The organism is Tenacibaculum gallaicum, assembly GCF_003387615.1.
Taxonomy (GTDB): Bacteria; Bacteroidota; Bacteroidia; order Flavobacteriales; family Flavobacteriaceae; genus Polaribacter; species Polaribacter gallaicus.
In genome coordinates this window covers 1-57,671 of sequence record NZ_QUNS01000004.1, presented here as the reverse complement: position 1 = coordinate 57,671, position 57,671 = coordinate 1, and the positions used below count along the sequence as shown (strand labels likewise).

Sequence of the window (57,671 nt, the reverse complement as noted above, 5' to 3'; positions counted from 1 at the left end):
AATTACTTACTTTTTCATTTGAATACTTTTTGGTAGTAACTATTAAGTAGCTGCAATAATTATTAGCACACCTTAATACATAAAACAACCAAGGTGGTATCCATCACCAAACAGGTAGTTAGTAACATACCTATATAGCATTAACTTCGTAAAGATGTTGTAAAATTGAATGTGATTTAATAGTAATAAGGGATAGCAATTTACTTTTTACAAACAATTTTTATAGCTGACACTAAAATAGTTTTTTTTCGTTTTAACCCGCTGACTTTATGAGTTTTTTAACGTTTTAGATGGTGTATAAATAGAAAACGCGGAAGATTGTTAAAGTTAAGAAAACCAATATAGCATCTAACAAAGTTCTAATTATAGATACCATTTTTGTATAGACCCTAACACAGTAGCAAACTCTACGGATTCCCGTAGGATTTTGTGTTTTTATCAAGGTAGGTTTGTAATGATATTAACCAAAAAAATAAATTAAAATGGGATTGATAAATAGTATTTTAGGAAATGCAAGTGAAGTGTCACCAGAAAAGCTGACAGATAAATATAACAGATTATTAGTTAGTAATGAGGTTGTAGAATTAGGGTTCAAGCTATTTAGAGATGTTTTTATGTTTACTAATAAAAGATTGATTCTGATTGATGTCCAGGGATTAACAGGAAGTAAAATAGAGTATAAGTCAATGCCTTATAAAAACATCTCTAGATTTTCACTAGAAACAGCAGGGACCTTTGATTTAGACGCAGAATTAAAAATATGGATATCAAGTGAGAATATGCCTACGGTAAGTAAAAAATTTAATAAAAATGTTGATGTTTATGAGGTGCAAAAATTTTTAGCAGAAAAAGCAATGTAACGTTAGAGTATCATTAGATGAACCCTACGGATTTCCGTAGGGTTTTCTGTTCAGCAGAAACTAGATTTGATATCGTAAACTAAATCCCCCTTTTATTATGAATCAGAGAACTCAAATACTTTCACTAATTGCAGTATTACTGGTAACATTCGCTATGGTAAGTATAACTAAAAACAAAAAAGCTAAAGAAAGAATATACAGTTCCACTATATTAGGTTGTAATATTCCTCCAGAAGCTAGGTGTACAGGTTCTGCCAATTGTAGAGCATGTAAAAATTGTAAGTATTGTAAGCATTGTAGCAGAGGAGGCTCTTGCGGAGTGTGTACAAAAAGAAGTCGTACAAAAAGCTATACAAAGCCAAAACAAACCAAACAAACTATTTTTGACGGACGTAAGACCAATAGTACATTGTTAAAAGAAGAACCCTATTACCTAAAAACATTACTGGTAAATAAAAACTCTTTAAACCTAAGAAGTGGTCCAGATACTTCTTATTACGTAATACAAGAATTAGACTTTGGAGAAAAACTAACCATATTAGCTACGCATGCAAAATGGATTAAAGTAAAGGTAATAAGAACAAAAGTAATAGGGTTTGTTCATGCTAATGGTGTTCTTTTGGTGGAATAATATAATTTTATAGTATGAATTTATAACCTTACGGAAATCCGTAAGGTTTTGTTTTTTAAGGAGTTTAGCTTTGGTGTATATAACCAAAACAAAAAAAAATGAACAAACATTATTTACAATCAAAGGTGAAATCAACAGGAACTGCATACATATTATTGCTTTTTTTAGGAGCTCATTATGCTTATTTAGGAAAATGGGGAGTACAATTTTTATACTGGTTTACACTAGGAGGACTAGGTATATGGGCATTGATAGACTTGTTTACAATGTCTAGTAAAGTAGAAAAGTTTAACTCATTAATTTTTCAGCAAATAGAAGAAATAGATAAAAAAGAAAGAGAAGATGAGCGTGCTAGAAACATAGCAATGGTACAAGCGATGAAAGCCTAAAATAAAGAAATATGGAACTAGCCAACAAACTAAAAGAGTTATCACAGAAAATTACAACATTAAAAGAGCAAATAGAAACCGAAGAAGCTACTAAAACAGCTTTTGTATTGCCTTTTATAGACTTATTAGGGTATGATATTTTTAATCCAACAGAAGTAATCCCAGAGTTTACAGCAGATATAGGGTTGAAAAAAGGAGAAAAAGTAGATTATGCTATAATTGAAAATAAGGTTCCTATTTTAATAATAGAATGTAAGCATTGGAAAGAAGATTTAAACACGCACAATTCACAGTTATTTAGATATTTTCATACATCAAAATCACGATTTGCACTTCTAACTAATGGTGTAGAATATAAGTTCTTTACCGATTTAGAAGAAACAAACAAAATGGATGAAAAACCATTTTTAGAGTTTGATATAACCAAACTAAAAGAGCCTGTAATTAATGAAGTTGTTAAATTTCATAAAACAAAGTTTGATGTCAATCAAATAGTTAATAATGCAAGCTCTTTAAAGTATTCAAAAGAAATAAAGAAGATATTTAATAGTCAATTAATTGAACCAGAAAATGATTTTGTTCGGTTCTTTTCTTCAAGAGTTTATTCAGGAAGACAAACAGAAAGAGTGTTAGAGCAGTTTAAAGAATTAGTGTCAAAATCTATTAATCAATTAATAAGTGAAAAAGTAAATGAAAGACTGCATAATGCTTTAAATAAAGAAGAAGAAAAGTTGGTAGAAGAAAGTATAGAGCACGAAGAAAAAAAAGAAAATAAAATAGTAACTACAGAAGAAGAAATGGAAGCCTATAGGATTGTGGTGGCAATACTAAGAAAAAAAATACCTATAGAAAGAATTGCTTTTAGGGACACACAATCTTATTTTGGCGTTTTATTAGATAATAACAATCGTAAACCATTATGTAGGTTTCATTTTAATGGAAAAACCAAATATTTAGGGGTATTTGATGCTAATAAAAAAGAGATAAGGGAAAAAATAGCAACAATTGATGATATCTATAAGTTTGATTCTTTGCTTTTAGAAACGATAAATTACTATGAAGAGTTTGCAAAAGAAAAAACTAATTAAAAATATAATATTATCAACAGTTTTATTCATACAAACTAAACTATGTACCTAAAAACAATACTATTATTTTTATTAGTAACTTTAACAGGAGTAAAAGTACCAAAAGAATTCAACGCAAGAGTAATTGGGGTAGTAGACGGAGATACGGTGAAGGTGTTGTATCAAAACAAACCAATATACATAAGGTTAGAACATATTGATTGTCCTGAAAAAGGGCAACCTTTTAGCACCAAAGCAAAACAATTTGTATCCAACAAAATATTTGGAAAAACAGTTAAAATAATCAACAAAGGAAAATGGCATTGGAACCGTTTAATTGCTGAAATATACTTTGATAATCATAAAAATGTCAATAAAAGCTTAGTAAAAAAAGGATTGGCAATGCACTTTAAAAAGTATTCAAAAAATAAAGAATATGCTTTGTTAGAAGTAAAGGCAAAACAACTTAAAATAGGTATGTGGTCATTACCCAATGTAATCACACCATGGCAATATAGAAAACAACCAAAATAACCAAACAAATGAAAAAAGTCATAATAATGCTACTATCAGTAAGTGTATTGGTGGCATTTCAAAAAGTAGAAGACAAAAAAGTGTATATCTGTAGTAGTGTAGCAAGCACAAAATATCACTTCAAAAAAAACTGTAGAGGATTATCTCAATGTAAAACAACTATAAAAGAAAGTACAGAGAAAAAAGTAAGGAAATATGGAAGATTGCTCTGTAAATGGGAGAAAAAAGCATTAAAAAAGAAATAAAACGAACTCTGTTGATAACTATATTAACAGAGTTTTTTATTTTTTCTGCCGAAGTACTATTTTAGCACAGACTTCAATTCACACGATTTTTTATGACGCAGGAAACACAATATACCGAAGACAATATACGCTCGCTCGATTGGAAAGAACATATCCGTATGCGACCAGGGATGTATATTGGTAAACTTGGAGATGGATCATCACCAGACGACGGAATTTACATTTTGGTTAAAGAGGTTTTAGATAACTCTATTGACGAATTTGTCATGGGAGGAGGTAAGACTATAGAAGTTTCTGTACAAGGAAATAAAGTAATTGTACGAGATTACGGACGAGGGATTCCACTAGGAAAAGTAGTGGATGTAGTTTCGAAGATGAATACAGGAGGAAAATACGATTCCAAAGCCTTTAAAAAGTCAGTAGGATTAAACGGGGTAGGTACCAAAGCAGTAAATGCGTTATCAACCTATTTTAGAGTAGAATCTAACCGTGACGGTAAATCAGCCTCAGCAGAATTTGAAAAAGGAAACTTAACAAATCAAGAGTTATTAGATGAAACATCACGTCGTAAAGGTACTAAGGTGACTTTTATAGCTGATGAAACCATCTTTAAGAATTATATGTATCGTCCTGAATACATTTCTAAATTATTAAAAAACTATGTGTACCTAAACCCAGGATTAACTATAGTTTTTAATGGAGAGAAATTTTATTCAGAAAACGGATTAAAAGATTTATTGGAAGACAACAACAATCAAGACGATATGTTGTATCCAATTATTCACTTACGAGGCGATGATATTGAGGTAGCGATAACCCATAGTAAAACACAATATTCAGAAGAATATCATTCGTTTGTAAACGGACAAAATACCACACAAGGAGGTACACACTTAAATGCATTTAGAGAAGCCATAGTAAAAACAGTACGCGAGTTTTTTGGAAAGAACTTTGATGCTTCCGATGTACGTAAATCAATTATCTCTGCGATATCTATCAAGGTGATGGAACCTGTTTTTGAAAGTCAAACAAAGACGAAGTTAGGGTCTACCGAAATGGGAGGAGACCTACCAACCGTTCGTACGTACATCAATGACTTTGTTAAAACACAGCTAGATAATTACTTACATAAAAACACTGAAGTAGCCGATAAGCTTCAAAAGAAAATACTGCAAGCAGAAAAAGAACGTAAAGAGTTATCGGGTATACGTAAACTAGCAAGAGACAGAGCAAAAAAGGCAAGTTTACATAATAAAAAACTACGTGATTGTCGCATCCATTTTGGAGACACGAAAAAAGAAAAATATTTAGACACTACATTATTCATTACCGAGGGAGACTCGGCAAGTGGATCGATAACTAAATCAAGAGACGTAAACACACAAGCAGTATTTAGTTTAAAAGGGAAACCATTAAACTCATACGGGTTGTCAAAAAAAATCGTTTACGAAAATGAAGAGTTTAACCTACTCCAAGCTGCTTTAAATATAGAAGATGGATTAGAAGACTTACGATATAACAATATTGTAATTGCTACCGATGCCGATGTTGATGGTATGCATATTCGTTTGTTATTAATTACTTTTTTCTTACAATTTTTTCCTGAGGTTATAAAAGAAGGACATTTATATATATTAGATACTCCGTTATTTAGAGTTCGAAATAAAAAAGAAACGATTTATTGTTATTCAGAAGAAGAAAAGAAAGCAGCAATAGATAAACTAAGAGGAAAACCAGAAATAACTCGATTTAAAGGGTTAGGGGAGATTTCTCCTAATGAATTTGTCCATTTTATTGGAGACGATATTCGTTTAGATCCAATAATGTTAGATAAAGAAATGTCGATAGAACAAATGTTAGAGTTCTATATGGGTAAAAATACTCCAGACAGACAAAAGTTTATCATCAACAATCTAAAAGTTGAGTTAGATATTGTAGAAGAAAATTAATATGAAAGAATTAAAGAAAGTAATTATAATAGTATCATTAATAATGATTCTTGCTTGTGTTTTAATGGTTTACTTTGGTAGACTATCAAGTCAAAATTCATATATAGGAACATTATTAATGCTGATTATGGCTTTAGTATTAGGCTTATCTATCAAAACGACTAAAGAATAAAAAACATCAGATAAATAAATTAGCTTGTAACTAAGTGCAAAAAAATAATGGATAGAAATAGAAGAGCTAGAATATATTTATTAATAGCATTTTCAATTTTTTTAGTTAACGTATTTAACGTAGATTTTGACAATTTAAATTGGGGGGCAAATAGGTCGTCTTATATCAATATGATAGTAGCAGCCTTAGTTTGTATAGCTATTTTTCTACTAATTAAGAAGAAACAAACCAACTCTTAAACGAATAAAAGTTTAAACATTCATACATGAGTGAAGAAAGTAACAATTACGAACACGACGAAGAATTAAATCAACCCCTTGAAAATACAGAAACCATAACTAAGGTTACGGGAATGTATAAAGAGTGGTTTTTAGATTATGCTTCGTATGTAATTTTAGAACGTGCAGTGCCATCTATGGAAGATGGGTTTAAACCCGTGCAACGTCGTATTATGCATTCAATGAAAGATTTAGATGATGGTCGCTATAACAAAGTAGCAAACATTGTTGGTCATACAATGCAGTACCATCCACACGGAGACGCTTCAATTGCTGATGCCATGGTACAAATGGGGCAGAAAGAACTGCTAATCGATATGCAAGGTAACTGGGGTAATATTTTAACAGGAGACCGTGCTGCAGCCTCTCGTTATATTGAAGCACGATTATCAAAATTTGCACTAGATGTTGTTTTCAATGCCAAAACCACTGAATGGCAAGCTTCGTATGATGGACGTAAAAAAGAACCTGTAAACTTACCTGTAAAGTTTCCTATGTTATTAGCACAGGGAGCGGAAGGAATTGCAGTAGGACTTTCTACAAAAATATTACCACATAACTTTAACGAGCTAATAGATGCATCTGTAAAATACTTAAAAGGAAGAAGTTTTACAATCATACCCGATTTTTTAACAGGAGGAATAGCAGATGTTACCAACTATAACGATGGTAAAAGAGGAGGGAAAGTAAGAGTAAGAGCCAAAATTTCAGCACTCGATAAAAAAACACTAGTAATTACTGAGATCCCTTTTGGTACAACCACATCTTCTTTAATTGATAGTATTTTAAAAGCTAATGATAAAGGTAAAATTAAGATAAAACGTATTGAAGATAATACGGCAGCCAATGTTGAAATCTTAGTGCATTTACCAGCAAATGTATCACCCGATAAAACGATTGATGCATTGTATGCTTTTACCAGTTGCGAAAACTCAATATCTCCGTTATGTTGTATTATTGAAGACAATAAGCCAGTGTTTATTGGAGTAACAGAAGTGTTAAAAAAATCGACAGATTTTACAGTAGAGTTGCTAAAACGTGAATTAGAGATTCAATTACACGAGTTAGAAGAACAATGGCACTTTGCTTCTTTAGAACGTATTTTTATTGAGAATAGAATTTACCGTGATATTGAAGAAGTAGAAACTTGGGAAGGAGTAATCAAAGCAATTGATGAAGGATTAAAACCTCATACCAAGCACCTAAAAAGAGAAGTAACTGAAGAAGATATTGTTCGTTTAACAGAAATAAGAATAAAGAAAATATCTAAGTTCGATATTGATAAAGCAAAACAATTTATTGAAGGTTTAGAAGAAAAAATAACTGAGGTTAAACATCATTTAGATAATTTAATTGATTTTGCAATAGATTACTTTAAAGAGTTAAAATCAAAATACGGAAAAGGAAAAGAGCGTAAAACTGAAATCCGAATTTTTGATGATATTGTAGCTACCAAAGTAGTAATGCGTAACTCTAAACTTTATGTAAATAGAGAAGAAGGGTTTATAGGAACATCATTAAAGAAAGATGAATATGTTACTGATTGTGCCGATATTGATGATGTCATTATATTTAGAGACAATGGTTCAATGGTGGTGACGAAGGTAGATTCTAAAACCTTTGTAGGTAAAGGAATTATTCACGTTGCTATATTTAAGAAAAAAGATAAACGTACAGTTTACAACATGATATACAGAGATGGAGCAAAAGGCCCTTCGTATATGAAGCGTTTTAATGTAACATCGGTAACTAGAGATAAGGAATATAACTTAGCCAACGGAGATTCAAAATCAAAAGTATTGTATTTCACAGCCAACTCTAATGGTGAAGCTGAGGTAGTAACTATTTTACTCAGAGCAGTTGGAAGCGTTAAAAAGCTAAAATGGGATATTGATTTTGCAGATTTAGCTGTAAAAGGACGTGGAGTTCGAGGTAATTTAGTAACCAAGTATTCAGTAAAAAAAGTAGAGTTTAAAGAAGCAGGAGTCTCAACTTTAAAACCTAGAAAAATTTGGTTTGACGATACAGTACATCGATTAAATGTTGACGGTAGAGGAGAGTTGTTAGGTGAGTTTAGAGCAGAAGATAAGATATTAATAGCTACACAATCAGGAAAAATAAAAGCAGTATCGCCAGATTTAGCGATGCATTTTGATAATGATATGATTGTGCTTGAAAAGTGGAAGCCAAATAAACCAATTTCAGCAATTTATTTTGACGGTACAAAAGAGCGTTATTTTGTAAAGCGATTTTTAATTGAAACACCAGATAAGGAAGAACTTTTTATATCAGAAGAAGAAAAGTCAAAATTAGAAATCATAGCTACAGATTATCGTCCTATGGCTGAGGTGATTTTCTCAAAAAGAAGTTTAGACAAAATAGAGGTGAACTTTGAAGAGTTTATAGCAATTAAAGGAATTAAAGCTCAAGGAAACCAACTAACAACTGACAAAATAAAAACAGTAAACTTGTTAGAGTCGTTACCTTATGAAGAACCAGAAGAAGAAAAGGTTGAAGACATTGAGGTAAACGATGAAGAAGAAATTAAAGAAGAAGAATCATTATCTTTGGATGTAGAAGATGCAAAACCTAAAGATAAAGAGTTTGTGGGATCTAAAGAAGATAAAGCAAAGAGAGCATTAGAAAAAGCACTTCAAAAGAAGAAGAAAGATAAAGATGACGAAAGTCAAACAGCATTGTTTTAAATGGAAGTAATAGGACTTATAGGAGGAATAACTCCTCAATCAACAATTACATATTATCAAGTGTTAAATGATTTAGCACAGCAAAAGTATGGAGGAGTACATACTGCAAAAGTTTTAGTGAATTCTGTTGATTTTGGTGAAATATCTGCATTGCAAGTAGCAGGAAAATGGGATGTTTTAGACGAGATTATGGCCAATGCAGCTATAAGCTTAGAAAGAGCAGGTGCCAGTTGTATTGTAATTTGTGCAAATACAATGCATTTATGTATTGATGCTGTGAAGAATAAAGTTACGATACCTGTAATTCATATTGCAGAAGCAACTGCAGAAGCAATTGTAGAAAAGCATTTGAAAAAAGTTCTATTGTTAGGAACCAAATACACTATGGAGAAGACTTTTTATACAGATGTATTAGAAAGTTTTGATATAGATACGATTATACCTAATCCAGAAGATAGGGATGTAATTCATCATATTATTTATGCTGAATTAGCAAAAGGGATTATTAGCGATGAATCCAAAGAAAAGTATATTGCTATTGTAGAAAAAGCATACGAAGAAGGCGCGGAAGGTGTTATTTTAGGATGCACAGAAATCCCTCTATTGGTAAAACAAAATGATGTATCAATTCCTGTTTTTGATACAACCACAATTCACGCAACCAAAGCATTTAATCTTTCTTTATAATGAAAGAATTATTAACATATAAATTCAATTTAAATTCCTTTTTCGGAATAGTAGGGTATATCTTACTTGTAGCGCTTATAGCTTGGGGAGTTTCAAGAGTCGTAAGAGCTATAATATGGCAACTAATTAAGCATAAAAAAGAAGACCGTTTCGGTAGAACCAGTATCCAATTTTTACGAAATTCTGTAACTTTTATAATTGGCCTTTTAAGTGTTATATATATTATTATGACGGTACCTGCTTTTAGAAGTAAAGCAACACTTATTTTTTCTGGAGCAGGTATTTTAGCAGCTATTATAGGTTTTGCAGCACAAGCAGCACTCTCTAATTTAATAGCGGGAGCTTTTATTGTTATTTTCCGTCCATTTCGAGTAGGAGACTATATTAAGTTAGATGAAGCACGTGTAGGAATTGTTGAAGATATAACGCTGAGACATACTGTAATAAATAATTTTGAAAATAAGAGACTCATTATACCAAACTCCGTAATTAGTACAGACTCTATTTTAAATCATACCATAGAAGATTCCCATGTATTGAGTTTTAATAATTTTAAAATAGGATTAAAGGCAGATATTGATTTAGCACGAAGGATTATACAAGAAGAAGCAGTTAAGTTACCAACTGTTATCGATTATCGTACGCCAGATCAGGTAATGGGTGATGTACATCAAGTAGATGTTCGAGTTATTGATGTGTATACAGATCATATTCACATGCGTGCTTACGTGTGGTTAAACGAACCTTTTCGAGAATTTAAAACAAAATGTGCTTTAAAAGAAGCTGTACATAAGCGTTTTCTTAAAGAAGGAGTATCACTACCTATACCAATACATAAAATAATTAGTGCAAGTAGTTAGTACAAGCTGATTAATTTGAGTTTTTAAACAAAAAGCCTAAACCCAAACGAGCTAAAAATTTTTTTTCAAATTCCCAAAAAAACTTAAATTGACCAAAAAGCCAACCAACTAAAGGCAAAGTAGTTTGGTAAATAGGAAAGATAAGTAAAACTCTTAATGGATAATATAACCAAGGAGTCATAGTTTCAGGTGACAACCCTAAGAGATTGGTAACAGGTCTGGCAACCCAAGCAGCAAAAGAACCGTTTATTGCAAAAACGATAAAAATAGCAGTTAAAGCCCAATTACTTTCTATACCCCAACGTTGTTTAAGTTTCTCCATAAATGTTAATGTCGGGCAAAAGTAATTAAAAGAATAGGGGCAAACAAATGTTTGCCCCTTCATTACATTATAAATCAGTAAAGTTACTTTTTTCCAAATACACCGCCTAAAAGTCCGCCCAAAAGACCACCTGATTTTTGCTGGCTGCTACTAGTGTTTCCTAAAATCATTCCAGCTACATCATCAACAATACTACCGTCGCCATCAGCATCCAATATTTGTTCTAAGAAGCTTTGTTCTTTTTGAGTTGAGTTACCACCTAGTAAACCTCCTAAAAGTCCACTTAAATCATTTGAGTTATTTATATTTTTTTGACGAGATTGTTTACCTAATACTCCCATTAAAATAGGTGCAGCAGTTTTTAAAATATTAGCAACAGCGCCAGTATCCATACCAGCTTTTTGACCAATAATTTGTTCTACTCCTTGTTGTTTATTTCCTAAAACATGACCTAAAATCTTGCCTCCATCTTGTAAAACATTAGAGTTAACCCCACCATTAAACAAGTCTCCTAAATTATCTAAGATTCCACCATCATGCTTATCTAATGCACTTTTTAAGCTTTCTGCACCTTGAGGTGTCGTAGCATTTCGTTGCATTGCTTTCATTAAAACAGGTAATGCCATCGTTAAAACACTACTAGTTTTATTAGTGTCTTGCCCCGTTGAGCCCGCAACACCAGATATAATTGCCTTTCCTGTGTCGCTATTTAATAAATCTAAAATTCCCGTCATTTTTTTGTTTTATTAAGATTAGTACTTAGTTTCTAATTAATGGGACACAAGATACAAACTGAAGGTCACTTTTTTTTAAATATTTCTTTATACCTTACGGCCAGTTAAAAAAATAATAGATTTATAGATTATATGAAGAAACTTGCACTACACTGGCAAATTTTAATAGGAATGATTTTAGGTATTTTATTTGGGTTAGGGATGACCTTTATAGATAATGGAGCATCATTTGTATCGGATTGGATAAAGCCTTTTGGAACAATTTTCGTAAAATTATTAAAATTAATAGCAGTACCATTAATTATTGCTTCTCTGGTAAAAGGGATTTCTGATTTAAAAGACATTTCAAAATTTAAAAACATTGGTTTACGTACCATGTTAATTTATATAGGTACTACAGTAATAGCAATAACAGTAGGGTTGGTATTAGTGAATGTTGTACAACCTGGAGAAGGGATTTCTGAAGATACTATAGCTAAACTAACAGCAGATTATGCAAATAGTGAAGGAGTACAAGCTAAAATAGCAGAGGCTAGTAAGCAAAAAGAAAGTGGCCCACTTCAATTTTTAGAAGATATGGTTCCTGATAATGCCATGCAGGCAATGAGCAACAATAAAGCAATGTTACAGGTAATTTTCTTTACTATTTTCTTAGGAATATCAATGTTATTAATAGGAGAGAAAAAGGCTAAACCATTAAAAAACTTTTTTGATTCGTTAAATGAAGTTGTGCTAAAAATGGTTGATTTAATCATGTTAACTGCACCTTTTGCAGTATTTGCATTATTAGCAAATGTTGTAGTTACTTCCAATGATCCTGATTTATTGTTAGCATTATTAAAATATGGAGCAACAGTTGTTGGAGGTTTATTGTTAATGGTAGCACTTTATATGGTTTTAATAAGTGTATTTACCAAAAAGAATCCATTATGGTTTTTAAAACAAATAAGTCCAGCACAATTATTAGCGTTTTCAACAAGTTCTAGTGCAGCAACATTGCCAGTTACGATGGAACGAGTAGAAGAGCATATTGGAGTAGATAAAGAAGTATCAAGTTTTGTATTGCCAGTAGGAGCTACTATTAATATGGACGGTACTAGTTTATATCAAGCCGTAGCAGCAGTATTTATATCACAAGCTTTAGGCTTCGATTTAACTTTTGTTGATCAACTAACAATTATTTTAACGGCTTTGTTAGCCTCAATAGGCTCAGCAGCTGTACCAGGAGCAGGAATGGTAATGTTAGTAATAGTATTAGAATCAGTTGGTTTTCCAGCAGATAAATTAGCCATAGGTTTGGCGTTAATTTTTGCAGTTGATAGACCTTTAGATATGTGTAGAACTGTTATTAACGTAACAGGTGATGCAACAGTTTCTACTTTAGTAGCTAAATCTGTAGGGAAGTTAGGAAAACCACATCCACATAATTGGGATGAGCATTACAATGAAGTAAAATAAACATAAATCTATTTATAGAATGCTTAAAGTAGATTCACCTATAGTTTCTGTTGATTGGTTGCACAATAACTTGAATGCGGATAACTTAATAGTTCTTGACGCAACTATTCAAAAAGTAGGAAACAAAGCAGATAGTAAAAAAGAGAAACAGCAGATTAAAAATGCTGTTTTCTTTGATTTAAAGAATACCTTTTTAGATACTGAGGGGAAATACCCAAATACAGTTCCGTCAGAAAAGTATTTTGAAACTGAGGTTCAAAAGCTAGGTATTAATAATAATAGTTGTATTGTTGTTTATGATGATTTAGGAGTGTATTCGTCTCCAAGAGTATGGTGGTTGTTCAAAACATTTGGGTTTACAAATATTGCAGTTTTAAATGGAGGTTTGCCTTCATGGAAAGAAGCTGGTTATACAATTGAGTCTAAAAAAGAAAGAGAATCAACTGTAGGAAGTTTTGTAGCCAACCTTAATAGGGATAAAGTAAGTGAAACAGAGGGAGTATTAAAAGCTTCTCATAATAAAAAATTTATTTTAGATGCTCGTTCTAAAGGAAGGTTCTATGCGACAGAACCTGAACCTAGGAAGGATTTAAGAGTGGGTCATATTCCTAATTCTAAAAGTTTACCTTATGTAGAATTACAAGTAGATGGGAAGATGAAATCAAAGGAAGAACTTCAAAAAATGTTTTCAGAAATAAACCCAAAAAAAGAAGAAATGATTTTTTATTGCGGATCAGGAGTTACGGCGTGTATACTAGCTTTAGGTGCTGAAATATCTGAGAGAATAAACTACAGTGTATACGATGGTTCTTGGACAGAATGGGCAAGTAGATTAGAGTTACCTGTTGAAAAATAAAAATATAAAAAAAGCCTCAATATTGAGGCTTTTTTATTATATCAGTTTTTTTACTTCTTGTTTTAAAAAGCCAATAGCAGTATTTGCAGGACTTTCTTGTTGTGAATAATCAATTAATACATTTTCTCGTAAATCTTTAGCAGTTTCAGATTCCTCTGCTGTAGAACGAAGTTTTGCAATAATAGCTAATTTAACAGCTGTAACGGCTTTCCAACTATCATCCGAAATATATAGTTGTTGCACTAAGTTATGTTCAAATTCCTGTTCTATATTAGCAATTAAAAGCTGTAGGTAATTATCAGTATCTTCTCCAATTGGATTAACTCTTAAAAGTAATTTTGATGGATTGATACGCTCACAAAACAATAACATACGTTCATAAGCTTGTAGTTTTGTAGGTAAACTTTCACGTTTTTTTTCAACTAAAGCGTTGAATGTTTTTTCTTTATTGTCTTGTTCAATAAAGCGGCCTAAAATTAGATAAGCTACACCGCCAGTTACTAATGCTGGTAGGGCATAAGCTAGCCCTTCTATAATTTTATCTTCCATAATGCGAATATACGAGTCCTGTTAAAATTGCCAATCCAAAACTTAATAAAGTTCCAATCAGTACATACTCGGTAAGCTTTCTATCTTTTGATGCAGTTAAATCTCCAAATCTAAATATAGATTTTGCAGCGAGTAAAAAACCGACACCAGCCCATTGGTTAATCGCAATAAAAACAAAAATTAATAAGCGTTCTAAGAAACCAATATACTTACCTGCATTGGCTAACGATTGTTCTGTTGATTTATTACCTTTTTCAGGGTTCCATTTAGAAATTAATATGTTAATAATGATGGAAGATGTGTAGGTAACAAAAATTAAACAAGCAAAAAGTAATAAGTTTTGTTTACTTAAAAAGGTATCTATATTAATTTTATAAGGAGTGTGTATATAGGTAGCAAGACCTAGAAAAAATAGATGTAAAGCTTGGTCTAAAAAGAAAAATAAACGTTTGTTTTTCTTCTTTTGAAGGTATAATTTACCGATATCAACAATATAATGAGAAACAATTATAAGTAAAAAAACATTCCAATACTTAGAGTTGAATTGTAGAATTAGGAGTAATAAAATTGCGTGAATACCTATATGGGCATAGAGTTTTATAGATTTTATTTTCTTTTTTTCTTTGTTTTTTACCCAATTTTTAGGTTGAAACACAAAATCACCTAATAAATGGGCGACGAGTAGTTTTAAGAAGAGTATCATAAGTTGGTTCGTTTCTGATTCATAAGTTTTCTATAGCGTCTTTCTAGTTTGATGATTTCATCAAAACCAGAACGTTTTCTTCGTTCGCTGGCACTGCTTTCTGAAATAGCTAGTTTTTTAGCAATTACTTTCTGGGTACACTTGGGGTTTTGTAAGGACATATTTACAAAAGCAGCAGAATTAGTTGTCCAGTTATCCATTATTAACAAACTTAAACCCAAAGAAACCTCAAACTCTTCATTGATATCTTTCCAAGGAGTTTTCAAGGCTAAATTCTGTTTTTTAAGTAAATGATCAAATGCATATCCAGAATTAATAAAAGCTTCACCATTGGCTTCAGTAATTTTTTCAGTATCAAAACTTTTATCACCAATACCAATAGCTAAACGAATGTCTAAATCTTTTATTTTCTTGACATTAGTTTTAAGTTCAATAGCAAAAAAGAGTGCTTCAGAAATATCTTCAATTTCAATTTGAAAACTGTCTCCGCGAAAAAGCTCCCATGTTTTTGGAGTTTTCCCTACAAGATTGAAAGATTTTTTAAGTAAAGGGAGCCATGTTTCAACAGAAACACCTCGAGAGTTAATAATATCACCAGTAATTACACTTGTCATGTATTCAAATTTTAGTAAAAATAAGTTTTTGGATTGAAAACACCAAATAATTCGGGTTTTTAAGCGAATAATAAAGAATAAGGGTTTTAAGACGAATTTTGATTAATTCGGGTTTTAAGAAGAATTAATAGAAACTAAAATTAGTGAATAAAAAAAGGCTTAGAATCTTTAAAAAACCTAAAAGATTGGTTAATTTTCCATTTTTAAAATTCTTTCAATTTAATTTCCTTTGAGTACTTATTTAGAGCAACTTAACGAACCACAGAAAGCAGCTGTTTTACAAAAAGACGGCCCAATGATAATTATAGCAGGAGCAGGATCGGGTAAAACTAGAGTGCTAACCTACAAAATAGCTTATTTGATGGAGCGTGGAGTAGATGCATTTAATATTTTGTCATTAACATTTACCAATAAGGCAGCTCGCGAAATGAAAGAGCGTATTGGTAAAGTAGTGGGGTATGGCGAAGCGAAAAATCTTTGGATGGGAACTTTTCACTCAGTTTTTGCACGTATTTTACGTTCTGAAGCTGATCGATTAGGGTATCCATCTAATTTTACAATTTACGATACACAAGACTCAGTTCGATTGATAACGGCGATTATCAAAGAAATGAACTTAGATAAAGATAGATACAAGCCAAAGCAAATTTTAAGCAGAATTTCTTCTTTTAAAAACAGTTTGATAACGGTCAGGGCTTATTTTAATAATTCAGATTTACAACAAGCTGACTTAGAAGCAAGCCGTCCAAGAGTGGGAGATATATACAAAGAGTATGTAGATAGATGCTTTAAGTCTGGAGCAATGGATTTTGATGATTTATTATTACGTACTAATGAATTATTAGCACGTTTTCCAGATGTGTTGGCAAAGTATCAAGATCGCTTCCGTTATATCATGGTAGATGAGTACCAAGATACCAACCATTCACAATATTTAATTGTACGTGCATTGGCAGATCGTTTTCAGAATATTTGTGTGGTAGGAGACGATTCGCAAAGTATTTACGGATTTCGTGGAGCAAACATTCAAAATATCTTAAATTTTCAGAAGGATTATCCGGATGTAAAAACATTCAAACTAGAGCAAAATTATCGCTCAACAAGTAACATAGTTCGAGCTGCTAATAGTGTAATTGACAAGAATAAAACGAAGCTAGATAAAGAAATTTGGACAGCAAATGATGCGGGAGATAGTGTAAAAGTAATGCGTACTATTTCTGATGGAGAAGAAGGACGTTTTGTGGCACAATCTATTTGGGAAAACCAAATGAATCATCAGTTAACGAGCGATCAATTTGCAATTCTGTATCGTACCAATGCACAATCGAGAGCAATGGAAGATGCATTGCGTAAAAAAGATATTAAATATAAAATTTACGGAGGAATTTCATTCTATCAACGTAAAGAAATTAAAGATTTACTATCATATTTACGAATTTTAATCAATCCAAATGATGAGGAGGCATTAAAACGTATTATCAATTATCCGGCGAGAGGAATTGGAGCTACAACGTTAGATAAATTAACCATCGCAGCGAATCATTATAATAAATCAATGTTTGATATTTTAAAGAATATCAATACTATAGATATTAATATTAATTCTGGAACCAAAACTAAGTTACAGAACTTTGTGAACATGATTCAGCGTTTTCAAATTGAAACACAAACGAAAAACGCGTTTGAAATTGCTGATTTGGTGGTGAAACAAACACAGTTAGTAAAAGATTTACAAAAGGATGGAACGCCAGAAGGGGTTAATAAAGTTGAAAATGTTCAAGAGCTTTTAAACGGAATAAAAGACTTTATTACCGATAAAATAGAAACGGGAGAAGACGCTTCATTAACGTCATTTTTAGAAGATGTAGCACTAGCGACTGATTTTGATTCTGATAAAGAAGATGAAGAACCTCGTGTTTCATTAATGACAATTCACTTATCTAAAGGATTAGAATTTCCTTATGTATATATTGTAGGATTGGAAGAAAGTTTATTTCCTTCTGCAATGAGTATGAATACCCGTAGTGAATTAGAAGAAGAACGTCGTTTGTTTTACGTTGCTTTAACAAGAGCAGAAAAAGGAGCATATTTAACCTATGCACAAACACGTTATCGTTGGGGAAAATTAACGGATGGTGAGCCAAGTAGATTTTTAGAAGAAATAGACGAACAGTTTATCGAATATTTGACTCCAAAAGTGCCAGAACCATCGACAAATAGGTTTATTGACGCTAGTTTGTTTGATGATGATACCCCCAAAAAAATACGTTTTCAAAAACCAATTCAAAAAAAGAGAAAGGAATTTTTAGCGAAGAAGGAAAAAACAAATATGGTTCCTCCAAAAAGTAAAATGAAAAAGGTTTCAGAAATGAGTCCGAAAATGAATTTATTTGATGGAGAAATCACAGTAGGAAACGTAGTAGAGCATAACCGTTTTGGTACTGGAAAAGTAGTAGCTTTAGAAGGGAAAGGACCCAATAAAAAAGCAGAAATAGAGTTTAGTACCGTAGGTAAAAAGAAATTATTGTTACAATTTGCAAAATTGAAAGTAATCGGGTAATTAATTCATAATAATTACCTATTTTGCATAGATAAAATATAGAGAAATGACGTTTGATTTAGAATACAATTCGAAAAGATCCAAATTAATTATCCCTGAATATGGGAGGCATATACAAAAATTAGTAAACCATTGTATCGCTTTAGAAGATAAAGAAGAGCGAAATACAATGGCAAAAGCTATTATCGATGTAATGGGGAACTTACAACCTCATTTACGAGATGTACCTGATTTTAAGCATAAATTATGGGATCAGTTACATATAATGGCAGATTTTGAGTTAGATGTAGATTCTCCATATGAAACACCTTCAAAAGAAGAGCTGCAAGAAGCTCCAGATAGATTGCCATATCCTAAATCAGCATCAAAGTACCGTTTTTATGGAACAAATATTCAAACGATGATTGATGAGGCATTAACATGGGAAGAAGGAGATATGAAAGAAGCTTTGGTGTTTACAATTGCGAATCATATGAAAAAATGCTATTTAAATTGGAATAAAGACACGGTGGACGATAATGTGATTTTTAATCATTTATATGAGTTGTCTGATGGGAGAATTGATATTCGAGACATAGAAGAAGATTTAGCAGATAGCAAAAGTTTATTAAGAAAGCGTAGCAGTCAAGGTCAGCACAAAAGTCATTCAAAAGGAAAAGGAAGCACTAATAAATATAGAAAAAAGTAAATGGCATCATTTAAAATTGAAGGAGGTCACAAGTTAAAAGGAACAATAACACCACAAGGAGCAAAAAATGAAGCATTGCAAGTTATATGTGCAGTGTTATTAACCTCAGAAAAAGTAATTATAAATAATGTTCCTGATATTATTGATGTTAATAAGCTGATTTTTATTTTAGGAGAATTAGGAGTTAAGATAGAAAAACTATCTAAAAATTCGTATAGCTTTCAGGCAGATGATATCAATTTAAAATATCTTGAATCACCAGAATTTAAAAGAGATGGTAGCTCATTAAGAGGGTCTATTATGATTGTTGGTCCGTTATTAGCTCGTTTTGGAAAAGGGTATATACCACGTCCTGGAGGAGATAAAATTGGGCGTCGTCGTTTAGATACTCACTTTGAGGGTTTTATCAATTTAGGAGCAAAATTCCGTTACAATCGAGAAGAATACTTCTACGGAGTAGAAACAGAAACAGGGCTAGTAGGAACAGAAATGTTATTGGATGAAGCTTCAGTAACCGGTACAGCAAACATTATTATGGCTGCAGTTTTGGCCAAAGGAACTACAACTATATATAATGCAGCCTGCGAACCATACATTCAGCAATTATCAAAAATGTTGAATTCTATGGGAGCAAAAATATCTGGAGTAGGTTCTAATTTACTTACAATTGAAGGAGTAGAATCATTAGGAGGTTGTGAGCATACCATTTTACCAGATATGATTGAGATTGGTAGTTGGATTGGTATGGCTGCTATGACACGTTCTGAATTAACAATTAAAAATGTTAGTTGGAATGATTTAGGGCAGATTCCGAATGTATTTAGAAAGTTAGGAATTCAACTAGAAAGAAAAGGAGACGATGTTTATATTCCAGAACAAGAAAGTTATGAAATTCAAAGTTATATTGATGGGTCAGTATTAACAGTAGCTGATGCTCCTTGGCCAGGATTTACACCAGATTTATTAAGTATTGTTTTAGTAGTAGCTACACAAGCAAAAGGAACAGTGTTGGTACATCAAAAAATGTTTGAAAGTCGTTTGTTCTTTGTCGATAAATTAATCGACATGGGAGCAAAAGTAATTTTATGTGATCCACATAGAGCTACAGTAATAGGACACGATTTTAAATCACAGTTGAAGGCAACTAAAATGACTTCACCAGATATTCGAGCAGGTATTTCATTATTAATAGCAGCACTTTCAGCAAAAGGAACAAGTATTATTAATAATATTGAACAGATAGATAGAGGTTACGAAGATATTGAAGCACGTTTAAAATCTATAGGAGCTAAGATTGAAAGAATTGAAGATTAATATAATAGTAATAATATAAAGAACAAAAATCCTGAGTTAATTTGACTCGGGATTTTTTTATGATTAAAATTTAAAAATAATATGTAATTAAAGAGTGTCTTTATCGACTAATCGGCCTAACTTAAATCAATCATTATGATAAAAAAAATAGTACTTGCTATCTTATTATTTCAAGTAACAATTTTTACAGCCCAAGAAAAACCTCAATTTACATCTTCAATAGAAGAGGCACATAAAAAAGAAGCTTTTATGAGTCAAAAGTACCTGAAATATACTATTGATATAACATTTGGAGGAAAGCAACGTCTAAAAGGAGAAATAACTCAAGAAACAGGAGGAGGGAAAATAAAAATAGAAAAACAAGATGGGTCGCTTATTATTTTTGATGGAAAAGAAGTCTATTCATTAGGGATAAAAGAAGAAGATATGGGAGCAGCTCGTTTTGATATTTTTACATGGTCATATTTTTTAGGCTTACCTTATAAACTAAACGACCAAGGAACCATTTGGTCTAATTTTGAAGAAAACAAATGGGGAACTAAAAATTTTGATACAGGGAAGTTAACTTTTGAGTCAGGAACAGGTGATGCACCAGATGATTGGTATATTATATATAAAAACCCAGAAACAAATATGTTAGGTGGAGCAGCATATATTGTTACCTTTGGTAAAGGAAAAGAAAAGGCAGAAAAAGAACCTCACGCTATTAAGTATAATAAAATCAAATTAATTAAATCTATACCTATTGCAACTAATTGGACGTTTTATATGTGGTCATTGAAAAAAGGTTATGAAAAGGTAATAGGAGAAGTAAAATTATCTAATATTAAATTTATTAATGAAGCAGAATTTATTGTGCCTCAAAAAGCAAAGAAAGTTAAAGCTTTACCAAACTAGTTAAATGAAATAAAAAAGCTGTTATCGAAACGATAACAGCTTTTCTTATGTTTAACTTTTACATTTCTTCATTACACGTATATTCTTGCGTACAAGCAAAATATTGGTGACAATAAATAGGTCCTGTTACACTACCAGAGCAGTCGCATCCACACTTATTAAGATCGATTGCAGCACCACCAGTTAAGTTTTTTTGTTGGTTTTTTGAAAGAATTGTAACTCCTGAAATGTTTAAAAAATTCTGTTTCATAATGAGGGACTTTTTGTGTTATAAATTAATTAATAAAATTTCTTAAATATATAGTTTTAAGATTTTTAAACAAAATATAATAAACCTTTTTTGCAACTTAATATTATAAAGTATTTTACTTACCGCTATTACAGTGTCATTATGACACAAATTTTTTATTGGCAGTATTCTTGTTAATCAAAAGATGTTAAATACATGAAACGATTTACAATGAGTAAAGATCAATATACAAAAGAAGACGAAATTAACGACGCTATTAAAAATGGCGATTTAGGAGAAAGTCAGGAAGAAACTCAAGAAAATAAAGAGGTTAAAGCTAAGGAAGAACCAACAACAGAAGAGTTAATTCAAGCTGAGAAGGATAAATATTTACGATTATTCGCAGAGTTTGAAAACTATAAAAAACGTACTTCAAAAGAGCGTATTGACCTTTTTAAAACAGCAAGCCAGGAATTAATGACAGCTTTACTGCCAATTATGGATGATTTTGATAGAGGTTTGACAGAAATTAAAAAATCAGAAGACTCTGAGTTGATAAAAGGGATAGAACTTATTAATAATAAGTTTAAAAACATCTTAACTCAAAAAGGATTAACTGCAATAGAAGTAAAAGCAGGAGATGATTTCGATGCAGAAGTTCATGATGCAATAACACAAATACCTGCACCTACAGATGATTTAAAAGGAAAAATTATTGATTGTGTAGAGAAAGGGTATAAGTTAGGAGATAAAATTATTCGTCACCCTAAAGTAGTAATGGGGCAAGCGTAAAACAATTATCATTAATACAATTATTAGTTGTTATGTAACCGTTTACTGATAATTGAACATTGAAAGTTATGGCAAAACAAGATTATTACGAAATATTAGGAATATCAAAATCGGCATCACAAGCTGAAATCAAAAAGGCATATCGTAAGATGGCAATTAAACACCATCCAGATAAAAACCCAAATGATAAAGAAGCTGAAGAGAAGTTTAAATTAGCAGCTGAAGCTTATGAGATATTAAGTGACGAAAATAAGAAAGCTCGTTATGATCAATACGGTCATGCTGCTTTTGAAGGAGATCATGGAGGCTTCGGAGGAGGTGGTATGAATATGGATGACATATTTAGCCAATTCGGAGATATTTTCGGAGGAGCTTTTGGAGGCGGTTTCGGAGGCTTTGGTGGTGGAGGTCACCGTCAAGCACGAGTAAAAGGTAGTAACTTACGTATTCGTGTAAAACTAACCTTAGAAGATATAGCAAAAGGAGTTGAAAAGAAAGTAAAAGTTCGTAGAAAAGTTCAAGCTGAAGGAGTAACCTATAAAACATGTTCAACATGTAATGGTAGCGGACAGCAAATGCGTGTAACCAATACTATTTTAGGTAGAATGCAAACAGCTACTACATGTAGTACTTGTCATGGAGCAGGAGAGATGCTAGACAAAAAGCCAAGTGGAGCCGATGCACAAGGAATGGTAGTAAAAGAAGAAACTGTTTCTATTAATATTCCGGAAGGTGTAACTGAAGGAGTACAATTAAAAGTAGGAGGTAAAGGAAATGAAGCACCAGGTAAAAATTCAATTCCAGGAGATTTATTAGTGCTGATTGAAGAAGTACCACACGAAAACTTAAAACGAGAAGGAAGCAATATTCACTACGATTTATATATTAACTTTTCAGAAGCAGTTTTAGGAATATCAAAAGAAGTAGAAACAGTTACAGGAAAAGTAAAGATTAAGATTGAACCAGGAACGCAATCAGGTAAAATTTTACGTTTAAAAGGAAAAGGATTACCTAGTATTGAACGTTACGGACATGGAGATTTCTTAATTCACATAAATGTGTGGACACCACAAGAATTAACCAAAGATCAACGTAAGTTTTTTGAGGAAATGCAAGAAGATGAGAACTTTAGCCCAAACCCTCAGAAATCAGACAAATCTTTCTTTGAGAAAGTAAAAGATATGTTTTCTTAAAAATTTCTTAAAAAAGATAATTTTTTTTAAATAAAATTTTTTTTAAACGAAAAACAGTTATATATTTGCAGTGTCTAGGAGACGTTCTAGACACTTTTTCTTTTTCATAGCAATTTTCCCACTCAATTCTTTTGAGTGGGTTTTTTTATGAATAGAGGTGTGAACTTTTATTTGACAACAATATAATAGCAGACCTATCTTATCGACTTATAGAAAATATAAGTAGGAAAGTCTGGACACCATAGAGTAGCATAGCGGATAACATCCGTCCAGTGTAAACCGAGGACAAGTGCAACAGAAAGTATGTACAGGTAATGCTGTAGTGAAACCAGGTAAACTCTATGCGGTGCAATGCCATGTACATTAGAGCTTGAGCGCTACTCGCGCGATTCTAAGGGGTAGGCAGATTGATTCTGAGAGTAATTTCAGAACTAGATAAATGATAAGAGCCTTATTTATAAGGAACAGAATCCAGCTTATGGGTCTGCTTTTTTTCCTATTTAGAATGATTATATCATTATTTTGCATTCTCTTCTAAATAGTAAATTATCAATTTGATAATTATTGAATGATTTTTTGTTTGTTTTTTTGGTATATCTTTAAAAAATAGCCTTTCAGATTAAATAAATTCGCTTTTTTGCTTGTTTTGTTGTTTATTTTTAAAATTAAGGTTAAAATACTACTTTTGCTAAGCAAAAAATAACAGGATAAAGCTGCGGAAAATCAGTTTTAATATATAGTAATTTTACTATTTCCTTTCAATATTTAAAACAAAACTTTTTATGAACACATACTTAGATTACCTAAAGGAGATTGAAGTAAGAAAAGGGCAAGGGCTCCACCCTAAGCCAATTGATGGAAGTGAATTGTTAACAGAAATCATCTCACAAATTAAAGATGTAAACAATCCTCACAGAGAAGATTCTCTTAATTTCTTTATTTATAATGTTTTACCAGGTACAACAAGTGCCGCAGGGGTAAAAGCTAAATTTTTAAAAGAGATTATTCTTGGTGAATTTGTAGTGGAAGAAATAACTCCTGCTTTTGCTTTAGAACAATTAGGGCACATGAAAGGAGGAGCCTCTATAGAAGTTTTACTTGATTTAGCATTAGGTAATAATGCTGCTACTGCTGAAGAAGCTGCAAAAGTGTTAAAAACACAGGTGTTCTTATATGAAGCAGATACAGAGCGTTTAGAGGAAGCTTATAAAGCTGGTAATGAAATAGCAAAAGAGCTTATAGAAAGCTATGCACAAGCGGAGTTTTTCACAAAGCTTCCTGAAGTAGAAGAAGAAATTAAAGTAGTTACTTACATAGCTGGAATTGGAGATATTTCTACAGATTTATTATCTCCAGGAGCTGACGCACACTCAAGGTCTGATCGTGAATTACACGGACAGTCACTTTTCGAGCATAATAAAGATATGCAAAAAGAGCTTTTAGCGCTTAAAGAACAACATTCTGACAAACGTGTGATGTTAGTAGCTGAAAAAGGGACAATGGGAGTTGGATCTTCTAGAATGTCAGGTGTAAATAACGTGGCTTTATGGACAGGTGTTGAATCAAGTCCATACGTTCCATTTATCAATATCGCACCAGTAATTGCAGGAACCAACGGAATTTCTCCAATTTTCTTAACTACAGTAGGTGTAACAGGTGGTATTGGTATCGATTTAAAAAACTGGGTAAAGCAAAAAGACGCTGAAGGTAACACGATTGTAGATGAAGATGGAGAACCAGTTTTAAAACAAGAGTATTCAGTAGAAACAGGAACTGTTCTTACAATTAATACAAAGACAAAGAAATTATATAGCGCAGAAAAAGAATTAAAAGATATTTCAGCAGCACTAACTCCACAAAAAATGGAGTTTATTAAAGCCGGAGGCTCTTATGCAGTTGTTTTTGGTAAGAAATTACAAACATTTGCAGCTAAAGTATTAGGAATTGATGTACCTCAAGTATATGCTACTTCTAAAGAAGTCTCTGTTGAAGGACAAGGGTTAACAGCTGTTGAAAAAATATTTAACAAAAATGCAGTAGGAGCAACTCCAGGAAAAACATTACATGCTGGGTCTGATGCTCGTGTAGAAGTTAATATTGTAGGTTCTCAAGACACTACAGGGTTAATGACTTCTCAGGAGCTAGAAATGATGGCTGCTACAGTTATTTCACCAATAGTTGATGGAGCTTACCAATCAGGTTGTCATACGGCTTCTGTATGGGATGATAAGTCAAGAGCAAACATTCCAAGATTAATGAAGTTTATGAATGACTTCGGATTAATTACAGGACGTGACCCTAAAGGACAATATCCTGCAATGACAGATGTAATTCACAAAGTATTAAATGATATTACAGTAAGTGATTGGGATATTATTATTGGTGGAGACTCACATACACGTATGTCTAAAGGTGTAGCTTTTGGAGCAGATTCTGGTACAGTAGCATTAGCTTTAGCAACAGGGGAAGCAACAATGCCAATTCCACAATCTGTTAAAGTAACATTTAAAGGAGACATGAGAAGCTTCATGGATTTCCGTGATGTAGTACATGCAACACAACAACAAATGTTAAAGCAGTTTGATGGAGAAAATGTGTTCCAAGGAAGAGTTATTGAAGTACATATTGGTACATTAACAGCTGATCAAGCCTTTACATTTACTGACTGGACAGCTGAAATGAAAGCGAAGGCTTCTATTTGTATTTCAGAAGATGAAACATTAATTGAATCGTTAGAAATTGCCAGAGATCGTATCCAAATCATGATTGACAAAGGAATGGATAATGAAAAGCAAGTATTAAAAGGTTTAGTTGATAAGGCAAATACTAGAATTCAAGAAGTTAAAACAGGAATTAAATCAGCATTAAAACCTGATGCAGATGCTAAATATTATGCAGAGGTTGTTATCGATTTAGATGAAATTGCTGAGCCAATGATTGCTGATCCTGATGTAAATAATGAGGATGTTTCTAAACGTTATACGCACGATACTATTAGACCATTATCATTCTATGGAGGAACTAAAAAAGTAGATTTAGGCTTCGTAGGGTCTTGTATGGTTCATAAAGGAGATATGAAGATTTTAGCTCAAATGTTGAAAAACATTGAAGAGCAACAAGGAAAAATAGAGTTTAATGCTCCGTTAGTAGTTGCCCCACCAACATACAATATTGTTGATGAGTTAAAAGCAGAAGGAGATTGGGAAGTATTACAAAAATATTCAGGATTTGAGTTTGATGATAATGAACCAAAAGGTTTAGCACGTACTAAGTATGAAAACATGTTATATTTAGAGCGTCCAGGGTGTAACTTATGTATGGGTAATCAAGAAAAGGCAGAACCAGGAGATACAGTAATGGCTACATCAACACGTTTATTCCAAGGAAGAGTAGTAAAAGATTCAGGAGAGAAAAAAGGAGAATCTTTATTATCATCTACACCAGTAGTAGTGTTATCTACTATTTTAGGAAGAACTCCTACTATGGAAGAATATGAAAAAGCTGTTGATGGTATTGTTTTAACAAAATTCAAACCATCTCAAAAACAATTAGTAACAGCATAGGTTACTAAAATTTAATAGAAGAGCTCGAGTCTGAAAAGATTCGGGCTTTTTCTTTTATAAATAAGAGTACCATGATTTAGTTATAGAAAAAACTTATTTAAACTTTTTATAATTATATAATAAGCCCATTCTTAAACTATTTTTTTTTGGTAAATTCGTAGAGCAACAAAAAAATAATATTTATGGCTTTTGATATTAATATGATAAAAGAGGTGTACAGTAAGGTGGTTGATCGTGTAGATGAAGCACGTAAAATTACGGGTAAGCCTTTAACATTAGCAGAGAAAATTTTATACACACACCTTTGGGATGAAACCCCAACGAAAGCTTTCGAAAGAGGAAAGGATTATGTTGATTTTGCACCAGATCGCATTGCGTGCCAAGATGCAACAGCACAAATGGCATTATTACAATTTATGCAAGCAGGAAAAGATAAGGTAGCGGTACCTACTACTGTGCATTGTGATCATTTAATTCAGGCTAAAGATGGAGCAGCAACCGATTTAAAACATGCAAACGATGTAAGTAGTGAAGTTTTTAACTTTTTAGAATCTGTATCTAATAAATATGGCATTGGTTTTTGGAAACCTGGAGCTGGGATTATTCATCAAGTAGTATTAGAAAATTATGCTTTTCCAGGAGGAATGATGATTGGTACCGATTCTCACACGGTAAATGCTGGAGGATTAGGTATGGTCGCTATTGGTGTTGGAGGAGCAGATGCAGTAGATGTAATGGCGGGTATGCCTTGGGAATTGAAGTTCCCAAAATTAATAGGTGTAAAATTAACAGGTAAATTATCTGGATGGACAGCACCAAAAGATGTGATTTTAAAAGTAGCAGAAATCCTTACAGTAAAAGGGGGAACAGGTGCAATTGTAGAATATTTTGGACCTGGGGCAACAGCAATGTCATGTACTGGTAAAGGGACTATTTGTAACATGGGAGCTGAAATAGGAGCAACCACGTCAACATTTGGTTATGATGAATCTATGGAACGTTATTTACGAGCTACAGATAGAAGCGATGTTGCAGATGCAGCAAATGAAATTAAAGAATACTTAACAGGAGATACAGAAGTATATACAAATCCTGAACAATATTTTGATCAAGTTATTGAAATTAACTTATCAGAATTAGGACCTTTATTAAATGGACCTTTTACTCCAGACTTATCAACACCAGCAGGAAAAGAAATGGGAGAAAAAGCAACAGCCAATGAATGGCCGCTACAAGTAGAGTGGGGCTTAATAGGTTCTTGTACAAACTCTTCTTACGAAGATTTATCACGTGCAGCTTCCATAGCACAACAGGCAATTGATAAAGGATTAAAAATGAAGTCCGAATTAGGGATCAATCCTGGTTCAGAGCAAGTTCGATACACAGCAGAAAGAGATGGTATTTTGGATCTTTTTGAAAAACTGGATGCTAAAATATTTACCAACGCATGTGGACCATGTATTGGGCAGTGGGCTAGGTATAGTGACCCTAAAAATGCACCAAAGAACAGTATTGTTCACTCTTTCAACCGTAACTTTGCTAAACGAGCTGATGGCAATCCTAATACACATGCTTTTGTAGCTTCACCAGAATTAACTGCTGCTATTGCAATTTCAGGACGTTTAGACTTTAATCCAATGACAGATTCATTAATCAATGAAAATGGAGAAGAGGTAATGTTTGATGAGCCAACAGGGTGGGAGTTACCACCAAAAGGGTTTGAAGTTAAAGATAATGGGTATCTAGCACCAGAGAAAGACGGTAGTCATGTAGAAATAGTTGTAAACCCTAATTCAGAACGTTTAGAATTGTTGACTCCATTTACTCCATTAGGAGATACAATTGAAGGAGCAAAATTATTAATCAAAGCACATGGGAAATGTACGACTGACCATATTTCTATGGCAGGACCTTGGTTACGTTACCGTGGACATTTAGATAATATTTCGAATAATTGTTTAATTGGAGCAGTAAATGCATTCAACATGAAAACAAACTTCGTGAAAAACCAATTAACAGGAGAGTATGATGCAGTACCTAAAGTACAACGTGAATACAAAGCAAAAGGAATTAAAACGATTGTGGTAGGAGATCACAATTATGGTGAAGGTTCTTCTCGTGAGCATGCAGCAATGGAACCACGTCATTTAGGAGTTGCCGCAGTATTAGTAAAATCATTTGCACGTATTCATGAAACAAACTTGAAAAAACAAGGAATGTTAGGATTAACATTTGATAACGAATCAGATTACGATTTAATTCAAGAAGATGATACGTTTAACTTCGTGGACTTAAATGAGTTTGCAACTGGTAAACCATTGACGATTGAAGTAGTACACACTGATGGCTCAAAAGATATAATCGTTACAAACCATACCTACAACGAAGGACAAATTGAATGGTACAAAGAAGGATCAGCTTTAAACCTAATTAAAAAACAAAATGCTTAACTATAGTTTAAAATAAATCGCTTAAAAGCTCTGGAAAACTCCAGAGCTTTTTTTGTAAAGAAACATTAATCTTTCCGACCTAGTTTAAAAAGTAAATTATGGGCAAACTTTGGTTTTTTGAAGATGTTAATTTATTTAAAATATTATGTCCACACAGATATGAGGGGTATAAACAGGAGCATATATTTTCTACATATAAAAAAAGCGACTATATATATTTTGAAGATGACGCAGCTAGTAAAATATACCTAATAGATAAAGGAAAAGTGAAGATAGGATATTATACTGAAGATGGAAATGAGATTATCAAAGCAATTTTAACCAAAGGAGAAATATTTGGAGAAAAAGCCATTTTAGGAATCGAAAAAAGAAATGAATTTGCACAATCAATTGATAATGCTACAGTAGTTTGTCCCGTATCTAAAGATACAATGTATTCATTAATGAGAGATAATGTATCTGTAAGTTTTAAAATCTATAAGTTCATAGGCGTACGAATGAAAAAGCTAGAGAGAAGACTGCAATTATTATTATTTAAAGATACACGGGCCCGTTTGTTAGAGTTTTTTAAAGAGCTTTGTGAAGAATATGGTCATGAATGTGATAAAACAGGAGATCAAGTAATTGAACACCCTTATACACAGAAAGATATTGCAACACTTATAGGTACCTCAAGACCTACTTTAAATACTTTAATGAATGAGTTAAAACAAGAACAAATAATAGACTTTAACAGAAAAGAAATACGATTGCTAAAAAAAGTAGCATAAGTGTAAGCTAGCTAACATTTTAAAAGAAAACATGCAAGTAACTTTGTTTTTGTATAAATTCAAAATTACAAAAACAATGAAGAAAATGCTTTTAACATTAGCAGTAATAAGCACGATAACTTTTGCTGCCTGTAGCGATGATGATGATAACGCACCAAGAACATCAAACTTAAGTCTAAATATAACTGGTTTAGAAAGTTTAGGAACAGAGTATGTATATGAAGGGTGGGTTATAGTAAATGGATCACCAGTATCAACAGGAACTTTTAGTGTAAATGACTCAGGAGAATTATCACAAAGCTCTTTTGTAGTAGAAGCAAATACTTTAGCAACAGCCACAAAATTTGTACTTTCTATAGAACCAACGAACGATCCAGATCCAGCGCCAGCAAATACTAAAATAGTAGCGGGTGATTTTTCTGGTAACTCAGCAGGAGTAACATCTACAGGAATTGTTGGGGATTTCTTTACTGCCACAGGAAAATATATTCTAGCAACCCCAACTGATGGAATGATGAACAATGAAAGAAGTGGTATTTGGTTTTTAGATTTAACAAGTGGAAGTCCAGCTACAGGATTATCTTTACCAACATTACCAGCAGGTTGGAAGTATGAAGGATGGGTAGTTATAAATGGCACACCAATTAGTACAGGAACCTTTACTGATGTGGCTATGGCTGATGATAATGCAGCAACAACATCATTTAAAGGAAATGTAAATAATGGACCAGGATATCCAGGAGAAGACTTTATACAAAATGCACCTACTGGATTTACTTTTCCTACAGATTTAAGAGGCAGGACAGCTGTTATATCCGTTGAGCCAGATCCAGATAATAGCCCAAACCCTTTTACATTAAAGCCCCTAGCGCATGGAGTTCCATCAGATGCTGATGACCATGTAACATTTACTATGGGAGCAGGGCCAGTTAAGGAAATTAGCGGTACTGTTACAAGATAGAGTATTTTATACAGGTTATAAATGTGAGAGTAATCAATTATCTTTGGTTACTCTTTTTTATATAAAATATTTATGATAGAATTTTTAAACAACATATCTCAAAAACCATTACCTGTAATTGATGTAACTATCTCTGTAGAAGAGTATGTTCCAATTTCAATAGCTGCATCTAATAAAGAATTAATCTTTGATGTTTCTTCATCAAAGGAGTGGGAAGCATATTTAGAAAGCTACTTTTCAAAACATCAAAAAACAGTTGCCTTTGGTGGGTATTTAGAGGTAAGAGATATTTATAGCCGAAGTGAACATTTCAATAAACTATCAGAAGAAAATCAACGAAATATACATTTAGGAATAGATTTATGGTGTGATGCAGGTACAGATATTTTAGCTGTATTAGATGGGGAAATTTATAGCTTTAAAAACAATTTAAATTATGGAGATTATGGGCCAACGATTATAGTAAAACATTCAATAGAAGGAAATGATTTTTATTCATTATATGGTCATTTATCATTAGAGTCCTTAGAAGAATTATCAGTAGGAAAACAAGTAAAACAAGGAGAAAAGATAGGAACTTTAGGAGATAGTTTCGTGAATGGAGACTATGCACCTCATTTACATTTTCAGTTAATTATAGATATAGAAGACTATTTTGGAGATTATCCTGGAGTAGCTTCAAAAAAGACGTTGGATTTTTACAAGCAAAATTGCCCTAATCCTAATTTATTATTAAAATTGCCAAATGAAACGAACATTAATAAATTTTAAAAACTTATTTAGAAAAGAATTTGTTTAAAATTTTTAATGAGAGAACGAATGTAACGAGTGGTTGCAAACGTTCTATATTTTATAATTATATACGAATCAATTAATAAAATTTAAACGTTTGAAATATAGACAACTTACAAAAGAACAATTTGAAGGATTACATGAAGAATTTGCTCGATTTTTAGCATCACAAAACATTGATAAAAAAGAATGGGATGAACTAAAGAAAGAGAAACCACAGGTGGCAGAAGAAGAAATGAATGTGTTTAGTGATGTAGTTTGGGACGATGTTCTTACCAAAACAGCGTATTTAGAACATTTTTCATCAAAAGTGATCAATCTATTTAAATGTGAAGAAAAAGAGATTCACCGTATTGTGATAAAAATTGACAAAGAGGTGAATGTTTTAGAACAAGAAGGATTTGAATGGTTATTAAAAAAACCGAATGATGAAGCTATTGAGTTTTTAAGAGGTTCAAAAGCTTATGAAGAAGAAAGAAATGTTGAAATTTTTGATTTAATTGAAAAAGGAAGCAACATTTCTAAAGGAGAATTGTACGAGTATTTTGATAAATTAACTTCAAATTCATAACTAATTGTAGTGCTGAACTTATTGAAGTATTTTAACTAGCATATCAGTACCTGTACTAGCAACGTCTTCAATAATTGTTAAGTTATTGAAGGCGTTTTTATTTACAGCAGGTTTAGGGTCAATAAAATAAATAGGCGTGTTGTGTTGTATATAGTTAACCAAACTAGCTGCAGGATATACTTGCATAGACGTTCCAATGATTACTAAAATATCAGCTTGTAAGGTAATTTCAACAGCCTTTTCTAATAGAGGAACATCTTCGCCAAACCAAACAATATGTGGACGCAATTGTTCATTTTCTTCACATACATCGCCTATAACAATATCTTTATTCCAATTGTAAACCAGGTGTTTGTTTTTAGTACTACGAGCTTTTAATAGCTCACCGTGCAAGTGAATTACATTCTTGCTTCCAGCGCGTTCGTGCAAATCATCTACATTCTGAGTAATGATCGTAACCTCAAAATCATTTTCTAATGCAACTAAGTTGTGATGTGCTTTATTAGGAAAAACCTCTAATAGTTGTTTTCTACGCAGATTGTAAAAATTCAACACCAATTCAGGGTTTGCATGAAACCCTTGTGGAGAAGCTACTTCATAAATATCATGACCTTCCCATAAGCCATCAGCATCCCTAAAAGTTTTAATACCGCTTTCGGCACTGATTCCTGCTCCTGTTAATACTACTAGTCGTTTTTTCATAGATATAATTGAAAAATTAATAATTTTAAGCCTAAGATATGAAGTATGTTATCAAAGAGCATTCTCTATTTTGTTGCAAGTTTAAGAAAATAAATACTAGGCCATCGCCCTGTGATTAAAAATAGGAAAATTTACTATGTTTGTTGTATGATTGATGAAGGACTATTAGCTTATTTAGAAGGGTATATTACTGAGAAAAGAAAAAAAAACTTTCATAAGGTTTTAAATGAACGAACACGTCATTTTGCGGTAGTGTTAGAAGATATTTATCAGCCTCACAATGCAAGTGCAGTAGTAAGAAGCTGTGATATTTTTGGAGTACAAGATGTGTATGCAATTGAAAATAAAGTAACCAATAGAGTTTCAAGACATGTGGCGAAGGGAAGTCAGAAATGGTTAGATATTCATCGATATAAAGAAGACGGAGACAATACCAAAGCTTGTTTGAAAGATTTACGAACGAAAGGATATCAAATTATAGGAACAACACCTCATACCGATTCTTGTGTGTTATCCGATTTTGATGTGACCAAAAAGGCAGCATTTGTTTTTGGAGCTGAAAAAGATGGTATTTCTGATTATATAAAACAAGAAGCGGATGGATTTTTAAAAATCCCTATGGTTGGGTTTACTGAAAGTTTAAATATCTCAGTAGCAGCTGCAATCACGCTACAAGATGTAACTACACGTTTAAAAAGAACAAATTTAAGTTGGCAACTCTCTGAAGAAGAAAAGAAGGTACTGTACTTTAAATGGATAAAAAACACCATTAAAAACCCAGAGAAACTGATAGAGCATTACTACAAAGAGTTTAATAAGCAGTAATTTGTGTAAAACATCAACCTAAACTTGTTTCAGGTTCACATTGTAAATTATCATGTATCATCATTATGGGATTCCGAAACAAATCTGATAGCAAAAGAAAGTTTTAAAATATGTGGGTTAGAAAAATTTTGTTTGTTGTTTTTTTTATTTTATTTATAAGTTCTCCTTTTACTTTTATACGTTTTAAACTATATCAAAAAAGAGTAAAATATATAAAGGATTATAGAAAGATAAAGGTAAAAGTAGATTCAATTGACCAGTTTGCGATGAATGGAGGCGTAAATGATGAAAATATTAAAGAAATCTATTATTTTGATTATAAATCGAGTGTTGAAGTTGATGAAGGAACCCAAAATGAATATTACAAACACTTCTTAAATAGTAAACAAGACTCCATTTATATATGGCACAATCCTAATGCAGATGATTTATATACAACTAAAGACCCAAAACCATTAAATTTAAAACTCCAAAAGTATTTGATGTATCGAGATTTATGCTTTTTAATACTTGATTATGGTTTATTTATATCATGTTTGTAGAAAAAAAGAAAACAAATGAGAAAAGATAAAATTTTAATTAGGTTATTAACCAGATAGTTCGGATTTACAATTGGTACGGACTTAAAGTAACAAAAATAAGAAACGTAACGATTGGATCTGTTCAAGCTTCTCGTCATTGTATTTGTAAAAAGATGGGGCTAGAAAGAGGGCAGGAGCTAGAACAAGCCATTATGGAATTGGTTGTAACTAATTTAATTAAAATTAGCTATTAGAACTTAATATTTCAAGTACTAATTCTTTGGTTAACGGTTGCCCGTTAGCCATTTTTTTGATGTTTTCAAAAGTAAACACAAAATCGCAACCGTTTTTATATTCAGAACATCCGTAGGCAGACTTTCCTTTTAAAACAGTTCCCTTATTACATTTTGGGCAGGTTAAGGTGTCAGAGTGAGATTTAGCTTTGCTGAACTTATGTTTCTCGTTATCACTCGAAATGACATTAGAATTTGTTTTTTTAGGTTCAAGTTTTAGGTTGAAATTATCATCAAAACGAACTAAACCTTCTACTTTTTTATCGTCTTGTTTGAATCCTTTTAAATTGGTCGTGCAGCCTTTATCAAGCAAACGGATTAATTGATTTTCGGATATTTTTTTAGCCATAAACTCAAAAGCTAAGGTAAAATTACAACCATTTTTATAAGCAGAACATCCGTAAGCAGTACTTCCTTTCAAAAGTTGTCCTTTTTTACATTTTGGACATTCTTTACCAATGACAGTTTTCTTTTTTGACGTTGTTTTCTTTGGTTTTTGTTTCGTTTTTTGAGCTTCGTAAGAAATTCGTTTCGTCTTAGAACTTGAACGAACTTCGTAGACCAAATCATCAACCATTTTTTTCATTTGATTGATAAACATAGCCGCATGATATTCACCACGTTCAATTTCTTTTAAACGTTTTTCCCATAGTCCTGTTAATTCAGCAGATTTTAAAAGTTCGTTATCAATTAAATCAATCAAATCGATACCTGTTTGGGTAGGAATAATCAATTTTTTTTGACGCTCAATATATTTTCTTCTAAATAAAGTTTCAATAATACTCGCACGTGTAGATGGTCGTCCAATACCATTTTCTTTCATTAATTCACGCATTTCATCATCATCTACTTGTTTTCCGGCAGTTTCCATGGCACGTAATAAACTAGCTTCGGTATAATTTCTAGGAGGCTTTGTTTCCTTTTCTAAAAATGAAGGTTCGTGCGGACCTTTTTCTCCTTTTTCAAAGGTAGGAAGTACATCTTTTTCTTCTGTTTTTTTAGAATCGTTTCCATATTCAAAAACAGCTCGCCAACCTTTGGTGAGTATTTCCTTTCCTGAAGTTCTAAACGGCACCTTATCAGCTTCTCCTTTAACTTCAGTTTTAGAGATATCACTATCGGGATAAAACACGGCAATAAATCGTTTTACGATGATATCATATACTTGTTGCTGATTGTACTGTAAGTTTATTTCTACCCCTGTAGGAATAATCGCATGGTGATCGGTAACTTTTTTATCGTTAAAAACTTTACTCGATTTACGTATTTTCTTCCCTAATAGTGGTTGAGTTAAAGAAGCATATTGTTTCAATCCTTTTAAAATATTCGGAACTTTAGGGTACACATCATTTGGTAAAAAAGTAGTATCTACTCTTGGGTAGGTAACTACTTTCATTTCGTATAATTTCTGAACAATTTTTAAGGTTTCATCTGCTGAAAAACCAAACTTATTATTACAATATACCTGTAAGCCTGTTAAATCGAAAAGTTTCGGAGCGTATTCTTTCCCTTTTTTCTTGGTAACCGAAGTAATTTCAAAGTCACTTTCTTTTACTTTATCAGCAAAAGCTTGTCCGTCTTCTTTCTTTAAAAAACGACCTTCTTCACAACTAAACAATGTCTCACGATATTGAGTTTGTAACTCCCAATACGGTTCAGGTTTAAAATTCTGAATTTCTTTGTAGCGTTCAACCAACATGGCTAGGGTAGGAGTTTGCACTCTACCGATAGATAATACTTGTTTGTAACCACCAAATTTTACAGTGTACAAACGGGTAGCATTTAAACCTAATAACCAATCGCCAATGGCACGAGAAAACCCCGCATAATATAAATTGTTGTAATCGTCGTTGTCTTTTAGGTTTTCAAAACCTTCTTTTATAGCTTCTTCGGTTAAGGAAGAAATCCATAATCGTTGAATTTTACCCTTGTAATTTGCCTGATTAATAACCCAACGCTGAATAAGTTCTCCTTCTTGCCCAGCATCCCCACAGTTGATAACCACATCAGCTTTTTGAAATAAAGATTTTACAATATTGAACTGTTTCTGAATTCCGCTATCACTCGTAACTTTTGTTTCGAAACGTTCAGGAAGCATGGGTAAGTTGTTTAGGTCCCAACTTTTCCAGTGTGGTTTGTAGTCTTTGGGTTCTAAAAGCGTGCATAAATGACCGAATGTATAGGTAACAGCATAGCCGTTACCTTCGAAATATCCATCTCGTTTGGTATTGGCTCCTAAGATATTAGCAATCTCACGGGCTACACTAGGTTTCTCGGCGATGCAAACTTTCATGAAAGTAATTTAGAGGGTCGAAATTACTAAATTATTTGTAAAAAATAAGAAGTGTTTTTAAAAAGAAAGGAAACTAAATTTGATTGGTATAATATTTGTTAACTTGCGGATAAACGCCATATTTATATTAAGAGATAGAGTTAAGTATGATGCTGTAATTGTTTAATTAAATTATGAAAAAAATGAGAACACTAAAATTTTTAGGAACGTTATTATTAGTTGCTTCTGTATTTGTAGGGTGTAACTTGAATAGCAAGAAATCAAAGGAAATTAAAGAAGAAACTATTGAAACTAATGAGCCTATAGCTATAACTTACAAAGTTGCTTCAAGATATTTTATTAAAAATAATGTAGATAAGCTTCCGAGTAAAATAGATAGTAGAGAAGAGTTTGAGAAATATTTTGGGGCAGCAGCAGTTATGGGGAAAAATGGAACTCCAACTCTAATCGATTTCGAAAAGGAATATGTAATTGCAGTTACCGTTGATGCTAATAACAAATCAACTGAGCTTCAGCCAGTATCACTTACTAAAAAAGGAGAGAAAATTAATTTTGACTTTTCAGTTATTGAAGGAAATGAAACTAGTTATACTACACGTCCTTCATTAGTAATAATTGTATCCAAAGAAATGGATGGTAATGTAACTACAAATCCAATTAAAGCAAAGAACGATGGTCATAATGCAAAAAACTCGTTAGATTGGGAAGGTGAATATGAAGGAACATTACCATGTGCAGACTGTGAAGGAATTAAGACCACCATTTTGCTGAAAAATAATAGTACCTACGTAATGACTATAAAATATTTAGGAGAAGGACAAGAAGAAACAGTTGAAGGAACTTTTGAATGGGATGCAGCTGGTACAGTAATTACACTAATAGATGGTAATGAAGAGGCTTATAAGTTAAAAGTAGTAGAAGGAGCTATTCAAAAGCTAGATATTGAAGGAAAAGAAATAACTGGTGAATTGGCTGAGTTATATTTTTTACAAAAAAAGTAGCTTGATTATTATATAAGACATAAGAAAAGACTTACCATTGGTGAGTCTTTTTTTATTGAAATTTCTAGCTAGCTTTTATATGCTTTAATTTTCTACCAATTATACTTGTAACTAATAGCCCGATTCCTAAGCCAATACCTAAACCTTGCATCATGTCTGATATTTCTGTATAACGAGTAAGTATTTGTAAAGAGGCAATTATAAAAATTCCTACTGATAGTAAAATCAACGATTTTTTATGAGTTAAGTTTTTCATGGTGTAAATTTTTTTGATATACATATAAGTAGTAAAATTATAGAATTTGTTACATTGACAATTATAAAACAAAAAAACTCGCCAATTGGCGAGTTTTATGTTTAAAAAGTTTAGCAGAAAAAAATTACTTCATTTCAGCAATAAACTCTTTGTTCATTTTTACATAGTCAGCATTTCCTGCCTTTTCAGCACCTGCTAATGAAGCTTTGGCAGCTTTAATAGCACCTTTTTTATCTCCAGCTTTAGCTAAGATTAACGATTGTTGACGTAAGTACCAAAAACGAGGTTGGTCTTTAGTCATATCTACCGCTTTGTTAATCCAATTTTTAGCTTTGTTAATATCTTTTCCTTCTTGTAAATAATATACAGCAGAAGAAAAATAATCATTAGCAGAAGGTCCGCCCATTACTTGTGCTATATTTTTTTCTACCGCTTTGTCAGTAGGAGTATTAAATTTTACACCTACGTAAGCATTTTCCCATAAAATTCCTAACACAGCAGAATCGTTTGTCAAATTGTCAACAGACATAGTAAACGTTTCAATTTTCATTGGCATAGCTTCAACTTTAGCAGTAGTAGATACAGCTACTTTAGAGTCATCCCATTTTTGAGGAGTTCCCCAGTTGTTAGCGTCAGAGTAAAAAATTACTTCCCAAGAATCTTTTCCGGGTTTAGTATATAAAGCGTATGTTCCCTTTTTTAAGGTTTTTCCATCAATGGCTACATCATCGCTAAAAGTAACTATAGTATTTTTATTGGCACCTGTTCTCCATACTTTTCCGAAAGGAACTAAATTTCCAAAAATAGCTCTTCCTTTCATGCTCGGACGAGAATATTCAACCGATACGTTAGTTAAACCTACAGTTTGTTCTAACTTAGCAGCTGGACTTGGGGCTGGGGTCTTTAATTGTGCACTGATATTTGTTGATATAGCAACAACAAACAAGCTTAAAAGTATTTTTTTCATGTTGATTGATTTGTTTTTAAATTAGTTTTGTTAAAATTACAAGGAATTCCTCGGATTAATGTTAACAAAAACTTAAAATACAGAAGTATTGTTTTAATAGATATTTGCAATCAAAGTAAGAATGAAAAAAAATAAAGTGTATAGAGATAATGGAGCAATTGGAGCTTTGTTAGATGAATATGAAAAATCAATAGGGGAGTTTAAAGAGTTAATTAAAGATGTTACCTCAAAAGAATTGATTCAAATAGTTGATAATAATACGAAAGATGAAGATTGTAAATCAATTCAAACAATAATAACACATGTAGTCAGGGCAGGATATACGTATGTTATTGAAATAAGAAAATGGTTAGGAGAAAGTATAGCGTATAAAGAAAAAGAGAAGCTAAGTTCTATTTCAGAATATAATGAGGCATTGGACAAAATGTTAGCTTATAATGAACAACTCTTTTGTGATTACCCCAATATGAAGCTAGAAGAACTAAAACCAGATAAAAAAATACATGTAAAGTGGGGACAGAAATACGATGTGGAGCAATTGTTTGAACATGCGATTGTACACATATTAAGACATCGAAGACAAATAGAACTATTCAAAGAAAAATTAATAGATAGAAACTCATAAAATGAAAAAATACATATCTGAAAGTATAGGGACTTTTGCTTTAATTTTCTGTGGAACAGGGGCAATGACTGTAAGTGAAGTTACTAACGGCGCAGATTTAACACATATAGGAGTAGCGATTACTTGGGGATTAATAGTTATGGCAATGATTTATGCTTTTGGAGAAATTTCTGGAGCACATTTTAATCCAGCCGTAACTATTGCTTTTGCCTATGCTAAAAAGTTCTCATGGAAAGAGGTGCCTAAATATATAATAGCTCAATTAGTAGGAGCCTTATTGGCAAGTGTAATGCTTTGGGTTTTGTTTCCTACAAGTGAGTTTTATGGAGCAACACTACCATCTGTAGTGCCTTGGCGAGCCTTTATATTAGAATTGTTACTTACTTTCTTTTTGATGCTAACTATTATTAATGTTTCTACAGGAAGTAAAGAAGTAGGAGTAATGGCAGGAATAGCTATTGGAGGTGTAGTTTTATTGGAAGCTATGTTTGCAGGACCTATAACTAAAGCATCTATGAACCCTGCCCGTTCTATAGCACCAGCATTAGTTTCTGGTCATTTAGAGCATTTATGGTTGTATATACTAGCACCAATTATTGGAGCTTTGTTGGCAGTGATTTCTTGTAAATTAGTAAAAGACGATAATTGTTGCGATGAAAAATGTTAGCATTTTAGGCTGTGGTTGGTTGGGAAAAGAATTAGCAGTAAACTTTATTGAGAAAGGATATGAAGTAAAAGGATCAACAACATCAAAAGAGAAACTTCAGGAATTAGAGTCAGTTGCTATTAACGCATACTTAGTTGATGTATCAGTGAAAAATATTCAATTAGAGTTTTTAGAGAGTGATGTGTTAGTAATTGCCATTACCTCTAAAGACATTGAAGGTTTTAAAAGGTTGATTTCTGCCATAGAAAAGTCGAGAATAACTAAAGTTATCTTTATTAGTTCCACTTCGGTGTATCCTAGTTTAAACAAGGAAATGACAGAAGAAGATGAAACTGTAAATTCTCCGCTAGTAGAAATAGAAAAGCTATTTAGAAATAATAATAAGTTTCAAGCAACGATTATTCGTTTTGCTGGATTATTTGGAGGGGAAAGGCAACCGGGAAATTGGTTTGCTAATAGAAAAATTCCACATCCAAAAGGTTATATAAATATGATAGACAGAGAAGATTGCATTGCTATCATAGAACAAATAATTGAACAGAATGCTTTTGGAGAAGTTTTTAATGCTTGTTCAAACGATCATCCAACCAGAGAAGATTTTTATATAAATGCTAGAAAAACTCTAGGAAAACCTACTCCAGAATTTGACGATTCAAAACCGTTGGTTTACAAAATAATTAGCAGCGAAAAACTTCAAAAAAGATTGAACTATCAGTTTATACACAATAACTTATTGAGTATTTAATAGTTTTGGCCAAGAGCTTACTACTGATATTTATTCTTCCTCCAGTAATTAAACCCAATACCAAAGAAAGCTAACAATACTAACGGAATACCAATATTGATAAATTGCCAAAAACGTTTTTCAGTAAAAGCACGTTGCTTATCCAATAAGTTAATTTGAATGCTTTTGTTACGTAGTTGAATCAATCCAGAATCGTCTAATAAATAATCAATTGCATTGATTAAAAATTCCTTGTTACCAAACTGTTCACCTGTCCACTTATCCAATGATAAATCATGTGGTTTTCCTTTTAAAATCTGATTTCTACCTACATCACCATCTGCAATTACAATCATTTTATTATTGGTGCTTTCAGCTTTAAAATCAGAAGTCTCAAAAGGTTTTATTCTATTTTTATAGGCAGAAGGAATAGCTCCTTCTAATAACACGGCTAATAATTGTGGTCCTGAAGCAAATTCATTTTCTTTAGGCTCTTTAGAGATGCTTTGTAGTTCAATAAAATTAGGCGTTCCCGTTTTTTTAGTCAATACAGAAGTAACTAATAATGGAGTTTTTTTCAAGCTTCCTTTTAAAGTATCTATTTGAGTAGCAAAACGAAAACGAACAGGAGCTACATTTTTAGTAATTGGGTGGTTTGGATTTCCATTAACTAGCGGGTGGTAAAACCAATTTAAGTGTTGAAACTGTGGTTGATTTCCTACATTTCCTGTGGCTAGCGGAATTTTAGCAGAATATAAATCTTGAATAAGTTTATTATTTACACGAACTTGATACCCAAACAATAAATCCGTTAAATTCAAATCACGAGGAAATGCTAACATTTTTCCTTCATTGTACAAGCTATCAGTATCCGCATAGTTATTATCTAGCATCCATAAACTTTTACCACCGTTGGCTATAAACTGATCGATCGTAAACTTCTCATCTTCAGTAAAACGTTCAGTAGGTTTAGCAATAATCGCTAAATCGTAGGCTCTTAAATCTTTTATTGTTTTTTTTTGGTTGGTTGTAACGCTATCTAGGGTGAACTTGGCTAAACGGTATTTTTTACCAATTTCACTCAATAAACTATATTGATAAATATCTTGTAACTCACCATTACCAGCTAAAACTGCTATTTTTTGTCTTTCTTTTTGAGTAACACTATGTAGTGCATTGGCAAAAGAATATTCTAATTTTTCAATAGCATTTTGTAGCTGCGCCTCTTGTGTCTTAGCAATTGAGTTAGGAAGTAAAGAAATTAACTCTACTTTTTTACCATAAGTAATTTCAGCCCAAGGAAAAATAATAGCTTCAGATAATTTTCCGTCTTCCTCCACTGTTAACTGACTAGGCATCATTCCTCTTTTTACCAAACGTTCACGAATATTATCTGGATTGATAAAACGGAAACGAATATTAGAGTTTTTGGCTTGTAACTCTTCTAAAAACTGACGTGTTTCTATCTGTAAACGTTTAAACTCAGCAGGAAAATCACCTTCTAAAAATACATGAATAGTTAGTGGAGTATCTATTTTATCAATAAGACTTTCACTTACTTCTGATAAGGTATAACGTTTGTCTTGTGTTAAGTCAAAACGTTTGTATACAGAGTTAGCCACATAGTTAAGAACTAACAGTCCAATAAGAGCTAATGCGATGTGTTGTAATTTCTTATCCATTTTTTAACTGTTGTTTAGTGATGAATAAAAAGAAGAACGTAACACTGATAAAGTAGATTAAATCACGAGTGTCTACTACACCACGACTAATACTTTTAAAGTGTTCGTTAATACCAAATTGTTGTAAGGCATATCCTGAATTCTCTAAAGAAGAACCAACTGCGTCAAATCCATAGAATAAAGCAAAAGTGATGAATACACTTACGATAAATGCTACAATCTGATTATTTGATAGTGTAGAAGTAAATAATCCAACGGCTGTATAGGTTGCAGCTAAAAACAACAAACCTAAATAAGAACCAATAGTGCTACCAACATCTAAATTCCCAACAGGGCTTCCCAATTGATACACAGTGTACGCGTAGGTTAATGTTGGCAACAATGCGATGACAACTAATAAAAGGGCAGCAAAAAATTTACCTAAAACAATTTGCCAATCGGTCAGCGGTTTAGTTTTTAAAATTTCAATGGTTCCACTATTAAATTCATCTGCAAAACTCTTCATGGTAATGGCAGGAATTAGGAATAAAAATAACCAAGGAGCTAAATAAAAGAAGCTATTCAAATCAGCAAACCCCGCATTTAGAATGTTGAAATTATCTTTAAACACCCATAAAAATAAGCCATTTACAAGTAAAAATACTCCAATCACCAAATAGGCAATAGGGGAGGCAAAAAATGAGTTAAATTCTTTTTTTAGTAGAGGAAACATACTTAATGTTAAGTTTTTAGTTAAGACTTAATAACAATGGTTTTAGCCCAGAGATCACCTAATCTTTGTTTTTTTTCGGTATTTTTCATGACAATTATACCTATAAAGCCAAAAAGGAACATATCAATAGGGTCAAGTAAATGTCTTTTTAATGATTGAGTAAAAGTTATTTTGTTGTTTTCTTCCAAAGAAATGGGTTTAATTTTAAGTAACAAGTTACCTAATGTAGCACCAAATAATTTTTCTAATCCAATAGTAAAAAATCCCCAAAATATAATTGGAACTAAGACAGGTAAACCAGTGATAGAATAGCCTCCTTCACTATTGGGCTCACCATACTGACTTATGAAGAAGAAAAAAAATCCGTAAATAATACTGTAGTCGACTAAGCCAGCAACAAATCTATCTCCAATACTTACTGTAATTTTATTTTCCAAAATTAATTTATTTTAATGAATCAACTTTATCTACACTCCAAGCTAATGGTTTAGCATTAAATAAAGCTTTGGTTTGTGCCCAAACGCCTTTAAATAAATCAGAGCTTCTGTAATTTTCTAAATCTTGTTCAGTATCCCAATAACTATAAGTAAAAAAAATATCTGGATTTGTTTTGTCTCTGTATAACTCTAATAAACGACAACCAGGTGAATTTCGTATAAACTCTTTCTTACTGTTAAAGTTGTTTAGAAATTCTTCAATTTTTTCTGGCTGAAAGCTCATTTTTACAATTCGTACAAACATAGAGTTAATTTATAGGTGTAAATTCTGGTTTAATAGGATTCTCAAACTCAACAGTAATAGTATCACGATACTCTAAACCAAGTAGGGTAGAAGCACCGCCAACAGTTTCTAAATTACTTCGGTAAATAGCAATTTCTAAAAAACCAGCAGAATTAAAAATAGCCAACTTTTCACCATCGTACTGTCGTTTATCAGTAACCGAGTAATCAACAATTTCATTATATCGGTTATAAATTTTAGAAAAAGTATAACGTCTTGCCGTTACTTTATAATCACGACCTTTTCCAATTGTATTAAATTGTTTTTTACTAATGTTGGTAATCACATTTCCGTAATTGTCAATATAAATAACACCTCCTGCAATAATAGTTTGTTGTTCGTTTACTTTTGGTTTAATTTCAATAATTTTTTTATAAGTATCAATCTCTCGTCCAATAACACTTAAACTACCACCGCGAGCAATATGAGAAGCTACTTGTACAAAAACATCTAACACAGGAAAACTACTCTCAATACGATCGTGAATATTAATTTCAACAATTTTGGTAGGCTTAATTTCAGAGGCAATCATAGAAATTAGTCCGTTATCAGGACAAATAAAATAATGATTATCCAGTTCTAAAGCAATATGCTTATTATCCATACTTAATTCAGAGTCCACACCAATAACATGAATGGTTTTGTCAGGAAAACTCTTGTAAGCATTTTTTAAAATGTAAGCAGTTTCAGTAATATTAAAAGGAGAAATTTCATGCGTAATATCAACAATTTTTGCATCAGGTAACTCAGAATAAATAGCTCCTTTTACAGCCCCTACAAAGTGGTCTTTGGTTCCAAAATCAGTAGTTAATGTAATCAGAGACATTAATTTAGGTGTTTGTTAATTAGTTTGTAAAAAATTATGCTGAAATTTTAAACAAAACTACGTAATTCAAGAAAAATAATCATTATTTTTAGTGTGAATAATATTAAAACTTTTATCATTTGAACGAACGCATAATTGAATTAACAGAAATCAACCCAAACGATTTTTTTGGAGCTCAAAACAGCACTATTACTCAGTTAAAAACATTCTTCCCGAAAATAAAAATAGTAGCTAGAGGAAACAAACTTAAGATTTTTGGTGAACCTGAATTGTTAAATGAATTTGAAAAGCGATTAGAGATGCTGATCAAATATTTTAATAGGTATAACAAATTAGATGAAAATAGTATTGAACGTATTTTAACATCAACTGGTAAAGAAGAAGAAATCCGAAAATCAGGAAATGCAAAAGACGTTTTAGTACATGGTGTGAGTGGAAAGTTAATTAAAGCGCAAACTGCCAATCAACGTAAAATGGTAGAGCTAATGCAAAAAAATGATATGCTATTTGCTGTAGGTCCTGCAGGTACAGGTAAAACATATACAGCGGTAGCTTTGGCGGTAAAAGCATTAAAAGAAAAAGAGGTTAAACGAATTATTTTAACAAGACCTGCGGTAGAGTCAGGGGAAAATTTAGGATTTCTTCCTGGTGATTTAAAAGAAAAGCTAGATCCATACATGCAACCATTATATGATGCGTTACGCGATATGATTCCACATGAAAAACTAGAATCACATCTAGAAAAAGGAGTTATACAAATAGCACCATTAGCGTTTATGCGTGGTCGTACTTTAGATAATGCTTTTGTAATTTTAGATGAAGCACAAAACACAACGCATTCACAAATGAAAATGTTTTTAACACGTATGGGAATGCATGCTAAATTTATAATTAATGGAGATCCAGGGCAGATTGATTTACCGCGTAGACAGGTTTCTGGGTTAAAAGAGTCTTTATTAGCTTTAAAAGATATTGATGGGATTGCACAGGTGTATTTAGATGATAAAGATGTAATTCGTCATCGACTAGTTAGAAAAATAATTACCGCTTATAAAAGTATAGAAACGGAGTAGTTTTTAGTTGTAAGTATTTAGTGATTAGTTTACTTTTGTGCGACACAACACAACAACATACAATGAATACAATTAACGAAACAAACTTCCAGTTTTCAGGACAAAAAGAAGTGTATAAAGGAAAAGTAAGAGAAGTTTACAATATCAATGACGATTTATTGGTAATGATTGCTTCGGATAGACTTTCTGCTTTCGATGTAATTTTACCCCGCCAAATACCTTTTAAAGGGCAAATATTAAACCAAATTGCTACCAAAATGATGAATGATACTTCTGATATCGTTCCGAATTGGTTACTAGCAAATCCAGATGAAAACGTAGCAGTAGGGCATTTATGTGAACCTTTTAAAGTAGAAATGGTTATCCGTGGATATTTATCGGGGCATGCAGCTCGTGAATATGCAGCAGGAAAAAGAACACTTTGTGGGGTAGCAATGCCAGAAGGAATGAAAGAAAATGATAAGTTCCCAGAGCCAATTATTACACCGTCTACCAAAGCAGATAATGGAGAGCATGATGAAGATATTTCTCGTGAAGACATTTTAGCCAACCAAATTGTATCAGAAGAAGATTACTTAGTATTGGAAGATTATACTAGGAAGTTATTTCAAAAAGGAACCGAGTTAGCAGCTAAAAGAGGATTGATTTTAGTAGATACTAAATACGAATTCGGAAAAACCAAAGACGGTAAAATTGTATTGATTGATGAAATCCATACACCAGATTCTTCTCGTTATTTCTATGCTGATGGATATGCTGAACGTCAAGAAAAAGGAGAGAAACAAAAACAATTATCAAAAGAGTTTGTGCGTCAATGGTTAATTGAAAACGGTTTTCAAGGAAAAGAAGGACAAGAAATCCCAAAAATGTCCGATGAAAAAGTTATTGAGATTTCAAATAGGTACATTGAGTTATACGAACAAATAACAGGAGAGAATTTTATAAAAGCAAATACCGAGAACGTACTCGAGAGAATAGAGAAAAACGTAAGTGCATTTTTAGAAAATAAATAATAAAAAGAGAGGCTTTTGCCTCTCTTTTTATTTGATGATTAAAATAAATAGAATATTTAACTACTCAGTAATCAAATGCTGTTTAAAATAAATAAAATGATATTCTATTGAACTTGACCAATATCTAGTGTTGTGTTTTCCATGTTGAATTGAAAAACGAATAGGGATGTTTTTAGAAAGAGCCAATTCTTTAATTTTTAGAGTATTTGATAGTAAAGGATCTTGCAAACCACAATCAATAAAAAAACTTTTGTTAAAATAAGATGTGTTTTCAAGTAAAAAAGAAATACTGAATCTTTTCCAATCATTTTTTAAAGGATTTCCTGAAATTAACTTCAGATCATTAGTTATACGCTCGTCACCAAAAAACATTAAGCTAACCTTTTTTAAATTATTGTAATCAAATTCCAATGCTCCACTTGTAGAAGCAGCGGTGTTAAAGAAATTTGGATGTTTTATAAACAAACTTAAAGCACCATAACCACCCATGCTTAAACCTGTAATAAAAATGTTTTTACTGTCTATAATGTACTTTTTTCGAATTCTAGGTACGAGTTCTTGAAAGAAAAAATCTTCATACTGAAAATTTTTTAATTTAGGACTATTTAGGTAGAAGTTTACATAACCTTCAGGACAAACTAAAATCATTTGATTATCGGTAGCTAACTTTTTTAAGTCTGTTGTTTTACTCCATTGCTTGAAGTTTTCACTGTAACCGTGAAGCATAAAAACCAATGGATAACTTTTTAAAGGTTGAAAATTTTCGGGTTTTTGAATAAGAATAGGTATTTCTTTATTTAAATAGTTGGAGTTTATATAAATTATCTCTTGCGATATAACAGGTTGAATTAAAGCTGTTAAAAGTGTAAAAAGAATAATGTTTCTCATTTTTTTGTATTTTAGCCAAAGGTCTTGATTAACTATCTTTAAAACAATAACTAACAAAATTGTTAGTAGCTAAATGGATGATAATGAGAAAAGAAGAGTCTTCTAATTTTATAAATGAAAAATTTCTGTTTGAAGTTTGTGAACTCAATTCAGCCATAGCAATGATAAGTGGTCGATGGAAATCACAAATTGTTTATTCTATTTCCAAAGGTAATAATAGGTTTCATTTGTTGCAAAAAGAGCTACCCAATATATCTGAAACAGTTTTAGCAAGACAGTTAAAAGAATTAGAGACACACTCAATTTTGGTAAAACAAGAAATACCTAATACAATTCCAGTTGGAGTTAAATACCTTTTAACTAATAAAGGTTTAGACTTAGTACCGATTTTAGAAAATTTATGTGACTGGGGAAAAATGTATGCAGAAGGAAAAAATATTCTTATTAACAGTTAATTAAATATTAGTTTGATATACTCAATTCTTATCGTTAGTTAAGTATTTGTATTGATTCTAGTAATAGATAGTTTAAAAATACCTTAAAAAAAACTTCATTAACAAACAGGCATTTATATTTTTTGTAACTTACACAAGACAAACAAAAATTAGCAAAAATGCCAAATTATACATTAAAAATTAACGGAAAGTCGGTATCCTTTATGGTAGATGCTGATACACCATTGTTGTGGGTTTTACGTGATGAGCTCAATATGGTAGGAACTAAATTCGGTTGTGGAATAGCACAATGCGGAGCCTGTACTGTTCATATAGACGGAACAGCAATGAGAAGTTGTCAACTACAAGTTTCTATGTTGGATGGAGAAGAAATTACAACCATTGAAGGATTATCTACAGAAGGAAATCATCCACTTCAAGAAGCATGGAAAGAAGTAGATGTTCCGCAATGCGGCTACTGTCAAGCAGGTCAAATTATGACGGCTGCATCATTTCTAAAAGAAAATCCAAACCCTTCAAAAGAGGAGATAAGAGAAGCAATGCAAGGTAATATTTGTCGTTGTGCTGCATATAATAGAATAGAAAAAGCAGTTGCATTGGCAGCAGATAAAATGTCTTAAAATTTTTCAATTATGAGTACACAAGAAAAAAACTTTACGTTTAGTAGAAGAAATTTTTTAAGAACTTCTGCATTAGCCAGTGGTGGTATTATGATTGGATTTAATCTATTTACTGCTTGTAAACCCAATGTAAAACCATCTGTAGATGTAGAAAACCTAAATTTTAATGACTTTAATGCATTTATAAAAATATCTGATGAAGGTTATGTAACTATTTACTCTCCAAATCCAGAGATAGGTCAAGGAGTAAAAACTTCAATGCCAATGATTATTGCAGAAGAACTAGATATTGAATGGGATAAAGTACATGTTGCACAAGCACCTTTAGATACCAAAAACTATAAACGACAGTTAGCAGGAGGTAGTCAATCAATTCGTCATGGCTGGACGGCGCTTAGAGAAACAGGAGCAACTACAAAACAAATGTTAATTAATGCGGCAGCAGTAAAATGGGGAGTAGATGCAACTACTTGTTCAGCTTCAAAAGGAATTATTACAAATACAAAAGGTGAAACGTTAGGATATGGTGAAGTAGTAAAAGAAGCCGCTACTTTAGAGGTACCAGAAGATGTTACTTTAAAAAAGCCTTCAGAGTTTTCTATTATTGGTAAAAATGCTACAAATGTTGATGTAGAAAAAATAGTAACAGGAAAACCTTTATTTGGGTTAGACTATAAAGAAGAAGGTATGTTGTACGCATCTGTAGTAAGACCACTTTCTTTTGGACAAGAATTAGATTCTTTTGATGCAACAGAAGCAAAGAAAATAACAGGAGTAATAGATGTTATAACAATAGGAGAGAAAGCAAGAAACTTTATTGAATCAGGAAAAACTAATTGGACGTTTAAGTTAACAAAAACAGATAAAGTAGTTGTGTTAGCTGAAAATACATGGGCAGCAATTAAAGGAGCAAGAGCAATTAAAACTGTATGGAAAGATAGCTCTGAGTTAGAAGATACAAAACTTCATGATGAAAAGCTAACAAAATTGTTAGAAGCAAATGATTTAGATGTTAGAAGAGAAGATGGAGATGTGAAAAAAGCTTTTACAGAAGCCGATAAAGTTATTGAACGTACCTACCATTCACCATTTTTGCCTCATAATTGTATGGAGCCAATGAACTTTTTTGCAAATGTAACATCAGAAAAGATACATTTAATTGGTCCTGTTCAAACTCCAGAATATGCAGCAATGGTTGCAGCAGAAATGTTAGGACGTAACTTGGAGGAAGTTCATGTAGAAATGACTCGAATGGGAGGAGGTTTCGGAAGAAGATTATATGGAGACTTTGTATATGAAGCGTTGGAAATATCTGATAAAATACAAAAACCAGTAAAAATGGTTTCAACGAGAGAAGACGATGTAACTAGTGGAACATATAGGCCAGCAATCAAGTATAGAATTGCAGCATCAATAAAAGATGGAAAAGTATCAGGATATCATTTAAAAGAAGCAGCTATTAATGATAATATGTACGGATTAATCCCGAATTTCTTTCCAGCAGGCTGTATTCCAAACTATAAAGTATCTACAGCAAATTATAAAAGTAATATAAGTACAGGAGCATGGAGAGCACCTTATACAAACTTCTTAGCCTATGCAGAGCAAAGTTTTTTTGATGAATTGGCACAAGAATTAGAGATAGATACGGTGCAATTACGTTTAGAATTGTTAGAAAATGTAAAAGCTACAGAAGATAAAAGAATAGAGTACTCAGGTAAACGAATGCAAGACACTATAAAGTTAGCTGCAGAAAAAGGAGGCTGGGGAAAAGCCGAAGAAGGAGTTTTTCAAGGTTTTTCAGCTTATTACAGTCATAATACCCATGTAGCTGAAGTTGCAGAGGTAGAGCTAAAAGCAGGAGTTCCTGTGGTAAGAAAAGTAGTTGTAGCAGCAGATTGTGGTATTGTGGTAAACCCAACAGGAGCTATAAATCAAATTGAAGGAGGTGTTATTGATGGTATCGGACATGCAATGTATGGAAACCTAACCTTTGAAGACGGTGCGCCGTCAAGTAGAAATTTTGATAATTATAGGCTTATAAGAATGAACGAAACACCTAAAGTAGAAGTTCATTTTGTGCAAAATGAACTATCACCTACAGGTTTAGGAGAACCTGGTTTGCCACCAGCAGGAGGAGCAGTTGCTAACGCAATACATAAAGCTTTAGGTAAAAGACTATATAAACAACCTTTTATAGAAGAATTAAAATCGAATATTTTATCCTAAAAAGAGAAATAAATTAGAAAAAAGATGCTTATTTAAGCATCTTTTTTATTTTTAGTAGAGATGCTGTCTCTATAAATAAAGTTACCTTAAAATAGTTTGTTGAAATGATAAGTTTTCAATAGAAAAATGATAAAAAGGTTTTTTATTACACTTATTTTGATAATCTGTTAAATTAATAGTTTTTTGTAACTAAAAATCTTGTTTGACTTATAAAAATGTAAAATGTAAGCTAAATTTGGAGGAGGATTAACTAGATAGTAATAAAAACAGATTAACAACAAACACAACACAATGAAAATACAAAAAGTCCTAGTAGCAAATAGAGGAGAAATAGCTATTAGAGTATTTAGAGCCTGTGTAGAAATAGGAATTAAAACAGTGGGAATATATACTTATGAAGATAGGTACTCTTTGCATAGGTATAAAGCAGATGAGTGTTATCAAATAGGAGAAGATAATGAACCACTTAAGCCTTATTTGGATATTGATGCTATTATTAAAGTAGCTCTTAACAATAATGTAGATGCTATTCATCCAGGATATGGTTTTCTTTCTGAAAATGCTGAGTTTGCTGAAAAATGTGAAGAAAATGGTATTATTTTCATTGGACCCAAAGTATCAGTGCTTAAAGCACTGGGAGATAAAATTACTGCAAAAGAAGTAGCTGTAGCTAACAATGTACCCATCATACAAAGTAGTCAAAATGATTTAGCTACTGTTGAAATAGCGCTATCTGAAGCCTCAAGAATAGGGTATCCTGTAATGTTAAAAGCAGCTTCTGGAGGAGGAGGTAGAGGAATGCGAATTATTCGAAAAAAAGAAGAGTTAATCAAAGCTTTTCCAGAAGCAAAAAGAGAATCTTTAAATGCTTTTGGAGATGATACCGTTTTTTTAGAAAAATATGTTGAAAATCCTAAGCATATTGAAATCCAAATAGTAGCAGATGCACATGGTAACATTGTTCATTTATACGAAAGAGATTGTTCAGTACAACGAAGATATCAAAAAGTAGTAGAAATAGCACCTTCTTTAGGGTTGGCATACGAAATAAAGAATAAGTTATACACCTATGCAATTAATATTTGTAAAGCAGTAAATTATAATAACATAGGAACTGTTGAGTTTTTAGTGGACGATGATGATGCTATATACTTTATTGAAGTAAACCCGCGAATTCAAGTAGAACATACAGTTACTGAAATGGTAACGAATATAGACTTGGTAAAAACGCAACTTTTTATTGCAGGAGGATATAAATTAGAAGACAAACAAATAAAAATACCAAGTCAAGAGTCTGTTACTGTTACTGGACATGCATTACAATGTAGAGTAACTACGGAAGATCCTGCGAACGACTTTAAACCAGATTACGGAACAGTAACTACTTACAGAAGTGCTTCAGGCTTTGGTATTCGATTAGATGCAGGAAGTATATATCAAGGAGTAAAAATTTCACCTTTTTTCGATTCTATGTTGGTAAAAGTTTCAGCAAGAAGTAGAACCTTTGATGGAGCTTGCAGAAAAATGCTAAGAGCATTAGCTGAATTTAGAGTACGTGGAGTAAAAACGAATATAGCTTTTCTAGAAAACATACTTCGTCATCAAACATTTAGAGATGGAAAGGTGACCGTAAACTTCATAAAGAATGAGCCTAAACTATTTGAATTTAAAGAACCTAAAAATAGAGCGAATAAATTAATCAACTTTTTAGGAGAAGTAATTGTAAACGGAAATCCAGATGTAAAAAAAATAAATTCAAACCATCAATTTACACAACCTAAAGTACCAAAATTTCCAGTTTTAGAAAATTATCCTAAAGGAACAAAAGATAAATTAACTGAATTAGGTCCAGAAAAATTTGCAGAATGGTTAAAAAATGAAAAGAAAGTACATTTTACTGATACTACTATGCGAGATGCTCACCAAAGTTTGTTGGCAACACGTATGCGTACAGTAGATATGTTAAAGGTAGCTGAAGGATATGCAAAAAACCACCCTGAAATTTTTAGTATGGAAGTTTGGGGAGGAGCAACTTTTGATGTGTGTCTTCGTTTTTTACAAGAAAACCCTTGGGAGCGTTTAGCATTATTACGCAAAGCAATGCCAAATGTGTTATTACAAATGCTAATAAGAGGTTCTAATGGAGTTGGTTATACTGCATATCCTGATAATTTAATTGAAAAATTTGTAGAAAAATCTTGGGAAACAGGAGTAGATGTTTTTAGAATTTTTGATTCTCTAAACTGGATGCAATCTTTGGAGCCTTGTATAAAACATGTACGAAATAAAACCAATGGTTTGGCAGAAGCATCTATATGTTATACAGGAGATATCTTAAACCCTAACAAAACCAAATACGATTTAAAATACTACCTACAATTAGCAAAAGATATCGAAAATGCAGGAGCACATATTTTAGGAGTAAAAGACATGGCAGGGTTATTAAAACCACAAGCAGCTTACGAATTAATATCTGCCCTTAAATCAGAAGTTAACATACCAATTCATTTACATACACACGATACATCTTCGGTTCAATCGGCTACTTACCTCAAAGCAATCGAAGCAGGAGTAGATGTTGTAGATGTAGCTTTGGGCGGATTGTCAGGGTTAACATCACAACCAAACTTTAATTCAATGGTTGAAATGTTACGCTTTAATGAAAGAGAAAACAAAATTAATACAGAAAAGTTAGCCGAATATTCAAACTATTGGGAAGCAGTTAGAAGCTATTACTATCCATTTGAATCAGGGTTAAAGTCTGGAACAGGAGAAGTGTATAAGCATGAGATCCCAGGAGGACAGTACTCAAACTTAAAAGGACAAGCAATAGCACTAGGTTTAGAAAATAAATTTACCGAAGTAACTAAAATGTACGGAGAGGTAAATCAACTATTTGGAGACATAGTGAAAGTAACTCCAAGCTCAAAGGTGGTTGGAGACATGGCTCAGTATATGATAAGTAATAACCTAACAGTAAAAGATGTGATGGAAAAAGGAGAAACAATCTCTTTTCCTCAGTCTGTAATTAGTTTTTTCAGAGGAGATTTAGGGCAGCCAGTAGGAGGTTTTCCAGAAAAGCTTCAAAAAATCATATTAAAAAATGAAAAACCATATACAGATAGACCAAATGCACATTTAGCCCCAATTAACTTTGAAAAAGAATTTGAAGAGTTTAAAGAACAATTTAAAAAAGGAATGGGACGTCCATTAGAAGTTACCGATTTCTTGTCCTATAAATTATACCCTAAAGTTTTTACCGATGCTTATAATAATCACTTAAAACATGGAAACCTAATGAATATACCTACTAAAAACTTCTTATTTGGAATGGAAGTAGGGGAGGAAATAATGGTAGATATTGAAGAAGGAAAACGAGTGTTAATTTCTCTAATGCAAAAAAGTGAACCTGATAAAGATGGAAATGTAAACATCTTCTTTAAGATTAACGGGCAAATGAGAAATGTTTTAATAAAAGACAATTCTATAAAAGTAGACAAAGTAGAAAATATAAAAGCAGAAACAGATAACGAAAAAGAAATAGGAGCACCCTTACAAGGACTGTTATCATCAGTATTAGTGAAGAATGGAGAAAAAGTTAAAGAAAATCAGCCTTTGTTTATTATAGAAGCGATGAAAATGGAAACGACCGTTACAGCTGCAAGTTCAGGAGTAATAAAAAAAGTACAATTAGAAGCAGGTATGCTGGTGGATACTAGCGATTTAGTGATAAATCTGAAGTAAGAGAAGAACAAGTAGTTTTGATTTACTCCTAAAAAAGCACTATTTTCGCAACCTACTAAAAATCAAAAATAATAATGGTTAAAGATTTATTTGAGAGAATTAAAGGAGATAAAGGACCTTTAGGAAAATGGGCAGATAAGGCAGAAGGGTATTATGTATTTCCTAAATTAGAAGGGCCAATTTCTAACCGTATGTCTTTCAATGGAAAAAAAGTAATAACTTGGAGTATAAATGACTACTTAGGATTAGCAAATCATCCAGAAGTATTAAAAGTTGATGGAGAATCTGCAGCAACTGATGGTATGGCGTATCCTATGGGAGCTCGTATGATGTCAGGTCATACAAAATATCATGAACAATTAGAACAAGAATGTGCAGAGTTTGTAGGTAAAGAAGCTTCTTATTTAGTAAACTTTGGTTACCAAGGTATGGTATCAGCAATCGATGCTCTAGTAAATAAAGACGATATCATTGTATATGATATGGATACACATGCGTGTATTATTGATGGAGTTCGCTTACATGCAGGTAAACGTTTTGTTTATCGTCACAATGATATAGAAAGTTGCGAGAAAAACTTACAAAGAGCAACTAAAATGGCAGAGAAAACTGGAGGAGGAATCTTGTTAGTTTCAGAAGGAGTATTTGGTATGCGAGGAGAACAAGGACGTTTAGCAGAAATTGTTGCCTTAAAAGAAAAATACAATTTCCGTTTATTAGTAGACGATGCACATGGGTTTGGAACTCTAGGAGAAGGAGGAAGAGGAACAGGATTTGAACAAGGAGTACAGGACGGAATCGATGTGTATTTTGCAACATTTGCAAAATCTATGGCAGGTATTGGAGCTTTCTTTGCAGGAGATAAAGATGTAGTTCAGTTTTTACAATACAACATGCGATCGCAAATGTTTGCCAAATCATTACCAATGCCAATGGTAAAAGGAGCATTAAAGCGTTTAGATATGATTCGTACCATGCCTGAATTAAAAGAAAATCTTTGGAAAATAACCAATGCATTACAATCAGGTTTACGCGAAGCAGGTTTTGATTTAGGAACAACACAAACATGTATTACGCCAGTATACTTAAAAGGAGAAATTCCAGAAGCAATGGCAATGGTAAACGATTTAAGAGAAAATCACGGAGTATTCTGTTCAATAGTAGTATACCCAGTAATACCAAAAGGATTAATAATATTAAGGTTAATTCCAACAGCACGCCATACGATTGAAGATGTAAACGAGACAATTGTAGCATTTTCAGCAATCCGTGAAAAATTAGAGAACGGTACTTATAAACAAGTAGCAGCCTCGATAATGGCAGAATAACAAGTAATTGTTTAAAAAATAAATAAAAACTCATGAAATACTTCATGAGTTTTTTTGTTTTAAAAAGAGAAATGATACATTTGGAATCCTTTTTGCTTATCAAAAATCAAATGAAAAAATTACTATACTTATATTTATTACTATTTGCTACAGTATTAAATGCGCAAATTAAAGATACATTACCAAACTTTAATGATGAATATATATTGATAAGAGAAGGAGATAGTTTAATGATAAAATTAAATGAAGTAACAGTACTCCCAAAGCATAAGTTCAAAGAGAAAAAAGATATACTATATTATTACTGGCTTCGTAAAAAAGTATTCAAAGCATACCCTTATGCAATTTTAGCAGCAAAAAGAGTAGATAGTGTAAATTCACGATTAGCCAGAGTTAAGTCGAAAAGCAAAAAAAGAAAATACATAAAAAGAATCCAGAAATATCTTGAAGAAGAATTAACAGCGCCTTTAAAGAAATTAACAAGAACAGAAGGGAGAATTTTATTAAAGTTAATTCACCGTCAAACAGGAAAAACGGCTTTTGATAATGTAAGAGAACTAAGAAGTGGTTGGAGAGCCTTTTGGTACAACACCACTGCAAACTTATTTAAGCTGTCGTTAAAGTCAGAGTATAAACCAGAGACAGAAAACGAGGATTATTTGGTAGAAGATATCTTGCAGCGTGCATATATTGAGGAGAAGTTAGAGTATCAAGAGCCAAAATTGGTCAAGAACTATTTAGTTATAGTCTCAAAGAGTAGAGGGTATGTTGATGTATCGGAGTATAAAAAGATGTTTTTGAAGATGCGTAAGAAGCGAAAAGGTAAGAAAAAGTAATTACTTGAAACTTTAGAATCACTTATTACAATTTATATATACAGTCTAAGTATAACAAAGCTTTCGATTAATTAAGGTGTTTTACGGGTAAAATGGATAAATCAGGTTTAAAATAGGATATACTTACAAAAAACTTTTTGGGTTAAAATATTGTGGAGTAGCGATTTAAAAATTGGTTGTAAAAAAAAGGCAAAAAAAGTAGTTGTTAAGTGGAAAAA

The 57,671-nt window shown here is 32.2% G+C and carries 54 protein-coding genes and 1 other RNA gene; 39 read left to right on the top strand and 16 right to left on the bottom strand.

What is annotated here, in order from left to right; translation table 11 throughout:
- Positions 1-482: 482 nt before the first annotated feature.
- The 10 genes from C7448_RS09005 (at position 483) to C7448_RS08960 (ending at position 10,377) form a co-directional block, all read left to right on the top strand.
- Positions 483-860: a PH domain-containing protein gene (locus C7448_RS09005; protein WP_115901049.1), complete on the top strand. Its 378-nt coding sequence runs from the start codon at positions 483-485 to the stop codon at positions 858-860.
- A gap of 97 nt (positions 861-957) precedes the next feature.
- Complete coding sequence (locus tag C7448_RS09000; RefSeq protein WP_115901048.1) at positions 958-1,491, top strand: SH3 domain-containing protein; 534 nt, start codon at positions 958-960, stop codon at positions 1,489-1,491.
- A gap of 98 nt (positions 1,492-1,589) precedes the next feature.
- Complete coding sequence (locus C7448_RS08995) at positions 1,590-1,880, top strand: TM2 domain-containing protein (RefSeq protein ID WP_115901047.1); 291 nt, start codon at positions 1,590-1,592, stop codon at positions 1,878-1,880.
- An 11-nt stretch (positions 1,881-1,891) separates the two neighbouring features.
- Positions 1,892-2,968, top strand: a complete 1,077-nt coding sequence (locus C7448_RS08990; protein ID WP_115901046.1) for a type I restriction endonuclease — start codon at positions 1,892-1,894, stop codon at positions 2,966-2,968.
- A gap of 42 nt (positions 2,969-3,010) precedes the next feature.
- On the top strand, positions 3,011-3,481 hold the full coding sequence (locus C7448_RS08985) for a thermonuclease family protein (RefSeq protein WP_115901045.1): 471 nt from the start codon (positions 3,011-3,013) through the stop codon (positions 3,479-3,481).
- Positions 3,482-3,489: 8 nt separating this feature from the next.
- Entirely contained in the window at positions 3,490-3,726 is a 237-nt protein-coding gene (locus tag C7448_RS08980; RefSeq protein WP_115901044.1) for a hypothetical protein, read from the top strand.
- 92 nt (positions 3,727-3,818) lie between these two features.
- On the top strand, positions 3,819-5,675 hold the full coding sequence (locus tag C7448_RS08975) for a DNA topoisomerase IV subunit B (protein ID WP_115901043.1): 1,857 nt from the start codon (positions 3,819-3,821) through the stop codon (positions 5,673-5,675).
- 437 nt (positions 5,676-6,112) lie between these two features.
- On the top strand, positions 6,113-8,830 hold the full coding sequence (locus C7448_RS08970; RefSeq protein ID WP_115901042.1) for a DNA gyrase/topoisomerase IV subunit A: 2,718 nt from the start codon (positions 6,113-6,115) through the stop codon (positions 8,828-8,830).
- Positions 8,831-9,517 carry an aspartate/glutamate racemase family protein gene (locus tag C7448_RS08965; protein ID WP_115901041.1) on the top strand — a complete coding sequence of 229 codons (687 nt, stop codon included), beginning with the start codon at positions 8,831-8,833 and terminating at the stop codon, positions 9,515-9,517.
- Positions 9,517-10,377, top strand: a complete 861-nt coding sequence (locus tag C7448_RS08960; RefSeq protein WP_115901040.1) for a mechanosensitive ion channel family protein — start codon at positions 9,517-9,519, stop codon at positions 10,375-10,377. Before C7448_RS08965 ends, C7448_RS08960 begins: the two co-directional genes overlap by 1 nt.
- Before the next feature lie 10 nt (positions 10,378-10,387).
- Here the strand turns inward: C7448_RS08960 and C7448_RS08955 are convergent, their stop codons facing one another.
- Together C7448_RS08955 and C7448_RS08950 are read right to left on the bottom strand one after the other, a co-directional pair.
- Complete coding sequence (locus C7448_RS08955; RefSeq protein WP_115901039.1) at positions 10,388-10,699, bottom strand: DUF6787 family protein; 312 nt, start codon at positions 10,697-10,699, stop codon at positions 10,388-10,390.
- Between the two features lie 83 nt (positions 10,700-10,782).
- Positions 10,783-11,433, bottom strand: coding sequence for a DUF937 domain-containing protein (locus C7448_RS08950; RefSeq protein WP_115901038.1), 651 nt, complete (start codon positions 11,431-11,433; stop codon positions 10,783-10,785).
- Between the two features lie 132 nt (positions 11,434-11,565).
- Between C7448_RS08950 and C7448_RS08945 the strand changes: the two genes are divergently transcribed.
- Both C7448_RS08945 and C7448_RS08940 read left to right on the top strand, forming a co-directional pair.
- Positions 11,566-12,891 carry a dicarboxylate/amino acid:cation symporter gene (locus C7448_RS08945; protein WP_115901037.1) on the top strand — a complete coding sequence of 442 codons (1,326 nt, stop codon included), beginning with the start codon at positions 11,566-11,568 and terminating at the stop codon, positions 12,889-12,891.
- A gap of 19 nt (positions 12,892-12,910) precedes the next feature.
- Entirely contained in the window at positions 12,911-13,747 is an 837-nt protein-coding gene (locus C7448_RS08940) for a sulfurtransferase (protein WP_115901036.1), read from the top strand.
- Positions 13,748-13,783: 36 nt separating this feature from the next.
- Here C7448_RS08940 and C7448_RS08935 read toward each other — a convergent pair whose 3' ends face one another.
- The 3 genes from C7448_RS08935 to C7448_RS08925 are packed head-to-tail and all read right to left on the bottom strand — an operon-like array spanning position 13,784 to position 15,613.
- Positions 13,784-14,296 (bottom strand): DUF7935 family protein, encoded by a 513-nt coding sequence (locus C7448_RS08935; protein ID WP_115901035.1) that lies wholly within the window; start codon positions 14,294-14,296, stop codon positions 13,784-13,786.
- Positions 14,286-14,999: a DUF3307 domain-containing protein gene (locus C7448_RS08930; protein WP_115901034.1), complete on the bottom strand. Its 714-nt coding sequence runs from the start codon at positions 14,997-14,999 to the stop codon at positions 14,286-14,288. Before C7448_RS08930 ends, C7448_RS08935 begins: the two co-directional genes overlap by 11 nt.
- A complete protein-coding gene (locus tag C7448_RS08925) occupies positions 14,996-15,613 on the bottom strand; it encodes a SatD family protein (protein ID WP_115901033.1) in 618 nt (205 codons plus the stop codon). The genes C7448_RS08930 and C7448_RS08925 overlap by 4 nt, the downstream gene beginning before the upstream one ends.
- A gap of 229 nt (positions 15,614-15,842) precedes the next feature.
- On the opposite strand from C7448_RS08925, the gene C7448_RS08920 reads away from it, so the two are divergent.
- From C7448_RS08920 to C7448_RS08905, 4 genes are all read left to right on the top strand, one after another.
- Positions 15,843-18,173, top strand: coding sequence for an ATP-dependent helicase (locus tag C7448_RS08920; RefSeq protein ID WP_115901032.1), 2,331 nt, complete (start codon positions 15,843-15,845; stop codon positions 18,171-18,173).
- A gap of 46 nt (positions 18,174-18,219) precedes the next feature.
- On the top strand, positions 18,220-18,861 hold the full coding sequence (locus C7448_RS08915; protein ID WP_115901031.1) for a DUF4290 domain-containing protein: 642 nt from the start codon (positions 18,220-18,222) through the stop codon (positions 18,859-18,861).
- On the top strand, positions 18,862-20,175 hold the full coding sequence (gene murA / locus C7448_RS08910) for a UDP-N-acetylglucosamine 1-carboxyvinyltransferase (protein WP_115901030.1): 1,314 nt from the start codon (positions 18,862-18,864) through the stop codon (positions 20,173-20,175).
- Positions 20,176-20,310: 135 nt separating this feature from the next.
- Positions 20,311-21,072 carry a DUF6503 family protein gene (locus C7448_RS08905; protein WP_115901029.1) on the top strand — a complete coding sequence of 254 codons (762 nt, stop codon included), beginning with the start codon at positions 20,311-20,313 and terminating at the stop codon, positions 21,070-21,072.
- 58 nt (positions 21,073-21,130) lie between these two features.
- Here the strand turns inward: C7448_RS08905 and C7448_RS08900 are convergent, their stop codons facing one another.
- On the bottom strand, positions 21,131-21,322 hold the full coding sequence (locus C7448_RS08900) for a hypothetical protein (RefSeq protein ID WP_115901028.1): 192 nt from the start codon (positions 21,320-21,322) through the stop codon (positions 21,131-21,133).
- 210 nt (positions 21,323-21,532) lie between these two features.
- Here C7448_RS08900 and C7448_RS08895 point away from each other — a divergent pair, with 210 nt between their 5' ends.
- The 9 genes from C7448_RS08895 (at position 21,533) to C7448_RS08855 (ending at position 32,393) form a co-directional block, all read left to right on the top strand.
- The gene (locus tag C7448_RS08895) at positions 21,533-22,093 is read left to right on the top strand and encodes a nucleotide exchange factor GrpE (protein WP_115901027.1); all 561 of its coding nucleotides are present in this window, start codon (positions 21,533-21,535) and stop codon (positions 22,091-22,093) included.
- A gap of 68 nt (positions 22,094-22,161) precedes the next feature.
- Positions 22,162-23,286 carry a molecular chaperone DnaJ gene (gene dnaJ, locus C7448_RS08890; RefSeq protein WP_115901026.1) on the top strand — a complete coding sequence of 375 codons (1,125 nt, stop codon included), beginning with the start codon at positions 22,162-22,164 and terminating at the stop codon, positions 23,284-23,286.
- Positions 23,287-23,471: 185 nt separating this feature from the next.
- Positions 23,472-23,781: RNase P RNA component class A (rnpB, locus tag C7448_RS08885), an RNA gene on the top strand.
- A 287-nt stretch (positions 23,782-24,068) separates the two neighbouring features.
- Entirely contained in the window at positions 24,069-26,849 is a 2,781-nt protein-coding gene (locus C7448_RS08880; RefSeq protein WP_115901025.1) for a bifunctional aconitate hydratase 2/2-methylisocitrate dehydratase, read from the top strand.
- Positions 26,850-27,031: 182 nt separating this feature from the next.
- On the top strand, positions 27,032-29,299 hold the full coding sequence (locus C7448_RS08875; protein ID WP_115901024.1) for an aconitate hydratase: 2,268 nt from the start codon (positions 27,032-27,034) through the stop codon (positions 29,297-29,299).
- Between the two features lie 98 nt (positions 29,300-29,397).
- Entirely contained in the window at positions 29,398-30,069 is a 672-nt protein-coding gene (locus C7448_RS08870; protein ID WP_115901023.1) for a Crp/Fnr family transcriptional regulator, read from the top strand.
- Positions 30,070-30,145: 76 nt separating this feature from the next.
- Entirely contained in the window at positions 30,146-31,030 is an 885-nt protein-coding gene (locus C7448_RS08865) for a hypothetical protein (RefSeq protein WP_115901022.1), read from the top strand.
- Between the two features lie 72 nt (positions 31,031-31,102).
- Positions 31,103-31,801 (top strand): peptidoglycan DD-metalloendopeptidase family protein, encoded by a 699-nt coding sequence (locus C7448_RS08860; protein WP_115901021.1) that lies wholly within the window; start codon positions 31,103-31,105, stop codon positions 31,799-31,801.
- Positions 31,802-31,919: 118 nt separating this feature from the next.
- The gene (locus C7448_RS08855; protein ID WP_115901020.1) at positions 31,920-32,393 is read left to right on the top strand and encodes a DUF6495 family protein; all 474 of its coding nucleotides are present in this window, start codon (positions 31,920-31,922) and stop codon (positions 32,391-32,393) included.
- A gap of 18 nt (positions 32,394-32,411) precedes the next feature.
- Here C7448_RS08855 and C7448_RS08850 read toward each other — a convergent pair whose 3' ends face one another.
- Positions 32,412-33,095, bottom strand: a complete 684-nt coding sequence (locus C7448_RS08850) for an SIR2 family NAD-dependent protein deacylase (RefSeq protein WP_115901019.1) — start codon at positions 33,093-33,095, stop codon at positions 32,412-32,414.
- A 147-nt stretch (positions 33,096-33,242) separates the two neighbouring features.
- Here C7448_RS08850 and C7448_RS08845 point away from each other — a divergent pair, with 147 nt between their 5' ends.
- Positions 33,243-33,920 (top strand): TrmH family RNA methyltransferase, encoded by a 678-nt coding sequence (locus tag C7448_RS08845; RefSeq protein WP_115901018.1) that lies wholly within the window; start codon positions 33,243-33,245, stop codon positions 33,918-33,920.
- Between the two features lie 110 nt (positions 33,921-34,030).
- Positions 34,031-34,462: a hypothetical protein gene (locus tag C7448_RS15830; protein ID WP_115901017.1), complete on the top strand. Its 432-nt coding sequence runs from the start codon at positions 34,031-34,033 to the stop codon at positions 34,460-34,462.
- Positions 34,463-34,684: 222 nt separating this feature from the next.
- Here C7448_RS15830 and C7448_RS08835 read toward each other — a convergent pair whose 3' ends face one another.
- Complete coding sequence (locus C7448_RS08835; RefSeq protein WP_115901016.1) at positions 34,685-37,027, bottom strand: type IA DNA topoisomerase; 2,343 nt, start codon at positions 37,025-37,027, stop codon at positions 34,685-34,687.
- A 182-nt stretch (positions 37,028-37,209) separates the two neighbouring features.
- Here C7448_RS08835 and C7448_RS08830 point away from each other — a divergent pair, with 182 nt between their 5' ends.
- Positions 37,210-38,028: a copper resistance protein NlpE gene (locus tag C7448_RS08830; protein WP_170137023.1), complete on the top strand. Its 819-nt coding sequence runs from the start codon at positions 37,210-37,212 to the stop codon at positions 38,026-38,028.
- Positions 38,029-38,092: 64 nt separating this feature from the next.
- Here C7448_RS08830 and C7448_RS08825 read toward each other — a convergent pair whose 3' ends face one another.
- Both C7448_RS08825 and C7448_RS08820 read right to left on the bottom strand, forming a co-directional pair.
- Positions 38,093-38,284: a hypothetical protein gene (locus C7448_RS08825; RefSeq protein WP_115901014.1), complete on the bottom strand. Its 192-nt coding sequence runs from the start codon at positions 38,282-38,284 to the stop codon at positions 38,093-38,095.
- A 124-nt stretch (positions 38,285-38,408) separates the two neighbouring features.
- Complete coding sequence (locus tag C7448_RS08820; RefSeq protein ID WP_115901013.1) at positions 38,409-39,251, bottom strand: DUF2911 domain-containing protein; 843 nt, start codon at positions 39,249-39,251, stop codon at positions 38,409-38,411.
- 121 nt (positions 39,252-39,372) lie between these two features.
- Between C7448_RS08820 and C7448_RS08815 the strand changes: the two genes are divergently transcribed.
- Genes C7448_RS08815 through C7448_RS08805 form a run of 3 tightly spaced genes read left to right on the top strand, consistent with a single transcriptional unit; the run spans position 39,373 to position 41,288 of the window.
- Positions 39,373-39,876: a DinB family protein gene (locus tag C7448_RS08815; RefSeq protein ID WP_115901012.1), complete on the top strand. Its 504-nt coding sequence runs from the start codon at positions 39,373-39,375 to the stop codon at positions 39,874-39,876.
- Position 39,877: 1 nt separating this feature from the next.
- Positions 39,878-40,543 (top strand): MIP/aquaporin family protein, encoded by a 666-nt coding sequence (locus C7448_RS08810; protein WP_115901011.1) that lies wholly within the window; start codon positions 39,878-39,880, stop codon positions 40,541-40,543.
- On the top strand, positions 40,530-41,288 hold the full coding sequence (locus tag C7448_RS08805) for an NAD(P)H-binding protein (RefSeq protein WP_115901010.1): 759 nt from the start codon (positions 40,530-40,532) through the stop codon (positions 41,286-41,288). The genes C7448_RS08810 and C7448_RS08805 overlap by 14 nt, the downstream gene beginning before the upstream one ends.
- Before the next feature lie 20 nt (positions 41,289-41,308).
- On the opposite strand, the gene gldG is transcribed toward C7448_RS08805, so the two are convergent.
- The 5 genes from gldG to C7448_RS08780 are packed head-to-tail and all read right to left on the bottom strand — an operon-like array spanning position 41,309 to position 45,267.
- On the bottom strand, positions 41,309-42,949 hold the full coding sequence (gldG, locus tag C7448_RS08800; protein WP_115901009.1) for a gliding motility-associated ABC transporter substrate-binding protein GldG: 1,641 nt from the start codon (positions 42,947-42,949) through the stop codon (positions 41,309-41,311).
- The gene (gldF, locus tag C7448_RS08795; protein ID WP_115901008.1) at positions 42,942-43,661 is read right to left on the bottom strand and encodes a gliding motility-associated ABC transporter permease subunit GldF; all 720 of its coding nucleotides are present in this window, start codon (positions 43,659-43,661) and stop codon (positions 42,942-42,944) included. Before gldF ends, gldG begins: the two co-directional genes overlap by 8 nt.
- A 20-nt stretch (positions 43,662-43,681) precedes the next feature.
- The gene (locus C7448_RS08790) at positions 43,682-44,098 is read right to left on the bottom strand and encodes an RDD family protein (RefSeq protein ID WP_245939459.1); all 417 of its coding nucleotides are present in this window, start codon (positions 44,096-44,098) and stop codon (positions 43,682-43,684) included.
- 7 nt (positions 44,099-44,105) lie between these two features.
- Positions 44,106-44,402 (bottom strand): putative quinol monooxygenase, encoded by a 297-nt coding sequence (locus C7448_RS08785; protein WP_115901006.1) that lies wholly within the window; start codon positions 44,400-44,402, stop codon positions 44,106-44,108.
- Positions 44,403-44,406: 4 nt separating this feature from the next.
- A complete protein-coding gene (locus C7448_RS08780; RefSeq protein WP_115901005.1) occupies positions 44,407-45,267 on the bottom strand; it encodes an SAM hydrolase/SAM-dependent halogenase family protein in 861 nt (286 codons plus the stop codon).
- Positions 45,268-45,386: 119 nt separating this feature from the next.
- On the opposite strand from C7448_RS08780, the gene C7448_RS08775 reads away from it, so the two are divergent.
- A complete protein-coding gene (locus tag C7448_RS08775; RefSeq protein WP_115901004.1) occupies positions 45,387-46,340 on the top strand; it encodes a PhoH family protein in 954 nt (317 codons plus the stop codon).
- A gap of 62 nt (positions 46,341-46,402) precedes the next feature.
- A complete protein-coding gene (locus C7448_RS08770) occupies positions 46,403-47,353 on the top strand; it encodes a phosphoribosylaminoimidazolesuccinocarboxamide synthase (RefSeq protein ID WP_115901003.1) in 951 nt (316 codons plus the stop codon).
- 60 nt (positions 47,354-47,413) lie between these two features.
- Here C7448_RS08770 and C7448_RS08765 read toward each other — a convergent pair whose 3' ends face one another.
- Positions 47,414-48,241 carry an alpha/beta hydrolase gene (locus C7448_RS08765; protein ID WP_115901261.1) on the bottom strand — a complete coding sequence of 276 codons (828 nt, stop codon included), beginning with the start codon at positions 48,239-48,241 and terminating at the stop codon, positions 47,414-47,416.
- A gap of 83 nt (positions 48,242-48,324) precedes the next feature.
- Between C7448_RS08765 and C7448_RS08760 the strand changes: the two genes are divergently transcribed.
- The 6 genes from C7448_RS08760 to C7448_RS08735 all read left to right on the top strand — a co-directional run bounded on the left by C7448_RS08760 (position 48,325) and on the right by C7448_RS08735 (position 57,453).
- Positions 48,325-48,696: a winged helix-turn-helix transcriptional regulator gene (locus C7448_RS08760; RefSeq protein WP_115901260.1), complete on the top strand. Its 372-nt coding sequence runs from the start codon at positions 48,325-48,327 to the stop codon at positions 48,694-48,696.
- A 158-nt stretch (positions 48,697-48,854) separates the two neighbouring features.
- Positions 48,855-49,316 (top strand): (2Fe-2S)-binding protein, encoded by a 462-nt coding sequence (locus C7448_RS08755; protein ID WP_115901002.1) that lies wholly within the window; start codon positions 48,855-48,857, stop codon positions 49,314-49,316.
- A gap of 12 nt (positions 49,317-49,328) precedes the next feature.
- On the top strand, positions 49,329-51,545 hold the full coding sequence (locus C7448_RS08750) for a xanthine dehydrogenase family protein molybdopterin-binding subunit (RefSeq protein WP_115901001.1): 2,217 nt from the start codon (positions 49,329-49,331) through the stop codon (positions 51,543-51,545).
- Positions 51,546-51,836: 291 nt separating this feature from the next.
- Positions 51,837-55,289, top strand: coding sequence for a pyruvate carboxylase (locus C7448_RS08745; protein WP_115901000.1), 3,453 nt, complete (start codon positions 51,837-51,839; stop codon positions 55,287-55,289).
- 74 nt (positions 55,290-55,363) lie between these two features.
- A complete protein-coding gene (locus C7448_RS08740; protein ID WP_115900999.1) occupies positions 55,364-56,617 on the top strand; it encodes an aminotransferase class I/II-fold pyridoxal phosphate-dependent enzyme in 1,254 nt (417 codons plus the stop codon).
- 110 nt (positions 56,618-56,727) lie between these two features.
- On the top strand, positions 56,728-57,453 hold the full coding sequence (locus tag C7448_RS08735; RefSeq protein ID WP_115900998.1) for a DUF4294 domain-containing protein: 726 nt from the start codon (positions 56,728-56,730) through the stop codon (positions 57,451-57,453).
- Positions 57,454-57,671: the final 218 nt, after the last annotated feature.

Coding starts and splice junctions, on each gene's coding strand:
- C7448_RS08985 (WP_115901045.1), top strand. CDS start 3,011: ATGTACCTAAAAACAATACTATTATTTTTATTAGTAACTTTAACAGGA.
- C7448_RS08820 (WP_115901013.1), bottom strand. CDS start 39,251: ATGAAAAAAATACTTTTAAGCTTGTTTGTTGTTGCTATATCAACAAAT.
- C7448_RS08940 (WP_115901036.1), top strand. CDS start 12,911: ATGCTTAAAGTAGATTCACCTATAGTTTCTGTTGATTGGTTGCACAAT.
- C7448_RS08870 (WP_115901023.1), top strand. CDS start 29,398: ATGGGCAAACTTTGGTTTTTTGAAGATGTTAATTTATTTAAAATATTA.
- C7448_RS08780 (WP_115901005.1), bottom strand. CDS start 45,267: ATGTCTCTGATTACATTAACTACTGATTTTGGAACCAAAGACCACTTT.
- C7448_RS08960 (WP_115901040.1), top strand. CDS start 9,517: ATGAAAGAATTATTAACATATAAATTCAATTTAAATTCCTTTTTCGGA.
- C7448_RS09000 (WP_115901048.1), top strand. CDS start 958: ATGAATCAGAGAACTCAAATACTTTCACTAATTGCAGTATTACTGGTA.
- C7448_RS08990 (WP_115901046.1), top strand. CDS start 1,892: ATGGAACTAGCCAACAAACTAAAAGAGTTATCACAGAAAATTACAACA.
- C7448_RS08900 (WP_115901028.1), bottom strand. CDS start 21,322: ATGAAACAGAATTTTTTAAACATTTCAGGAGTTACAATTCTTTCAAAA.
- murA (WP_115901030.1), top strand. CDS start 18,862: ATGGCATCATTTAAAATTGAAGGAGGTCACAAGTTAAAAGGAACAATA.
- C7448_RS08950 (WP_115901038.1), bottom strand. CDS start 11,433: ATGACGGGAATTTTAGATTTATTAAATAGCGACACAGGAAAGGCAATT.
- C7448_RS08845 (WP_115901018.1), top strand. CDS start 33,243: ATGATTGATGAAGGACTATTAGCTTATTTAGAAGGGTATATTACTGAG.
- C7448_RS08975 (WP_115901043.1), top strand. CDS start 3,819: ATGACGCAGGAAACACAATATACCGAAGACAATATACGCTCGCTCGAT.
- C7448_RS08740 (WP_115900999.1), top strand. CDS start 55,364: ATGGTTAAAGATTTATTTGAGAGAATTAAAGGAGATAAAGGACCTTTA.
- C7448_RS08935 (WP_115901035.1), bottom strand. CDS start 14,296: ATGGAAGATAAAATTATAGAAGGGCTAGCTTATGCCCTACCAGCATTA.
- C7448_RS08980 (WP_115901044.1), top strand. CDS start 3,490: ATGAAAAAAGTCATAATAATGCTACTATCAGTAAGTGTATTGGTGGCA.
- C7448_RS08760 (WP_115901260.1), top strand. CDS start 48,325: ATGAGAAAAGAAGAGTCTTCTAATTTTATAAATGAAAAATTTCTGTTT.
- C7448_RS08830 (WP_170137023.1), top strand. CDS start 37,210: ATGAGAACACTAAAATTTTTAGGAACGTTATTATTAGTTGCTTCTGTA.
- C7448_RS08785 (WP_115901006.1), bottom strand. CDS start 44,402: ATGTTTGTACGAATTGTAAAAATGAGCTTTCAGCCAGAAAAAATTGAA.
- C7448_RS08735 (WP_115900998.1), top strand. CDS start 56,728: ATGAAAAAATTACTATACTTATATTTATTACTATTTGCTACAGTATTA.
- C7448_RS15830 (WP_115901017.1), top strand. CDS start 34,031: ATGTGGGTTAGAAAAATTTTGTTTGTTGTTTTTTTTATTTTATTTATA.
- C7448_RS08925 (WP_115901033.1), bottom strand. CDS start 15,613: ATGACAAGTGTAATTACTGGTGATATTATTAACTCTCGAGGTGTTTCT.
- gldF (WP_115901008.1), bottom strand. CDS start 43,661: ATGTTTCCTCTACTAAAAAAAGAATTTAACTCATTTTTTGCCTCCCCT.
- C7448_RS08915 (WP_115901031.1), top strand. CDS start 18,220: ATGACGTTTGATTTAGAATACAATTCGAAAAGATCCAAATTAATTATC.
- C7448_RS08930 (WP_115901034.1), bottom strand. CDS start 14,999: ATGATACTCTTCTTAAAACTACTCGTCGCCCATTTATTAGGTGATTTT.
- C7448_RS08995 (WP_115901047.1), top strand. CDS start 1,590: ATGAACAAACATTATTTACAATCAAAGGTGAAATCAACAGGAACTGCA.
- C7448_RS08835 (WP_115901016.1), bottom strand. CDS start 37,027: ATGAAAGTTTGCATCGCCGAGAAACCTAGTGTAGCCCGTGAGATTGCT.
- C7448_RS08905 (WP_115901029.1), top strand. CDS start 20,311: ATGATAAAAAAAATAGTACTTGCTATCTTATTATTTCAAGTAACAATT.
- C7448_RS08875 (WP_115901024.1), top strand. CDS start 27,032: ATGGCTTTTGATATTAATATGATAAAAGAGGTGTACAGTAAGGTGGTT.
- C7448_RS08755 (WP_115901002.1), top strand. CDS start 48,855: ATGCCAAATTATACATTAAAAATTAACGGAAAGTCGGTATCCTTTATG.
- C7448_RS08970 (WP_115901042.1), top strand. CDS start 6,113: ATGAGTGAAGAAAGTAACAATTACGAACACGACGAAGAATTAAATCAA.
- C7448_RS08955 (WP_115901039.1), bottom strand. CDS start 10,699: ATGGAGAAACTTAAACAACGTTGGGGTATAGAAAGTAATTGGGCTTTA.
- dnaJ (WP_115901026.1), top strand. CDS start 22,162: ATGGCAAAACAAGATTATTACGAAATATTAGGAATATCAAAATCGGCA.
- C7448_RS08815 (WP_115901012.1), top strand. CDS start 39,373: ATGAAAAAAAATAAAGTGTATAGAGATAATGGAGCAATTGGAGCTTTG.
- C7448_RS08805 (WP_115901010.1), top strand. CDS start 40,530: ATGAAAAATGTTAGCATTTTAGGCTGTGGTTGGTTGGGAAAAGAATTA.
- C7448_RS08770 (WP_115901003.1), top strand. CDS start 46,403: ATGAATACAATTAACGAAACAAACTTCCAGTTTTCAGGACAAAAAGAA.
- C7448_RS08765 (WP_115901261.1), bottom strand. CDS start 48,241: ATGAGAAACATTATTCTTTTTACACTTTTAACAGCTTTAATTCAACCT.
- C7448_RS08850 (WP_115901019.1), bottom strand. CDS start 33,095: ATGAAAAAACGACTAGTAGTATTAACAGGAGCAGGAATCAGTGCCGAA.
- C7448_RS08965 (WP_115901041.1), top strand. CDS start 8,831: ATGGAAGTAATAGGACTTATAGGAGGAATAACTCCTCAATCAACAATT.
- C7448_RS08745 (WP_115901000.1), top strand. CDS start 51,837: ATGAAAATACAAAAAGTCCTAGTAGCAAATAGAGGAGAAATAGCTATT.
- C7448_RS08750 (WP_115901001.1), top strand. CDS start 49,329: ATGAGTACACAAGAAAAAAACTTTACGTTTAGTAGAAGAAATTTTTTA.
- C7448_RS09005 (WP_115901049.1), top strand. CDS start 483: ATGGGATTGATAAATAGTATTTTAGGAAATGCAAGTGAAGTGTCACCA.
- C7448_RS08865 (WP_115901022.1), top strand. CDS start 30,146: ATGAAGAAAATGCTTTTAACATTAGCAGTAATAAGCACGATAACTTTT.
- C7448_RS08810 (WP_115901011.1), top strand. CDS start 39,878: ATGAAAAAATACATATCTGAAAGTATAGGGACTTTTGCTTTAATTTTC.
- C7448_RS08945 (WP_115901037.1), top strand. CDS start 11,566: ATGAAGAAACTTGCACTACACTGGCAAATTTTAATAGGAATGATTTTA.
- gldG (WP_115901009.1), bottom strand. CDS start 42,949: ATGGATAAGAAATTACAACACATCGCATTAGCTCTTATTGGACTGTTA.
- C7448_RS08860 (WP_115901021.1), top strand. CDS start 31,103: ATGATAGAATTTTTAAACAACATATCTCAAAAACCATTACCTGTAATT.
- C7448_RS08880 (WP_115901025.1), top strand. CDS start 24,069: ATGAACACATACTTAGATTACCTAAAGGAGATTGAAGTAAGAAAAGGG.
- C7448_RS08825 (WP_115901014.1), bottom strand. CDS start 38,284: ATGAAAAACTTAACTCATAAAAAATCGTTGATTTTACTATCAGTAGGA.
- C7448_RS08895 (WP_115901027.1), top strand. CDS start 21,533: ATGAGTAAAGATCAATATACAAAAGAAGACGAAATTAACGACGCTATT.